General features: G+C 33.6%; 38 protein-coding genes, 15 pseudogenes and 1 other annotated feature. Of the genes and pseudogenes, 9 read left to right on the forward strand and 44 right to left on the reverse strand.

The window, feature by feature from the left end; genetic code table 11:
- Positions 1–160: 160 nt before the first annotated feature.
- Together murA and JCM7501_RS07715 are read right to left on the reverse strand one after the other, a co-directional pair.
- Positions 161–1,411, reverse strand: coding sequence for a UDP-N-acetylglucosamine 1-carboxyvinyltransferase (gene murA / locus JCM7501_RS07710; protein WP_028991757.1), 1,251 nt, complete (start codon positions 1,409–1,411; stop codon positions 161–163).
- A gap of 6 nt (positions 1,412–1,417) precedes the next feature.
- Positions 1,418–2,167, reverse strand: a complete 750-nt coding sequence (locus JCM7501_RS07715; protein ID WP_028991758.1) for a YwmB family TATA-box binding protein — start codon at positions 2,165–2,167, stop codon at positions 1,418–1,420.
- 361 nt (positions 2,168–2,528) lie between these two features.
- On the opposite strand from JCM7501_RS07715, the gene JCM7501_RS07720 reads away from it, so the two are divergent.
- A complete protein-coding gene (locus JCM7501_RS07720) occupies positions 2,529–2,825 on the forward strand; it encodes a hypothetical protein (protein WP_012994308.1) in 297 nt (98 codons plus the stop codon).
- Positions 2,826–2,843: 18 nt separating this feature from the next.
- Here the strand turns inward: JCM7501_RS07720 and wecB are convergent, their stop codons facing one another.
- The 26 genes and pseudogenes from wecB to JCM7501_RS07840 all read right to left on the reverse strand — a co-directional run bounded on the left by wecB (position 2,844) and on the right by JCM7501_RS07840 (position 24,002).
- Complete coding sequence (gene wecB / locus JCM7501_RS07725; RefSeq protein WP_211232386.1) at positions 2,844–3,998, reverse strand: non-hydrolyzing UDP-N-acetylglucosamine 2-epimerase; 1,155 nt, start codon at positions 3,996–3,998, stop codon at positions 2,844–2,846.
- Between the two features lie 24 nt (positions 3,999–4,022).
- Positions 4,023–5,062, reverse strand: a pseudogene (locus JCM7501_RS07730) (glycosyltransferase family 4 protein).
- A gap of 57 nt (positions 5,063–5,119) precedes the next feature.
- On the reverse strand, positions 5,120–5,563 hold the full coding sequence (locus tag JCM7501_RS07735; protein ID WP_012994305.1) for a deoxycytidylate deaminase: 444 nt from the start codon (positions 5,561–5,563) through the stop codon (positions 5,120–5,122).
- Positions 5,564–5,594: 31 nt separating this feature from the next.
- Positions 5,595–6,226 (reverse strand): annotated as a pseudogene (upp, locus tag JCM7501_RS07740) (uracil phosphoribosyltransferase).
- Positions 6,227–6,274: 48 nt separating this feature from the next.
- On the reverse strand, positions 6,275–6,721 hold the full coding sequence (rpiB, locus tag JCM7501_RS16645) for a ribose 5-phosphate isomerase B (RefSeq protein ID WP_028991786.1): 447 nt from the start codon (positions 6,719–6,721) through the stop codon (positions 6,275–6,277).
- A 54-nt stretch (positions 6,722–6,775) separates the two neighbouring features.
- Positions 6,776–7,183: pseudogene (locus JCM7501_RS16650) on the reverse strand (low molecular weight protein arginine phosphatase); the annotation flags it as partial.
- Positions 7,180–8,242, reverse strand: a pseudogene (locus tag JCM7501_RS07755) (L-threonylcarbamoyladenylate synthase). The pseudogenes JCM7501_RS16650 and JCM7501_RS07755, both read right to left, overlap by 4 nt.
- A gap of 27 nt (positions 8,243–8,269) precedes the next feature.
- A complete protein-coding gene (locus JCM7501_RS07760; RefSeq protein WP_028991761.1) occupies positions 8,270–8,989 on the reverse strand; it encodes a ZIP family metal transporter in 720 nt (239 codons plus the stop codon).
- 329 nt (positions 8,990–9,318) lie between these two features.
- Positions 9,319–10,391 (reverse strand): annotated as a pseudogene (gene prfA / locus JCM7501_RS07765) (peptide chain release factor 1).
- A 45-nt stretch (positions 10,392–10,436) separates the two neighbouring features.
- Positions 10,437–11,198, reverse strand: coding sequence for a peptide chain release factor N(5)-glutamine methyltransferase (gene prmC / locus JCM7501_RS07770; protein ID WP_409373530.1), 762 nt, complete (start codon positions 11,196–11,198; stop codon positions 10,437–10,439).
- A gap of 62 nt (positions 11,199–11,260) precedes the next feature.
- Positions 11,261–12,186: pseudogene (locus tag JCM7501_RS07775) on the reverse strand (DUF1385 domain-containing protein).
- A 15-nt stretch (positions 12,187–12,201) separates the two neighbouring features.
- On the reverse strand, positions 12,202–12,783 hold the full coding sequence (locus tag JCM7501_RS07780; RefSeq protein WP_028991765.1) for a thymidine kinase: 582 nt from the start codon (positions 12,781–12,783) through the stop codon (positions 12,202–12,204).
- A gap of 68 nt (positions 12,784–12,851) precedes the next feature.
- Positions 12,852–13,061, reverse strand: a complete 210-nt coding sequence (gene rpmE / locus JCM7501_RS07785) for a 50S ribosomal protein L31 (RefSeq protein ID WP_003867319.1) — start codon at positions 13,059–13,061, stop codon at positions 12,852–12,854.
- A 62-nt stretch (positions 13,062–13,123) separates the two neighbouring features.
- Positions 13,124–14,649 (reverse strand): annotated as a pseudogene (gene rho, locus JCM7501_RS07790) (transcription termination factor Rho).
- Between the two features lie 308 nt (positions 14,650–14,957).
- Entirely contained in the window at positions 14,958–15,809 is an 852-nt protein-coding gene (locus tag JCM7501_RS07795) for a class II fructose-1,6-bisphosphate aldolase (RefSeq protein WP_028991767.1), read from the reverse strand.
- Between the two features lie 136 nt (positions 15,810–15,945).
- Complete coding sequence (locus tag JCM7501_RS07800; RefSeq protein WP_028991768.1) at positions 15,946–16,296, reverse strand: response regulator; 351 nt, start codon at positions 16,294–16,296, stop codon at positions 15,946–15,948.
- 316 nt (positions 16,297–16,612) lie between these two features.
- Entirely contained in the window at positions 16,613–17,164 is a 552-nt protein-coding gene (locus tag JCM7501_RS07805) for a 4Fe-4S binding protein (protein ID WP_256201300.1), read from the reverse strand.
- Between the two features lie 84 nt (positions 17,165–17,248).
- Positions 17,249–17,311 (reverse strand): annotated as a pseudogene (locus JCM7501_RS14825) ((Fe-S)-binding protein); the annotation flags it as partial.
- A gap of 126 nt (positions 17,312–17,437) precedes the next feature.
- Positions 17,438–18,010 carry an electron transport complex subunit RsxA gene (gene rsxA, locus JCM7501_RS07810; RefSeq protein WP_012994291.1) on the reverse strand — a complete coding sequence of 191 codons (573 nt, stop codon included), beginning with the start codon at positions 18,008–18,010 and terminating at the stop codon, positions 17,438–17,440.
- Positions 17,985–18,635, reverse strand: a complete 651-nt coding sequence (rsxE, locus tag JCM7501_RS07815) for an electron transport complex subunit RsxE (protein WP_012994290.1) — start codon at positions 18,633–18,635, stop codon at positions 17,985–17,987. Before rsxE ends, rsxA begins: the two co-directional genes overlap by 26 nt.
- 22 nt (positions 18,636–18,657) lie before the next feature.
- Complete coding sequence (locus JCM7501_RS14830) at positions 18,658–18,753, reverse strand: FMN-binding protein (RefSeq protein ID WP_256201307.1); 96 nt, start codon at positions 18,751–18,753, stop codon at positions 18,658–18,660.
- A gap of 47 nt (positions 18,754–18,800) precedes the next feature.
- Entirely contained in the window at positions 18,801–19,238 is a 438-nt protein-coding gene (locus JCM7501_RS07820) for an FMN-binding protein (RefSeq protein ID WP_256201301.1), read from the reverse strand.
- Positions 19,239–20,198, reverse strand: coding sequence for an RnfABCDGE type electron transport complex subunit D (locus JCM7501_RS07825; RefSeq protein WP_012994288.1), 960 nt, complete (start codon positions 20,196–20,198; stop codon positions 19,239–19,241).
- A 14-nt stretch (positions 20,199–20,212) separates the two neighbouring features.
- Positions 20,213–21,547 (reverse strand): electron transport complex subunit RsxC, encoded by a 1,335-nt coding sequence (gene rsxC, locus JCM7501_RS07830; protein ID WP_012994287.1) that lies wholly within the window; start codon positions 21,545–21,547, stop codon positions 20,213–20,215.
- Between the two features lie 440 nt (positions 21,548–21,987).
- A pseudogene (locus JCM7501_RS07835) lies at positions 21,988–23,483 on the reverse strand (AAA family ATPase).
- The gene (locus JCM7501_RS07840) at positions 23,484–24,002 is read right to left on the reverse strand and encodes a hypothetical protein (RefSeq protein WP_012994285.1); all 519 of its coding nucleotides are present in this window, start codon (positions 24,000–24,002) and stop codon (positions 23,484–23,486) included.
- A 292-nt stretch (positions 24,003–24,294) separates the two neighbouring features.
- Between JCM7501_RS07840 and JCM7501_RS07845 the strand changes: the two genes are divergently transcribed.
- Positions 24,295–24,651 carry a hypothetical protein gene (locus JCM7501_RS07845; RefSeq protein ID WP_012994284.1) on the forward strand — a complete coding sequence of 119 codons (357 nt, stop codon included), beginning with the start codon at positions 24,295–24,297 and terminating at the stop codon, positions 24,649–24,651.
- A 22-nt stretch (positions 24,652–24,673) separates the two neighbouring features.
- Here JCM7501_RS07845 and JCM7501_RS07850 read toward each other — a convergent pair whose 3' ends face one another.
- The gene (locus JCM7501_RS07850) at positions 24,674–25,729 is read right to left on the reverse strand and encodes an Mrp/NBP35 family ATP-binding protein (protein ID WP_012994283.1); all 1,056 of its coding nucleotides are present in this window, start codon (positions 25,727–25,729) and stop codon (positions 24,674–24,676) included.
- A 121-nt stretch (positions 25,730–25,850) separates the two neighbouring features.
- Between JCM7501_RS07850 and sigI the strand changes: the two are divergent.
- The 5 genes and pseudogenes from sigI to JCM7501_RS07870 all read left to right on the forward strand — a co-directional run bounded on the left by sigI (position 25,851) and on the right by JCM7501_RS07870 (position 29,295).
- Positions 25,851–26,506, forward strand: a pseudogene (sigI, locus tag JCM7501_RS07855) (RNA polymerase sigma factor SigI).
- Positions 26,503–27,657 (forward strand): anti-sigma factor domain-containing protein, encoded by a 1,155-nt coding sequence (locus JCM7501_RS07860; protein ID WP_028991772.1) that lies wholly within the window; start codon positions 26,503–26,505, stop codon positions 27,655–27,657. The pseudogene sigI and the gene JCM7501_RS07860 overlap by 4 nt, the downstream one beginning before the upstream one ends.
- A gap of 143 nt (positions 27,658–27,800) precedes the next feature.
- On the forward strand, positions 27,801–28,385 hold the full coding sequence (locus JCM7501_RS14835; protein ID WP_256201303.1) for an S-layer homology domain-containing protein: 585 nt from the start codon (positions 27,801–27,803) through the stop codon (positions 28,383–28,385).
- Between the two features lie 288 nt (positions 28,386–28,673).
- A complete protein-coding gene (locus tag JCM7501_RS14840; protein ID WP_256201304.1) occupies positions 28,674–28,913 on the forward strand; it encodes a protease complex subunit PrcB family protein in 240 nt (79 codons plus the stop codon).
- A 146-nt stretch (positions 28,914–29,059) separates the two neighbouring features.
- Positions 29,060–29,295: pseudogene (locus JCM7501_RS07870) on the forward strand (HPr family phosphocarrier protein).
- 39 nt (positions 29,296–29,334) lie between these two features.
- On the opposite strand, the pseudogene JCM7501_RS07875 reads toward JCM7501_RS07870, so the two are convergent.
- The 8 genes and pseudogenes from JCM7501_RS07875 to JCM7501_RS07910 form a co-directional block, all read right to left on the reverse strand.
- Positions 29,335–30,391, reverse strand: a pseudogene (locus JCM7501_RS07875) (hypothetical protein).
- A gap of 69 nt (positions 30,392–30,460) precedes the next feature.
- The gene (gene rsmA, locus JCM7501_RS07880; protein WP_028991775.1) at positions 30,461–31,282 is read right to left on the reverse strand and encodes a 16S rRNA (adenine(1518)-N(6)/adenine(1519)-N(6))-dimethyltransferase RsmA; all 822 of its coding nucleotides are present in this window, start codon (positions 31,280–31,282) and stop codon (positions 30,461–30,463) included.
- A 36-nt stretch (positions 31,283–31,318) separates the two neighbouring features.
- Positions 31,319–32,350, reverse strand: a complete 1,032-nt coding sequence (locus tag JCM7501_RS07885; RefSeq protein ID WP_028991776.1) for a ubiquitin-like domain-containing protein — start codon at positions 32,348–32,350, stop codon at positions 31,319–31,321.
- A 187-nt stretch (positions 32,351–32,537) separates the two neighbouring features.
- Complete coding sequence (locus tag JCM7501_RS07890) at positions 32,538–33,305, reverse strand: TatD family hydrolase (RefSeq protein WP_013149604.1); 768 nt, start codon at positions 33,303–33,305, stop codon at positions 32,538–32,540.
- Positions 33,306–33,317: 12 nt separating this feature from the next.
- Positions 33,318–35,215 (reverse strand): annotated as a pseudogene (metG, locus tag JCM7501_RS07895) (methionine--tRNA ligase).
- 42 nt (positions 35,216–35,257) lie between these two features.
- Positions 35,258–35,489: a binding site (T-box leader), on the reverse strand.
- 60 nt (positions 35,490–35,549) lie between these two features.
- Entirely contained in the window at positions 35,550–36,953 is a 1,404-nt protein-coding gene (locus JCM7501_RS07900; RefSeq protein ID WP_028991778.1) for a CCA tRNA nucleotidyltransferase, read from the reverse strand.
- 80 nt (positions 36,954–37,033) lie between these two features.
- Positions 37,034–37,555: a spore maturation protein gene (locus JCM7501_RS07905; protein ID WP_012994272.1), complete on the reverse strand. Its 522-nt coding sequence runs from the start codon at positions 37,553–37,555 to the stop codon at positions 37,034–37,036.
- A 5-nt stretch (positions 37,556–37,560) separates the two neighbouring features.
- A pseudogene (locus JCM7501_RS07910) lies at positions 37,561–38,144 on the reverse strand (nucleoside recognition domain-containing protein).
- A 178-nt stretch (positions 38,145–38,322) separates the two neighbouring features.
- On the opposite strand from JCM7501_RS07910, the gene JCM7501_RS07915 reads away from it, so the two are divergent.
- Complete coding sequence (locus JCM7501_RS07915; RefSeq protein ID WP_012994270.1) at positions 38,323–38,574, forward strand: AbrB/MazE/SpoVT family DNA-binding domain-containing protein; 252 nt, start codon at positions 38,323–38,325, stop codon at positions 38,572–38,574.
- 35 nt (positions 38,575–38,609) lie between these two features.
- Here JCM7501_RS07915 and JCM7501_RS07920 read toward each other — a convergent pair whose 3' ends face one another.
- The 3 genes from JCM7501_RS07920 to JCM7501_RS07930 all read right to left on the reverse strand — a co-directional run bounded on the left by JCM7501_RS07920 (position 38,610) and on the right by JCM7501_RS07930 (position 41,183).
- The gene (locus JCM7501_RS07920) at positions 38,610–39,479 is read right to left on the reverse strand and encodes a cation diffusion facilitator family transporter (protein ID WP_013149599.1); all 870 of its coding nucleotides are present in this window, start codon (positions 39,477–39,479) and stop codon (positions 38,610–38,612) included.
- A 136-nt stretch (positions 39,480–39,615) separates the two neighbouring features.
- Positions 39,616–40,434 carry a 16S rRNA (cytidine(1402)-2'-O)-methyltransferase gene (gene rsmI, locus JCM7501_RS07925; RefSeq protein WP_028991781.1) on the reverse strand — a complete coding sequence of 273 codons (819 nt, stop codon included), beginning with the start codon at positions 40,432–40,434 and terminating at the stop codon, positions 39,616–39,618.
- 2 nt (positions 40,435–40,436) lie between these two features.
- A complete protein-coding gene (locus tag JCM7501_RS07930; protein ID WP_012994267.1) occupies positions 40,437–41,183 on the reverse strand; it encodes a tRNA1(Val) (adenine(37)-N6)-methyltransferase in 747 nt (248 codons plus the stop codon).
- 138 nt (positions 41,184–41,321) lie between these two features.
- On the opposite strand from JCM7501_RS07930, the pseudogene arcA reads away from it, so the two are divergent.
- Positions 41,322–42,544: pseudogene (arcA, locus tag JCM7501_RS07935) on the forward strand (arginine deiminase).
- A gap of 120 nt (positions 42,545–42,664) precedes the next feature.
- On the opposite strand, the gene JCM7501_RS07940 reads toward arcA, so the two are convergent.
- The 4 genes from JCM7501_RS07940 to JCM7501_RS07955 are packed head-to-tail and all read right to left on the reverse strand — an operon-like array spanning position 42,665 to position 45,306.
- Positions 42,665–43,543: a PSP1 domain-containing protein gene (locus tag JCM7501_RS07940; RefSeq protein ID WP_013149596.1), complete on the reverse strand. Its 879-nt coding sequence runs from the start codon at positions 43,541–43,543 to the stop codon at positions 42,665–42,667.
- Between the two features lie 2 nt (positions 43,544–43,545).
- Positions 43,546–44,520, reverse strand: coding sequence for a DNA polymerase III subunit (locus JCM7501_RS07945; protein WP_256201305.1), 975 nt, complete (start codon positions 44,518–44,520; stop codon positions 43,546–43,548).
- A gap of 8 nt (positions 44,521–44,528) precedes the next feature.
- A complete protein-coding gene (locus JCM7501_RS07950; RefSeq protein WP_028991784.1) occupies positions 44,529–44,966 on the reverse strand; it encodes a YaaR family protein in 438 nt (145 codons plus the stop codon).
- 10 nt (positions 44,967–44,976) lie between these two features.
- Complete coding sequence (locus JCM7501_RS07955; protein WP_012994262.1) at positions 44,977–45,306, reverse strand: cyclic-di-AMP receptor; 330 nt, start codon at positions 45,304–45,306, stop codon at positions 44,977–44,979.
- Positions 45,307–45,334: the final 28 nt, after the last annotated feature.

Consider the following 45,334-nt stretch of genomic DNA (forward strand, 5'->3'; position numbering starts at 1 on the left):
ACCCCTTTATCAATTTTGCTAAACATTTTCAATATATTAATTCTACAAAGATATTAAAAATCCTTCAACAAAAAATAGAAACTATAAAAATTTTTAAGTAAACAACATACTTCTTTAAATTTTCCCGCAAATTTAAAAAGGCGCACATGACGCCTTTATACTATATTCTATATATGATTGCACCAAGATTTTTTAACTTTTCTTCCATTTTTACATAGCCTCTGTCAATATGATAAATATCGTTTATTTCAGTCTTACCTTCTGCAATAAGTCCCGCCAATACTAAGGCTGCTCCCGCCCTTAAATCCGTTGCTTTAACTTCTGCCCCTGTTAAATGATCAACTCCTGTAACAACAGCACTTCTTCCTTCTATCTTTATATTTGCTCCCATACGCTTTAGCTCATCCACATGCATAAACCTATTTTCAAAAACTGTTTCTATTATAACGCTTGTCCCTTTTGCCACTGTCATCATAGCCATCATTTGAGCCTGCATATCTGTTGGAAAGCCTGGATAAGGAAGAGTTTTTATGTCCAATGCTTTATAATTTTTAGTTCCTTTTACTCGCAGTCCTTTAGGCTCTTCTGTTATTTTAATCCCACATTCTGTTAATTTCGCAATTATAGGCCTTACATGATCCACTATGACATTTTCTATAAGAACATTTCCTCCAGTCATTGCAGCTGCTACCATAAAGGTCCCCGCTTCAATTCTATCCGGTATGACAGTATGCTCAACCCCTTTTAGCTCTTTTACTCCTTCAATTCTTATTGTATCTGTACCAGCACCCTTGATTTTTGCGCCCATCTTATTGAGAAAATTGGCAAGGTCAACAATTTCTGGCTCTTCGGCAGCATTTTCTATTATAGTAATTCCATCTGCAAAAACTGCCGCCATCATAATGTTTTCTGTAGCCCCAACACTTGGAAAATCCAAATAAATTTTTTTGCCTGTTAACTTCTGAGCTCGTGCTTCTACATAACCATGTCCTATAGTGATGTCTGCTCCCAATGTTTGAAATCCCTTCAAATGCAAATCTATTGGGCGAGAACCAATCGCACACCCACCTGGCATAGAAATTTTAGCATGCCCAAGCCTAGCAAGTATAGGTCCCATCACCAAAAACGATGCTCTCATTTTTTTCACCAAATCATAGGGGGCTTCTACATCTTTAATATCTACTTTTATTTTTAATTTCTCATTCTCAAAGTCACATATAGCACCAAAATGTTTAATTAACTCGATCATAACATTGACATCTTTTAAAGTAGGTATGTCATCTAGCACTATTTCCCCTGATGATAATAAAGAAGCGGCAATTATAGGCAACACAGAATTTTTAGCACCACTTATTTTTACACTTCCTTTAAGTGGTGGGCTTTTTTCAACAATAAATTTCGTTCTTATCACCCTCTTTTAATACTCTATTGCTATAATAGGCGTTGCAACCCACAAATAAGTTTTATCATCAAAAGAACTATATCTTATTGCTACGTTTAAATTTATTTTTTCACTTCCTAATTTAATATATTCTTTTAATTTGCTTGAATAAGCAGAGACACTTATTATATTTTCCTCTTCCATTCCTTCTATTTTTTGTGCATCTAATTTGTCAAGCACTAATTTAACTATACTACTGTTTTTTTCTTTATTCAACTTCCCTTTAAAAGTTCCAACAAAGCATACTGTTACCTTAGGTTTTAGCTCTAACAATTTAAAAGAATTATTTATAAGGGACCTTTCTTTTAAAACATTGTCATAACCCTTAATGAGATATTCGTCTATTAACATATATGTTTCGCTTTGGGCACCATTTTTTAAACTTTGCACTGCTATGTTTATATGTCTCGTGTTTTCTGCATATTCTACTACTAGTTGTCTAAATTTGTTTTCTTCGATGCGAGATACCTTGATTTTTTGTTTGTCTAAATTCATGTTTTTTATTGTTACTTCGACATATTCATTTATTTTGTCAAAAGATGTAAAATCATCATTGACCTTTGACCATGCGTTTATATTTGCATATTCATATTTCGCACCCGTACTTAAAAAAGACCTCTTTACAAGTTCTACGTCATCATCAAAGGAAAGAAAAGCTTGTCTTTGAACCCCCAGCGAAAATAAAACCGCAAAAATCATTATTCCTATAATTATCTTTTTATCCATATGCCATACCTCCATATATACTTTTTTAAAAGAAAAGGCGGTAAAATATCAGCGAATCCACAAGGGGGAAAATGGATCCACCGATTTTTACCGCCCTTCTATTTTTAATTATTAACGGAAATAAAAAAATTTATTCATCAATCTCAAATATTTCATTATTGACATAATAGGAAAAACGGACATCTATTAGAAATAATTAGATAAAAAGAGAATAAGTCAGAAAAGGTCAGATATATGTAGATAAATTATCCTCGTGAACTTTTTTAGTCAAAAAAAGGTCAAAAATCAAATTTGTTTTATAATCCTGTTAGAGTAAAATTATAAATGAAAGGAAAAATATCTCAAAAAGGAGGTGTAGTATATGTTTTGGGTAGCACTTATTGTAGTAGGACTCATATCTAGTCTTGTATTTCATCCTTTGTTTAACTACAAAGCAGGAGAATCTTATGGCGAAAAGTTAAATAAAATTTACGGAACATATTGGGCAGCACTAGTTGCGCATTTAATCGGTGCATGGGTTGGCGGTGCTTATCTTGGCAAATGGGGCTGGATAGTCGCTGATTACAATGTAATAGGCGGATTCATTGGAGCAATAGTAATTGGTTATCTTTGGTACCTAATCGCTAAAAGTCAAACAAAATCAGAAGCTAATAAATAAAAATTTATAAAAGCGGGGTCACTCCCCGCTTTTATATTCTTCTGGTCTTTTGTCAGTCAAGTTAAACGCATATTTTATCGCCTGAATTATTCTCAAAGAGGCTTTACCATCACCATAGGGATTTACAGCATTAGCCATTTTATCATATTCTTCCTTATTTTCAAGAAGCAATGTCCCTTCGTTGTACACAACCTGCTCTTCTGTACCGATCACTCTTACAGTACCCGCTTTAACAGCCTCCGGTCTTTCGGTGACATCTCTCAAAACAAGCACAGGTTTACCAAGAGAAGGTACTTCTTCCTGCAGCCCTCCCGAATCAGTCATCACCATATAACATTTTGCCATGAGATTGTGCATTTCATCTGTATCAAGGGGGTCTAAAAGAAGTACATTGGTAAGCTCTCCTAATATTCTAAATACCGTTTCTCTTACTACAGGGTTTTTATGCACAGGATATACTATATAAACATCCTCGTAATTTTGAGCAATATTTTTAAGAGCATTACATATATTTTCAAGGGGTTTACCCCAATTTTCCCTTCTATGGGCTGTAACAACAATGACTTTTTTATTATTGTAATCAATTTGGTTGAGCCGTTCATCCCTAAAAATATAATCTCTTTTTACAGTATATACCATTGCATCTATGACGGTATTACCCGTAACAAAAATACTTTCTTCATCTACTCCTTCTTTTAAAAGATTAGATTTTGCTGTAATTGTAGGAGCAAAGTGCAAGTCTGTCAATACTCCCGTAAGCCTTCTATTTATCTCTTCTGGATATGGAAACCATTTGTTAAAAGACCTCAGCCCTGCTTCTACATGTCCTACTTTAATTTTGTGGTAAAAAGATGCAAGTGCAGAAACAAAAGTTGTCGTAGTATCGCCGTGTACCAACACAAGATCAGGTTTTTCTCTATTAAAGACCTTTTCAAGCCCTATAAGAGCAGAAGTAGTAATTTCAGATAATGTTTGTTTTTCTTTCATGATGTTTAAATCGTAATCGGGAGTAATATTAAAAAGCCTCAGCACCTGATCAAGCATTTCACGGTGCTGGGCTGTAACGCATACTTTTGATTCAAAATCCTTTTCTCTTTCCAAAGCTTTAATAAGAGGTGCCATTTTAATAGCTTCAGGCCTTGTTCCAAAAACAGATACGATTTTTAATGTCATCATTTTACACTCCTTAATACGTGGTCAACGGACCTGAGTACCCTTTTTTTGCTTTTCTAAAAGCCCAAGTTTATCTGCACCCCACATTACAAACAAAATTGATAGTATAAAAATAATCAAACCTTTTGTTTCATTACTGGAGGATATCAATATAGCACTTATTCCCAGCAGCAAACTTACGCCGTACATTATAAGCACAACCTGTCTTTGTGTAAGGCCTTTTTCTAAAAGCCTGTGGTGCAAATGCCCTTTATCTGCTTCCATAATTGGTTTACCGTTTATCAATCTCCTTACAATTGCAAACGTAGTATCAAATATAGGCACACCTAATGCAAGGATTGGGACTGCTATAGCAATTGCCGCTGCCGATTTTACTGCTCCCTGTATCGATATAGCCGCTAGTACAAATCCTAAAAACATAGCCCCTGTATCTCCCATAAAAATTTTGCAGGATTAAAATTATAAGGCAAAAAGCCTAAAGCAGCACCCGCAATAGCGATTGAAATAACAGCAGTTGCAAATCTGCCATTTAAAAGGGAAACTATGAATAAAGAACCCGATGATATAACTGCTATTCCTGCTGCCAGTCCATCAAGGCCATCGATGAGATTCATAGTATTTGTAATCCCTACCACCCAAAAAAGCGTAAGAGGAATAGCCAACCAACTTTTTAGATATATCATTCCATCCCCAAAAGGATTAGAAAGCCAATCTATTCTCACACCACTTATTATTAGTACCATGGCTGCTACCAACTGTCCTAAAAGTTTAACTTTTGCACTAAGACTGTACTTGTCGTCAAACAATCCCAATGCTGCAATTATGGTTGCTCCTGTAACTATGCCAATGGTTTCATGGGTTTTTGGCAAAAAAAGCAATATACTTGTTATCGTTCCTAAAAATATAGCCACTCCGCCTAATCTAGGAACAGGTTTTGTATGTATGCGTCTTTCCTCATTAGGTATATCAATGGCTCCAATTACAAAAGCCAATTTCTTCGCCATTGGAGTAGCAATAAGTGACACCACAAATGCCATAACAAAAGATAAGAGGTATACCTTCATTTTTTAACACTCCTTTTAAGTTCACCATACCTTCCTTTGATTGACATCAATATTATTTTATCTCTCAATCTTTACTAAGTCAACATTTGCTTCCTTTAAAAGCCTAAAAGCCAATTCATCGGGATACTCTTCTTCATATACAATTCGCTTAACTCCCGCATTAATTAACATTTTAGCACACATAACACAAGGACTAGCATTTACGTAAAGTGTAGCCCCTTTAGTACTTACCCCATGCAGTGCTGCCTGTATAATCGCATTTTGCTCTGCATGTACACCTCTACAAAGTTCTGGCCTTTCCCCTGACGGTATCCCTAATTGATCTCTCAAACAACCTGTTTCTTCACAGTGGGCAAGTCCTGTAGGAGGACCATTATACCCTGTTGAAATTATGTGTTTATCAACTACTAAAATAGCTCCAACTTGCCTTCTAAGGCAAGTAGAGCGAGTTTTTACCACATCTACAATTTGCATAAAATATTCATCCCATGAAGGTCTCATCTGTCTACATTCCTTTCAATAAGGAAGTGGATTATTTAGTTCCAAACAATCTATCCCCCGCATCTCCCAAGCCTGGTACAATATAACCATGTTCATTTAAGCCTTGATCTATGCTGGCTACATAAATAGGAATCTCTGGATGTTCTTTGTGAACTGCCTCAATTCCTTCTGGAGCAGCTATTAAATTCACCAATTTTATATTTTGCGCGCCTCTTTCTTTGAGAAAGTGTATAGCAGCACAAGCCGATCCTCCTGTCGCAAGCATTGGATCTACTACAATAAGGTCTCTTTCTGCTATGTCGGGAGGCAGTTTGCAATAATATTCTACAGGTTTTAAAGTCTTAGGGTCCCTGTAAATCCCTATATGTCCCACTTTAGCAGCAGGTATGAGTTTTAACATACCGTCTACCATGCCAAGTCCTGCTCTTAATATAGGATTATTCCTAATTTTTTTCCTGCAATCACTTTTGTTTTTGCCATTGCCACTGGAGTTTTTACCTCTATCTCTTCAAGAGGTAAATCTCTCGTGACTTCATATGCCATAAGCATTGCAATTTCTTCTACTAATTCTCTAAATTCTTTAGAGCCAGTATTTTCATCCCGTATTAGGCTTATTTTATGTTGTATAAGTGGATGGTCAATGACAAATACATTTTTATACATTTTTTACCTCCTGTAAATTTAAAGTTTCTTTCCTATTAAAAATCAATATCATTTGCTATACTTTTTCTCAATTTCCGCTATTTTGTCTATTCTTCTCTGATGGCGTCCTCCTTGAAAAGTTGCCTTTAACCATTCATCCACCATCATCACAGCAAGACCTGGTCCTGTAATGCGTCCTCCTAAGCACAAAATATTAGCATTATTGTGTTCCTTAGCGGCTTTTGCTGAAAAAACATCTTCCACATGAGCAGCTCTAATTCCTGGTACTTTATTTGCCGCTATGCACATACCAATGCCCGTCCCACAAACCAAAATTCCTTCACTGTACTCACCAGATGCAACAGCCTCTGCTACTTTGAGAGCATAATCTGTATAATCGACAGAATCTGTACTAACAGTGCCAAAATCTTTATAGGCTATCCCATTTTCATCTAAATATTTTTTTATAGCTTCTTTAAGGTCGTAGCCACCATGGTCCGCACCTAATGCAATCACTTTTTTACCCTTCCTTTCTTCTGAAATTTTAGTTATAACCTTTGAAATTAAATCCTCTAACTCGCGTGCCGTTTGCCTATATACTTCTATCGGCATGCCATAAGGGTCTTCTACTTCACCCTCTAATCCTACATATTCTTTTAAGGTAAAAACTTTATAGGAATATTCTGGATATTGCACAAGTATGCTTTGTTTATGAGAATTCGACATAGTTAAAATTAAATTCGCCTCTTCTAAATCTTGACGTCTTAAATTTTTTGACCTATGTTTTGAAATATCTATATTGTAATCTCGTTTTAGCACTTCTATCGCTTGTTGTGAAGCAGGAAAACCTTCCGATGCAAAAACTCCTGCAGATTGTGCTTCAAAATCCTTACCTAAAGTTTTCGCTTTTGCATTAAAAAGCCCTTCCGCCATAGGACTTCTACAGGTATTCCCCGTACACACAAATAATACTTTCATATCAATTCTCCTTCAGCACTTATTTCTTTATAACCAGCAGCTTTTTCTAATCTGTTCATAATAGCAAGTCCAATATTGTTATATTCAAAACTTTCAGCAAAAATTACATCTACTCCCTTTTTGTCAAATTGTCGTAAAACTGCAAAAAGATTCTTCGCTATCGTCTCTGTCTCTTTCTATCTCCTACGACAATAATTTCTCCTTTTTTATATTGTGTCGAAGTTTGTACCGTTGCCATTATACCAACTTTTTTACCATATTTCAATTGTTCTTCTGTCAATTCTTGAATTTTTTTTACAACTTTCTCAAGGTCTCCTTTTACTATATAACCTCCGCGTTAGGCGAGTAATGTTTGTACTTCATTCCTGGAGATTTAGGCTTTAAATTCCCCTTTGGTTTTTTTAAAAGTGAAGGATCCACTTCAACATTTCCTATCACTTCTTTAAGCATCTCCAAAGTAACCGCTCCCGGTCTTAAAACAACTGGCATCTTTTCTGTTAAATCCAAAACAGTAGATTCTACGCCAAAATCGCATTTTCCCCCGTCTATTATTATATCTACTTTTCCATCCAAATCTTCGACAACGTGGGAAGCGTCGGTAGGACTAGGCTTGCCCGAAACATTAGCGCTAGGAGCAGATATAGGAACTTTTGCCCTTTTGATTAAAAGATGAGCAATTGTGTCTGACGGCATCCTTATAGCTACAGTATCCATTCCAGCCGTATTAACATAAGGCACTTTTTGCGATTTTTTAAAAATAAGTGTTAAAGGGCCTGGCCAAAATTTCTCCATGAGAATTTTAGCTTTTTGAGGTATCTCTTCCACAAGGTCATAAATCTGCTCTAATTCTGCAATATGAACAATAAGAGGGTTATCTTGAGGTCTTCCCTTTACCATAAATATTTTCTTTACAGCCTCTTCATCAAAAGAATTAGCCCCAATTCCATAAACTGTCTCTGTTGGAAAAGCCACAAGACCTCCTTCCCTTATCACTTTTGCTGCAAAATCAATAAGCTCAATTTCTGGATTATTTCTATCAACGCGTATTATTTTTGTCATTTAAGGCACTCCCTGCATAAACAAAATTTACAAATACTTTGTTATTATTATACCACCTATGAAGCCTAATATCATCCCCAAAACCGAAATTTTCCCTTTGTAAACATTTCTGGCCTCAGGAATTACATCGCCACAAGTCACATACAACATAGCTCCTCCTGCTATACTTAGATTTAAACCAATAAAATAAGGGGATATGCCACCTGTTACAACTCCGATTAAAGCCCCTATTCCTGTAGGAATCCCAGCCAATATGGTGTATATTACATTTTTGTAAGGAGGTATTCCACCAGCAGAAAATGGCGTTGCCATTGCTAAACCTTCAGGAAAATCGTGCAAAGCAATAACCAATGCGATGTCAACACCTAATGACTGAGACACCATAAAGCCAGAACCTACAGCAAGTCCTTCAGGAAAATTATGTAAAGCAATTGCAATTGCTAATAGTACTCCTTCTTTTATGAAACTTCCGGCAATGTCCATATTCTCTATTATCATGTCAAAAAAAGAAATCAAAATAGCTCCTACTAATATCCCAATTGTCCCCAATGGAATACTTGCTATATCAAAAGCATGAGGCAAAAGGTCAAAAGCAACAATAGAAAGCATTAAACCTGCAGCAGTACCCATAATGCCACTAAAAAATCTATTAGAAGGGTTTTTTAAAAAATATGTCACAGCTCCCCCCATTCCCGTACCAATTATTCCAACCAAAGAGCCTATTATCATCCCATTGAACGCGTACATAAAAACATCTCCTCAATTTTTAAATCTATTTCAAATGTATTAAACCATTATTGAACTTATGCTTATCACAAAAAAATTCGCCCGAAGGTAGGAGGACCATCGAGCGAACAAAGCGTCCTCTATAGAGGACAGCTGGGGGGCAATGTTAATTGTACGCATTTTGTCATATATTGCTATTTATTAGTTTAACTTGATAAAGCGTTCTTAATAATTATAATTTATAACGATTATTTAGTCAAGTACAAAAATTTTAATTATACCTTTATTTTTTGATAATATAAATTCATATTTTTTTAAGAAATATAAAAAGAACAGGTTTTCCTGTTCCTTTAATTTAGATTCACATTCTTGAGTTTTTCTGCCTGGTCATTTAAAATTAAAGCATCTATAATTTCGTCCAAATCCCCATCAAGAACTTCTTGTAATCTATATAAAGTCAAACCTATTCTGTGGTCAGTAACTCTGCCTTGAGGAAAATTATAAGTCCTTATCCTCTCGCTCCTTTCTCCCGTACCTACTTGAGACTTCCGTACCTCAGCAATTTCTTTTTGTTGCTCTTGTAGAGCCATTTCATAAAGCTTTGCTCGCAAATTTTAAGAGCTCTTTCTCTATTTTGAAGTTGTGACCTTTCATCCTGGCAAGTTACCACAATTCCTGTCGGAATATGTGTAACTCTAACTGCAGAATCTGTTGTATTTACACTCTGTCCTCCATGGCCACCAGATCTGAATACATCTATCCTTATATCATTTGGATTTATCTCTACATCAACTTCCTCAACCTCAGGCAAAACTGCCACTGTAGCAGTAGAAGTGTGAATTCTTCCTCCTGCTTCAGTGGTTGGAACCCTTTGAACCCTGTGAACACCACTTTCGTACTTCAACCTGCTGTATGCTCCTTTGCCAGAAATATTCAAAATTACTTCCTTAAATCCTCCAATATCTGTTTCATTTGAGCTCATTATTTCCACTTTCCACCCTTTTTTCTCCGCATACATGGAATACATCCTAAAAAGGTCATGGGCAAAAAGAGCTGCCTCTTCTCCTCCTGCTCCTGCCCTAATCTCCATTATGACGTTTTTCTCATCATTTGGATCTTTTGGTATTAATAGAATTTTTATCTCCTCTAATAATTCTTCTTTTTTTTCTTCTAAATGAGAAAGCTCTTCCTCCGCCATTTCCCTAAGTTCTTTTTCATCAGACAATAATAATTCTTTTGTAGAATTTATATCTTCGACAACTTTTTTGTATTCCCTATATTTTAACACAATCTCCTCAATAGCCGCATGCTCTTTCACATATTTTCTCCACTCGCCTACATTTGAAATAATGTTAGGATCACTTATCTTCTGACTTAATTCTACATATCTATCTTCTATTGCTTGTAATTTATCAATCATCATCTCACCTCAAAGATTGATTATACCACATATTATCTTTTGTGAAAACTATAGCTTATGCTCCGCTATTATCACCCTATCAATACCCGCTAAATCTTTAATTATTTCAACATCTTTAAATCCACTTTCTTCTAAAAGAGTAGTTACTTCCTCTTTCTGACTATATCCTATCTCAAAACCAATTTTTCCACCCGATTTTATATAAAAAGGAGCTTCTCTTATAATCTTTTTGTAGAAAAAAAGTCCGTCTTCTCCTCCATCTAACGCCACAATAGGTTCTTTTTTTACTTCTTCCTGCAATAGCTCAATTTCTCTTTTTTTAATATAGGGAGGATTTGACACAATAAAGTCAAATTTTAAATTTGGCGGAAGATTACAAAAAAGGTCACTTTCTATAAAGAATATTCTATCTAAAACCCCTTGCTTTTTTGCATTATGCTTTGCAATTTCAATAGCTTTTTTACTGATATCAACCGCATACACAGTACAATCCGGAAAATATTTAGCTATGCTTACAGCTATGGCACCACTTCCCGTGCCAATATCTAAAACTACATCTCCCCTTTTTAACCTTTTTAATGCTTCTTCTACAAGAATTTCTGTTTCTGGTCGGGGTATTAACACATTTTCATCCACAAAAAATTCTAACCCCATAAAATATTGTTTTTTTACAATATATTGATAAGGTATATGAGATTTTCTCATATTTACAAATTCTAAAAAGCGTTCCAATTGTTCCTTAGATATTTCCTCTTCTCTTCTAAGAAAAAGAGCAGTTCTATTAATTTTAAAACAGTGGCTAAAAGCAATTCAGCTTCAAGCTAGGATTATCGCATACCCCTTTTAACTCTTTTGCCCCCCAATTTATTGCCTCATATACTTTCAAATTCTTGTCCTCCCTCATCTTCTAAAACACTTTTAAGCGATGCAATAGCAACTTCTAATTGGCTGTCATCTGGCTCTCTTGTAGTAAGCTTTTGTAACAGCAAGCCAGGATAAATAAAAACCCTTATTATTTTATTGTCACTTCGCCCTGCTAATTTTATTATTTCATAAGATATACCAGCAACTACAGGAAGCAAAAGAATTCTACTAAGTATCCTTATATAAAGAGTAGGCCATTTTAAAAAAGAAAAAACTATTATAGAGACTATCATGACTATGAAGAGGAAATTTGTCCCACAACGTGGGTGTAAAGTAGTATATTTGCGGGCATTTTCCACTGTCAATTCCTCTTCATGCTCAAGGCAATGAATAGCTTTATGCTCTGCCCCATGATACTCGAATATTCTTTTTATATCTTTCATCTGTGATATTAATACAAGATACAAAATAAAAATAGCAACTCTTAACAATCCTTCGACAAAATTTATAACTACAGTATTTTTTGTAAACAATTTGATATAATCGCTACATATGTCGGCCCAATAAAAAATATGATAATTGATAAAATTAAAGATATAACGACAGAAAAATACATCAAAATATCCTCTAACTTATCTCCAAAAACTTTTTGTAAAAATAAGTCAAATTTTGAAATATTTTCTTCATCTTTTTCTTCAAAAAGTTCTGCAGAATAAGTAAGGCTTTTAATACCTACAATAAGAGAATCAAAAAGAGCAAAAGTACCTCTTATAAAAGGCAATGAAAAAAATTTATTCCTTTTAGTCAAAGGTTTTACATACTCTTTCTTTATAATTATTTCATCTCCTTTTCTTACAGCTGTCGCTACGCTGTTGTGTCCTCTCATCATAACTCCTTCAATTACCGCTTGACCACCTATATCAGTTTTCTTCATCTTCACACCTCTTTTCTAGGTACGGGGAACTTCATGGCATTTTCGACACCTTGCCTCATATGTTTCGTACGCCCCTACTAAAATGATTGAGTCATCATACCTTGCAGGTTTTCCATTGATAAGCCTTTGAGTGCGAGTAGCAGGATTGCCACATTTCACACATATAGCTGTCAACTTATCCACGGACTCCGCAATTGCCATTACATCAGGAGTAGGGCCAAAAGGTTCTCCCCTAAAATCCATATCCAACCCAGCACAAATGACTCTTTTACCTAAATCTGCAATTTCCCTTACAACATCCACAAGTAAATGATCAAAAAACTGAATTTCATCAATTGCGATAACATCTGTGTCTTCTTCTAAATGCTCAATTATTTCAGATGCCTTTACTACACTAATAGCATTTATATTAGTGCCATTGTGGGATACCACTTTGTCAATAGAATATCTATCATCAATGGCCGGTTTAAAGACTTGTACTTTTTGTTTGGCAATTTGTGCCCTTTTAATCCTTCTTATTAGTTCTTCACTTTTACCGCTAAACATAGGACCAACTATAACTTCTATAAAGCCATGATCTAATGAACCGTATATCATAAAAACCACCTTTCTTAATGTCAAATTAAAAACAAAAGGTTAGAGTCTTCTCCACTCTAACCCCCAGATTATTTTTCTTCTAAATTAAATCTCTTCCTAAATCTTTCAACTCTTCCACCAGTATCCACAATCTTCTGCTGGCCTGTAAAGAAAGGATGGCATTTGGAACATATTTCTACTCTAATTTCTTTCTTTGTAGAACCTGTTATAAAAGTATTTCCACATGCACACCTTACAACCGCATCATGATAATAGGTAGGATGTATATTCGGTTTCACAGCTTTCACCTCTTTCGCCCAAAACTCATACGGAGAAATTATAACACAAGTTATGCACAATATCAAGATTTATATAATTGTGCTCTTATCATATTTATAAACTCTGCATTAGATTTAGTTCGTATTAATTTTTCAATTAACATCTCTGTAACCTCTGTAGCAGGTAAATTCGACATAGCTTTTCTTAATATCCACATGGCCTCCAATTCTTCTTTAGTAAGCAGCAATTCTTCCTTTCTTGTACCCGATTTGTATATATCAATAGCAGGGAATATTCTTCTTTCCTGTAATTTTCTGTCAAGATGAAGTTCCATATTACCTGTTCCCTTAAATTCTTCAAATATAACATCATCCATACGACTTCCCGTTTCAATCAAAGCAGTAGCAGGATAGTTAAACTCCCACCTTCTTCTATATTCCTGGCTGCTCCGAAAAATCTTTTCGGAGGATGTAATGCAGAAGGGTCAATACCACCAGAAAGAGTTCTTCCTGAAGGAGGTGTAACAAGATTATAAGCTCTCGCCAACCTAGTAATACTATCTAAAAGAATCACCACATCCTTTTTATACTCTACAAGTCTTTTAGCATGTTCTAATACCATTTCAGCCACTTTGATATGATGTTCTGGCGGTTCATCAAAAGTAGAATACACTACTTCTCCTTTTATAGAGCGTTTCATGTCAGTCACTTCTTCAGGTCGTTCATCAATTAAAAGCACTATGAGAATAACTTCTGGATGGTTATGTGAAATGCTATTGGCAATTTGCTTAAGTAAAGTTGTTTTTCCTGCTTTTGGCGGTGCAACAATCATACCTCTTTGCCCTTTACCTATAGGAGCAATAATATCTACCAATCTCATAGAAAATTCTGTAGGGGATGTTTCTAATCTCAGTTTTTCATTAGGAAAAATAGGAGTCAATTCATCAAAAGGAATCCTTTTCTTGGCATTTTCGGGATCTTCACCATTTATAGATTCCACATAAAGAATCGCAGAATACTTTTCCCCTTCTCGAGGAATCCTTGTAATCCCTCGTACTTTGTCGCCAACTTTTAAGCCAAAGCGTCTTATTTGGGATTGAGAAATATATATATCTTTAGGTCCCTGAACAAAGTTTTCAACTCTTAAAAATCCGTAACCATCTGGCAAAATATCAAGAATGCCTTCTGCCACTACATCACCTTGCGTCTGTATAAGTTCTTTTAAAGGGTCAGAAAGTTCTTTAACAATTGGCAAAATATCTTTTGCAGAAATTGTTTGAGCTTGTAAGCCATTTGCGGCATTTTCAGCACTAATAGATTTTACATGGCCATTTCTCGATACATTAGAATCGTAATTTAAAGTGCCATCTGTATTTTTCTCTGCTGCACTTTCGTGTAACTTTTGAGTTTGCCTTTCATTTAAACCTTCTTCTTTTTTGTTATCCTTTTGAATTAAATTTTTTTCATTTGCTTGATTAGCTTTTTCTAAAATTTTTTCTTTTAGCTCTTGTTTTCTGTATTTCGTAATACTTTTAATACCTAACTTCTTCGCTATTTCTCTTAGTTCCATCAAACTTAAATTTTCCAAAGTATTAATATCAAAATCCAAAAGTACACCTCCCAAAATAATAATTTTAACAAATCAAGTCTTCACTACCTCATTTTAAAAAAGTGCAACAGGGAAGTTACTTAGAGGATAAAAATGTGGCTTTAAGCAAACATACTTTTCGCAAAAGATACTTATTATTAAAAACACAAAAAGAAAATGTTAAAAGAAATGAATACGTATAATCTTATTCTATTTTATTTATATTTTTTTGGAATGTCAAGTAGTTATTTTCAGTTCCAAATTTATAATTGACAATTTGTAGAAAATTTATACATAAAAAATAAAAGCAGGTGAAAGCCTGCTTTAGATTATGCTTTTCCTGCTGCGCCAAACAAAATCATTTTTTGCTTAATTACTTCTTTCATCGCATCTTTGCAAGGACCTAAAATTTTTCTGGGGTCATACACTTCACTATCTTTTTCTATAAGTTCTCTCAATCTTCTTGCAAATGCTTGTCTTATATCAGTATCTATATTTATCTTATTTATGCCCAGACTCACTGCTTTTTTTATAGCCTCTTCAGGAACTCCTGAAGCCCCGTGTAAAACTAAAGGAATATTAAGCATTTCTTTTATCTTTTTAAGTCTGTCAAAATCAAGCTTAGGTTCTCCTTTGTAAGGCCCATGAGCTGTCCCGATAGCTATAGCTAAATAATCTATTCCCGTTTCTTTTGCAAATTTTAAAGCTTCTTCTGGGTCTGTCATAGCCGCTTCTCTTTCATCTACTGTTATGTTATCCTCTGTACCACCAATTTTCCCGATTTCAGCTTCAACAGAAACCCCCATTCCGTGAGCAATTTCTACTACAGTTTTCGTCACTTTTATATTTTCTTCGAGGGCCAATTTTGAGGCATCCATCATTACAGAAGTCCAACCATTTCTTAAACATTTCATGACCGTATTGAAATCTGTACCGTGGTCAAGGTGAAGAGCAACTGGAACTGAAGCTTTTTCAGCCATTGTTCTAACAATAGACGAAATCGTCTCAATACCAGCATATTTAAGCCCACCTTCACTGACTTGTATTATAACTGGTGATTTAGTCTCTTCTGCTGCTTCCACAATAGCTTGAGTAATTTCTAAATTACTGGTGTTAAAAGCTCCAACTGCATATCCTTCTTTATGGGCTTTTTCTAATATCTCTATACCTGTTACTAACATTAGCAACAACTCCTTTACTACAACTGATTTTAAAATGCTGCCCAAATATTATATAACATTACTTTTTCATTATAGCATTTGTTTAAAGCTAGCACAAGAAAAATATAAAAAGGTACAAACGTACCTTTTACAAACATTATACAATCATTTCCTGCTTTAAGTTCTCATAAACTAAATTCCTTAGTGCTATTATGTCAAAAGGTTTAGATATAAAAGGAAATTCCGTAAAAGGTTCTTGTGGCTCATCAGCTGACATTATAATACCTTTCATGTTTGGATAGATACTCTTAACTTTTTTAATAATTTTTAACATATCTTTTGCCATGTGTAAATCAAATAGTCCTATATCGGGTCTAAATTTCTCTATCTCTCTGTTAAAAAGGCTAATATCACTATAGGACCTTACTTCATGTCCATCCATTGTGAAAATTTCTTCTATTAAACTACAGATTCCCTTATTATCGTCTAAAACTAAAATCCTACTCATTTTATTGCCACCTTTTACACCTATAAATGTTTGTTTTAACACACAATAAATAATATTCTACAAAAAAATAAATATTCCTCTCTTAAAATCAAAATTTTATTAAAAAATTTACGAATTGGCAATTTCTATTGCTTTATCTATAATTTTGTCACCAATCTCTATTCTAATAAATCTAAATTTTCTTTAGTTTTCATTCAATGTTATTAATTTATATTCTCCTCTAATGCTGATAGTCTTTATTTCTGCTTACATTTTCTTTTTACAAAAGCAAAATAATTGTAGAAAAATAAAAAAGAGCCTAGTTATAGGCTCTAAATTATTGCGCTTTCTCGTTGACCTGCTTTAGACTGGAAAATATGGAGCCTGTAGGACATTTTTCGGCACAAATCCCACAATTGGTACATTTTTCATAATTTATCTTTGCTAAATAATTTTCAAAAGTGATTGCTTTTTCGGGGCAACTTCTAACACATATTTGACATCCAATACATCCAACGCTACAATAGCCTCTAACTACCTTACCCGGATCATTACTCTTACATTTTATTATCACTTCTTGGTTATAGGGGACAAGCTCAATTATTCCTTTTGGGCAAACCTCTATACATGCTTTGCAAGCTACGCATTTTTCTTTATCTATAACAGCAACTCCATTAATGATTTGAATTGCACCATAATCACAAACATCTACGCAGGTACCACAACCCAAACAACCGTATGGGCAAGATTTGCATCCTCCAGCCAATATATTCTGGGCTCTACAGTCCCTTATACCATTATATAGATATTTATCTTTTGCTTTACTACGATCTCCTTGGCACAATACAGTGGCTACTTTTCTTTCCACTTCTACATCGTCGACTCCCATTATCTCCGCAATTTTTTTTGCTACAGAATTTCCCCCAACACTACAAGCATTTACTGGAGCTTTCCCCTCTACAATCGCATTAGCATAGGCATCGCAGCCCGGATATCCGCAAGCTCCGCAGTTTGCACCTGGTAAAACTTCTCTTATCTTTTTACTTTTGGATTTGTTTCAAAAGCAAAATTTTAGATGCTAAAGAAAGACTTGACCCAAATAAAAATCCTAATCCACCTAATACTACTATTGCATACAATATACCACTCATTTTATTACCTCCTAAACAAGCCCATTAAATCCCAAAAATGCTATGGATATAAGGCCCGCAGTTATTAATGCGATTGGCACGCCCTCCAAAACCTTTGGAACATCTATTATTTCAAGCTTCTCTCTTATTCCGGCCATAAGCAACAATGCTATAGCAAAACCAATAGATGCTCCTAAGGCATTAAAAATCGTTTCAATCAATGTATAGCCTTCTTGAATATTTAATATGGCAACTCCTAGTACTATACAGTTAGTGGTTATCAATGGAAGATATATACCTAATGCACCATAGAGATTGGGACTAGTTTTTTTAAGAAATATTTCAACAAATTGTACTAAAGAAGCTATTACAAGTATAAAAACGATAGTTTGCAAATATTCTAAATTTAGTGGAACTAATATCGCGTGATGTATTATATAAGTTATAACTGATGACAGCGTAATTACAAAAGTTACAGCCATACCCATGCCAGTAGCTGTTTCTGTTTTATTAGATACACCTAAGAAGGGACATATCCCTAAAAAACGGGCAAAAACATAATTGTTTACAAATATTGTATTAATCAATATTATAAATATATTCATCTAAAACTTCCTCCTTTGTCCCAGTCTCAGACACTTCTTTTCTCCTTCTAGCATGATTAAAAAGCCCAATCAATATCCCAAGTACAATAAACGCTCCTGGTGGCATTATAAAAATTAGTGCTGGTTCAAAACTTGCCCCAAATAGCTGTATTCCAAACAAACTACCAGATCCTAATATCTCTCTTATGCTTCCCAATATTAATACTGCTAAAGTGTATCCTGCTCCCATGCCTAAACCATCCATTACGGAAGTCAATAAATTATTTTTAGAAGCAAAAGCTTCCGCTCTTCCTAAAATTATGCAGTTAACAACTATTAAAGGAATAAAAATTCCCAATGCATTGTAAAGAGCAGGAGTATAAGCTTTCATAAACATTTCCACTACAGTAACAAAAGTCGCAATAACTACAATAAAAGCTGGAATACGAATTTTATCTGGTATAACTTTTCTTAATAAAGAAACAACTGAATTTGAACCAACTAATACAGCTGTTACAGCTAATCCCATAGCCAAGCCATTAATTGCTGAAGTAGTTACAGCTAAAACTGAACACATACCTAGTGCTTGGACATATATAGGATTTTCCTTAACCAAGCCATTACTAAAGATTTTGGATAATTTCATTCTTAATCCCTCCACGATTTAACTAATTAGCCAATTTTGAATTATATATTTCCCGCACCATATTTACACCACTGACTATTGCATTACTCGTTATAGTTGCACCAGTAAGGGCTTGTATTTCATTATCAGCTTTAGGAGGATGCTTAACAACAACTAATTTGTCAGCTACAGATTTGCCTTTAAAGCATCGGTGAAGAAGCTCTTAGTTGCATTTGCTCCAAGCCCTGGAGTTTCTTTGTGATTTAAGATTTTGATGCCCGTAATATATCCTTTTTTAGAGATACCAACCATAAATTGAATTTCTCCACCATAACCATTAGAAGTAATTTTAAATACATATCCAACAAGAGACGAATTTCCGTCATAACCTTCACTAACTTCTAACACATTTTGATTAGAACCAGCAATCTCCTTTAATCGCTTTTCATCTAATGTAACAAAGCTTTCCGCTTCTTGCAATACCTCTTGTTTTGCTGCATTATTGGCAATTTTCTCTATTTCTGCTATCTTTTTTGAAGTAATTGCATTTGAAACTCCTAATATTACTCCAGCAGCAGCAGTTATTAAAAGTAAAATTAAACCTATTTTTGCTATCTCCTTCATCTATTTCACCTTCCCAAATACTCTAGGTTTAGTAAATTTCTCAATTAATGGAGTTGCAACGTTCATTAGTAGTATTGAATAAGACACCCCTTCTGGATAAGCTCCTTTAATTCTAATTATTGCTGTTAATACACCTGCCCCAACTGCAAATATAATTCTACCTAAGGGAGTTACTGGCGAGGAAGAATAATCTGTAGCCATATAAAAAGCACCAAGTATTAATCCACCGCCTAATATATGATATGGTAATAATTTAGGTTCAACTCCTAATAACAGTAACATGATAAAGGTTGTTCCTATATAAAATACTGGTATTTTCCAATCTATAACTTTCCTTATTATCAAATATGCAGCACCTATTAACAATAACAAAGCAGAAGTTTCTCCAATAACTCCTGGAATATTACCTATAAACATATCCCTCAATGTTGGAAGTTCAGCACCTGTACCATATTTCATTATGGATAATGGTGTGGCTGATGTGACTACGTCTGGTCTAGTGCCAGTATAGTTTGTCATATGAACTGGCCATGAAGTCATCAACATTGCTCTCGCTGCTAATGCTGGATTCATAAAATTCGCACCTAAACCACCAAAAAGTTGTTTTACAACTATGATGGCAAAAGCAGAACCTATTACTGGTAGCCACCAAGGAGCACTCGCCGGTAAATTAAACGCGATTAATATACCAGTTATTGCAGCAGAAAAATCTGTTATAGTAATAGGTCTTTTAAATAATTTTTGAATTAATGCTTCGGATAAGACAGATGAGGCTACTGAAATTAATATTAATTTTAAAGCATTCAAACCAAATAAATATACACTTCCTATAATAGCCGGTGTAAGAGCTATTACCACATCTAACATTATCCTCTTTACCGATTCATTAGATCTTATATGAGGAGATGAAGAAACTATCAATTTATCTTGTAAAACGACTTCTTCTACTTTAGCTAGCATTTCAATCCTCCTACCTATTTAAGATTTCTTTTTCTAGCAATTATCTCTCTTTTTGCTAGTCTTATAGATTCTGCCAAAGGTCTTTTAGCAGGACATATATAAGAACATGATCCACATTCAACACAATCAAGTGCATTGTATTCTTCTGCCTTTTCAAAATTTTTCTTGAGAGAATAGCTACTTATATACAATGGTAGTAAGTTTACAGGACATACCTCAACACATTTACCACATTTAATACATGGTAGTACTTGCTGTGGTCTTGCCTCCTCTTTTGTCAATATCAATATTCCACCAGTCCCCTTTATAATCGGTACATCTAGAGAATGTTGAGCTATTCCCATCATAGGTCCGCCACTGATAATCTTGCCTGGAGATCCTTCAGTAAACCCTCCACATTGTTCTATCAAATCTTTAAGAGGCGTTCCTATTTTAACAAGAAGATTTTTTGGTTCTTTAATTCCACGGCCTGTAATCGTAGTCACTCTTTCATATAAAGGTTTCCCTTCTAATATCGCATCAGCTACTGCTTTAGTAGTAGCGGCATTGACCACTATAACTCCTACGTCCATTGGCAATCCGCCAGACGGGACAATTCGCCTTAATATAGCATTAATTAATCTTTTCTCATCCCCTTGAGGATATTTCACCTTTAAAGTTGCTATTCGAATGTTTTTCTCATTTTTACTTGCCTCTCTTAAAGCCAATATGGCATCGGGTTTATTTTTCTCTACTCCAATGATTCCTCTTTCTACTCCTACTGCTTTCATAATTGCTTTTAAACCAAATACTATTTTTTCAGGATATTCAACCATTAATCTGTGGTCAGTTGTTAAATAAGGTTCACACTCTGCCCCATTTACAAGAATAGTATCGATTTTTTTGTCAGAAGGAGGTGATAATTTGACATGAGTTGGGAATCCAGCTCCTCCCATTCCTGTAATACCAGCCTCTCTAATTATCTCAATAATTTCTTTAGGAGATAAATCTTCCAGGCTTCCTTTTGGTTTTACAGACTCGTCTAGCTCATTCTTTCCATCTGATTCTATAATTACACATTTAACCCTTTGACCAGTAGGTATAAACATAGTCGTAATGTCTTTAACTATGCCCGAGACAGATGAATGTACCGGAGCAGATACAAATGCATCAGATTGCCCAATCTTTTGACCTACTTTTACAGTATCTCCTACTTTCACTAAAGGTTCACAAGGTGCTCCCGCATGTTGATGCAATGGAATATAAACTACTTCGGGTTCCCTTGCTCTTTCTATAGGAAGGCCTTCAGTTAAATCCTTATGATGTGGTACGGTTACCCCACCCTTAAATGTGAGATTTTCTAACTTCATTCTTTTCTTCACCTCTTTTTATTATTCTCTTGTAAAGTCCTTCCCAGCTTATTTATCTTTCTTCTAACACCTCCATCAATCCCTTATCCATTTAAGCCTGCATTTTTACACAATTATATATACTTAAATTTTTAAGTATTTTATTGGCCCTAAAGAATATTTTATAATATTTTATTTCACATAACAAGAAAATTTAAATTTTACAAAACCAGAAGCAGGCACTAAGTCAAGGATGACGAATGTGCCCGAAACCCCGCTTGAGCCCGAGGGCGAGTGCTAGTTTAGTCTGCGATATCACCGGAGCAAACGATACAAAATGCCAACAATGATAATATTTTGTTAACAAACTGAAATAAACTATATGGAGAAAATTCTTTACAAAAAAATAGCTTGGTTATTCTGTTGCTCTAATAAATATTACCAATTATATCGCAAAGCTTCTAAAAGCTAAATGTATAATTTTTGCAGAAGTTAGAATGACCTATGAGCTCCCTCAATTTCTCACCTGACATAGTTTCTTCTTTTCTTAAAATATTTGCAATTTTTTCTAAATACTCAAGTTTTTCCTCCAACATTTTTTGAACCTTTTTTTCCTGCTCTTTAATGATTTTGTTTACTTCCTCATTGACTTTATCTTTAGGAACATCCTCTCTGCTGACTATACCCAAATCAGACAAACCAGTATATACCATCTTTTTTGCAATATCAACTGCTTGTTCAAAATCATTGGCAGAGCCTGTACTTCTACCACCTAAAATCAAAAGTTCCGCTACTGTCCCTCCAAGGGCTATCATTATGTCCTTCTCTAATTGTTCTTTAGTATAAATAAGGGAATCCTCTTTATCAAAATGTCTTACAAATCCAAGAGCTTTTCCTCTTGGAACAATAGTAACTGTTGCAACAGAGCCTGGATTTACCATTTCGCTTATTATTGCATGCCCAGCTTCGTGTACAGAAACTCTAAATATTTCTTCTTCCGTAGGTTTACGGTCACTTTTTTCTCCTAGTATAACCTTGTCCACCGCTTCTACAAAATGTTTTTGCAAAATAACATCAGAGTTGTCTCTCATAGCAAGAATCGCTGCTTCGTTGCACAGGCTCTCCAAATGTGCTCCTGAAAATCCAAAGGTGTTTTCAGCTATAGCCTCAAGATTAACATCTTCTCCTAAAGGCTTGTTTTTAGTGTGAATTTTGAGAATTTGCAGCCTTCCACTTTTATCTGGTAAATCCACAACCACTTCCCTGTCAAATCTGCCAGGTCTCAAAAGGCAGGATCTAATAAATCCGGCCTGTTTGTTGCAGCAATTACTAAAATATTTACCTCTCCATCGCTTTTAATTCCATCCATTTCCACCAACAATTGATTAAGGGTCTGGTCGTATTCATGATGGCTTTCGTTAGTTCCTCTTTTAACTCCTAATATATCAATTTCATCAATAAAGATTATTGCACTGTTTTTTCCTTCTTTTCGAGCAATATTTTTTGCCGTTTTAAATAGGTTTCTAACTCTTTGAGCACCAACCCCTGCATACATTTCTATAAATTCACTACCCGAAGTAGCTATAAAGCTCGAATTTGTATATTTTGCAGCTGCTTTTGCTAATAAAGTTTTACCGGTTCCAGGAGGTCCTGTAAGTAATATCCCTTTGATAGGTCGTATACCCATTTTAGATATTTTCTCTCTATTTATTACAAAATCCAGTGCCTCTTTTAGTTCTGCGATAGCAGTGCTTTGTCCCCCGATGTCTTCAAAAGAAATCTCCGATTCAGGTTTAATAATATTCTTGCTTCCAGATATTATTCCTTTGTTTTCTATTATATAATCAAAAAGTAAAAAAATACCTGCTAGAAGCAGTAAAGGAGTAACATTTATACCAAGAAAAGCTGCAAATATCGTAAACGCAATAGTTATTCCCAGTAAAATTTCTTTAACCATTTAGCTTTCCCCCTTGTAAGCCTCACGCGGTATTATTTTATATAAATAATGAGAACCATCTCTTAAATTTAAATAAATATTTTGCTTATCAATATATACAAAAGCCTTTACACCATTTTTACTTGAAATTTCTCTTATTGTATCATACATTTTCATATAATCGCCTTTTTGTATACCTTCGTAAATTGAAAACTGAGAGTTATAATAAACATTATTTAATTTTTCATTAGGATTGTCAATAAGTAAAATATTTATCTTAACAGGATATTTATTTACCTTATTTTCTATTTCTTTATAAGTTTCCATTAAATTTTCTACTTCTCCTAGTCTAACTTTCATAATATACCCATTATTATCAGTTGAAATTGTTACCATTTTAACAAATTTAACCGTACTTACATCTTTTGAAATTTTATCAGGCAAAATTTTATTTTGATACAATTGAAAACTAGCAAATAAAAACCCAAAAACTACTACAAAAGTTACCAAAACAATCTGCCACTTTATTCCTTTGAACAAAACTCTCACTCCTCGTTTATGATATACTGTATTATATCATAGAATATATACTAAGTACAATATCTAAAATTTTGTACACCATAAATTTCAGTAGATGGTCATGAGAGACTTAACATAATGTAGAAGATGTAAAGATTGGCTGTTTTGCACAAAGCAACGACCTGGACCGAGCAGATAAAAGTTTGTAAAACCGAAGAAGCTGGGTCGAAAGAAAGAGCAAATTTTGTTTCTCTTATGAAAAGAAGTATAATTTTTTTAGGAAGAATTTATTTAAAATAAGGAGGCAAATTGTATGAGAATAGCTGCTACAATAACAAAGGAGGACTATGTTGAAAAACTTCCCGATGGGCCATATATAATTATTTTTGATACACAAAAAGAAAATATTGAAAAGTATGAGAATCCTGGATACTTTTTAAAAGAAGGAAGAAGAAGGGCTATTGTAGATTTCCTCCTTGACAAAAAAACCGATGTAGTAGTAACTGTACCTGAAGCTTTTTGCAGTATTTCTTATGGAAAGGCAAAACAAAAAGGACTAAAATTTATACGTCTTGAGAAAAGTTTGCCTTATGAAGAAGTTATAAAAAACCTCTCAAAATATGTTGAAAACTTAACTGATACAATTCCCGAAGAGGAACTTGCAAAATAAAAAAGCCTCACAAAGAGGCTTTTTATTTGATAGGCCTTACTTTCTCCACAACTTTTTCCGCCAGCTCAATATAGGGCACTCCCTCAGGTCCATCATCAAGAGCAGGTGGTATACCTACATCGCTTAACTCTCTGACCTTAACCGTTATTGGAATCTTTACAAGTATTTCTGTTCCTAAATCTTGCGCTAATTTTTCTGTTTCCCCTTCACCAAAAATATTATATCTTTGGTGGCAGTTAGGACATTCAAAATACGACATGTTTTCCACAATACCTATAACTTCTAAATTAACTTTCTTAGCCATATAACCAATTCTTCCTGCTACGTGAGAAGCTGAAGCTTGTGGAGTTGTCACAAGCACAAATTTTGACTCAGGCAATTTTTGCATTACTGTAAGAGGTATATCTCCTGTACCTGGCGGTAAATCTAATACTAAATAATCTAATTCTCCCCAATATACATCATTGAAAAACTGATCAAGAACTCCTGACAAAAGTGGACCTCTCCATATTAAAGGTGTATCTTCGTCAATAAAATTGCCCATTGAAATCACTTTTATCCCGAATCTTTCTAATGGCAAAATAGTGTGCTCATCCAACGCGTAAGGTCTTTCATTCACAATCCCCAAAAGTCTTGGAACACTAAATCCCAACACATCCGCATCCAAAAGCCCTACTTTAAAGCCTAATCTGGCAAGAGCTACCGCTAAATTAACTGCAACAGTGGACTTGCCTACTCCACCTTTTCCACTACCTACTACTATTACTCTCGTATTTTCAAATATAGGTTTCCTGCCACCGCTAAGCTTTCTTGCTAAATTTTGTCTTTCTTCTTCTGTCATGCTACCTAAATTTACTATTACTTCTGAAACTCCTCCAAGTTTGGATACTTCCTCGATAGTATCTTTTTTAATAGTATCTTGAAGAGGACAGCCTTTCACAGTAAGGTTTATGTCAATTGTAACTTTATCCCCTTCTATTTGAATATTTTTCACCATATCAAGGTCAACTATACTTCTTCCTATTTCTGGGTCATATACTTTTCTTAGAGCGTTTAATACTTGTTCTTTTGTAAGCAACTCTATACCTCCCATTGGTATTTTTGTTGACATTTATATTATATTATAATATATAATCATTATTAATAGAATACCCTTAAAAAAATTCTGTCACTGCGAATAATATAGTGGGGTGGTTAAATTGGATATACACGCTAGAGTATACGCAGCTAAAAAAGACCCCTCTGAAAGAGAAAAATTAATTCAAGAATATACCCCCTTTATCATAAAACAATTGTCTTCATTTACAAATAGATATATAGATGAAAGAAATAGCGACGAATTAAGCATAGGCCTTATAGCTTTTAACGAAGCTATAGACAGTTTCGATAACACAAAAGGTTCATTCTTAAGCTTCTCAAGTATGCTCATTAGAAGGCGACTTATAGATTTTTTACGACAAAATCGGCAAAATACCATTCCTTTAGAACTATATGTAGAAAAAGTCACTGACTATGAGGCAGAAAATAGAAAGTTAGAAATGATTTCTTTTGTAAATTTGCTAAGTATTTACAATATAACTTTAGATGATTTAGTTAAACAATCTCCTAAACACTCAGACACCAGAAAAATAACTACAAAAATTGCTTATACAATTTGTAAAAATAACAAATTGCTAGAATATTTAAAAAACAAAAAGAATCTCCCTATAAAAGATTTAATAAGCATTTTAAAAGTAAGTCGTAAAACTATAGAAAAGCATAGGAAATACATAATAGCGCTAGTAATAATTATTTCTGAAGATTTACCTCTTCTAAAACAATACATAAGCCCGAAAGTGAGGTGGAGAAAATATGAAAGCCGTTGTAGTTCAAAAAGAAAAAAATAAAACTTATGTAATGACTGAAAAAGGAGAATTTAAATGTTTTAAAAATTTACAAAACGTAGTTATAGGCGAAACTATCGAACTTAACGAGAATTTTGTAGCTTTTAAGCCTACTGCTAAAATTTTAATAGCCGCTTCTATTCTTCTCGTACTAATATTTACTATTATCAATTTTAAATCAGCAGAAGTTTACGCTTATGTGTATGTAGATATAAATCCAAGTATTGAAATTTCAATAGACAAAAATGGAAAAATAATAAATGTCCTTCCTTTAAATAAAGATGGCAAAAAAATTTTAGAGAAGCTTCCTTATAAAGGGCTTGACATCACAACTTTTATAAATCAAACGGTTGAAGAATCACAAAAATTAGGCTTTTTAAAAGATGATGATACAGTAATAATTACTACTGTTCCTATTAAAAATTCGCCATTTATAAATGAACAAATAGAAAAAGCTGTTAAAAATATTAAAAAAATAAACACAAATATTCAAATAGAAACTTTAAAATCCAATGAAGCACAAAGAGAAGAAGCTAAAAAAGAAAAAACTTCTCCTGGCAGGCTTATCCTCTGGAAAAAAGCTAAAAGTGAAGGAATAAACATACCAAAAGATAAATTAAATAGCCCTGAATTTTTTAAAGAATTAAAACAAGCTTACGCAAAAATAAAAGAAAAAGATGAACAAACAAAAGCAACGACTATGCCTCAACTTTCTCCAAGTCCATCTAAATCCAAAGTTATTACAGATAAAATCCTTAAAACAATTGAAAAAGATCTTTCTAAGGAAAAAACTACTCAAACTATAAAAAATGTAAAAGACAAAGAAGTAAAAAGCCAAAACAATGAAGTAAAAAAAGATGAAAATAGCGATAATAAGTCTAACCAGCAAGGTAAGGGAACCGAAAAAAATGCACGATCAAAAAGCGATAACACTAATAACGTTCTTATTCAAAAAGAAAAAAATGAAGTAAAACCAGCTTCTGATGATAAGGAATTAGATACTTCAGATAAAGCCATTAATGAAAATACTTACAAAAATGTTAAAGACACAAAAAACTACCCTCCAAAAGATGACAAAAAAGACGAAGAATATAATGAAGAAATTAGGGAGGTGAAAGAGTAAATGTTAAGCAAATCTCGACTTTTGTTTCAATAATTATAATCTTTTCACTGTTGTTTTACACAACAGCATATGCTAAACTCCAGCCAAAATACTCTTTTGATGACATTAAGCAATTTACATGGGCTCTAAAAGCAATTGAAAAAATGTATGCAAAAGGTTTTATAAAAGGAGTTGGAAACAAAAAATTCAACCCTTCAAAGCCTGTCACTCACTTAGAAGCATTAGTAATGATTTTACGGACAATAGGTTATGAAGAACAAGCTAATAAAATAAGTGAACTACCTAAAGAGTATAAAGGCCCAAAACTTAGTTGGGGACAAGGCTTTATTACGCTGGCATACCAAAAGGGCATATTAACTTATGACGAGTTAAAAAGGTTTAATCCAAATGATAAGGCAAAAAGATACGAAATAGCAAAATATTTAGTTCGCGCTTTAGGCTTGGAAGACCAAGCTCAGCAAAATATGAATGCAGTTTTGAACTACAAAGATTGGGATAAAATTCCTAAAGACTCCATAGGTTATATGTACGTAGCAGTAGAAAATGGTCTCATCAAAGGAGATGGAGAAAAACTCAAGCCAAACGAATCCATCAAAAGAATAGAAATGGCTGTCTTACTTGAAAGACTTGACAAAAGTGTACAAAATGACCTCAATGGCCGTGACGTAGTTGGTTCTATTTATGCGATAGATAGCAATACCATAACTGTAAAGGTTGATGATGGCTAAAAACCTTTAATGTATTAAAAAATGCGCCAGTTTACAACGGAAATGAGTATGTAGGAATAGATTATCTAAAGCCCGGCTATCAAATAAGATTAATATTAGATTCCAAAAATAATATAATATTTGTGGAAGTGTTAAACAATAAAATTGAGGAAGTGATTCCTATAGAACTTAAAAAAAGTCACAAACCCTCCTGAAAAAGTATTATCAGCTGTAGAATCTATTAAAGATAAGCCTGTTGTTAAATTAGTAAAAGAAAATGGGATATTTTATATAATTGCAACGCGTGGTATGATGCGAACAGGCGGATATATTGTAAATATACAAAAGGCTCAAATAACAAAGGCATCAGAGGAGGCCATATTGGAAGTTGAAGTAAAATATATAGACCCTTCTCCTGATACAATTGTAATACAAGCTATAACTTATCCTTATGACATAAAAAGTTTTACGTATGATGGTAAAATTACACAAATAAGTGTTAAAACAGATAAAAATATAAATGTTTTTGTTGATATGAACTTAGAGTGAATGCTAAATAAAATCCCTCATTTGAGGGATTCTTATTTTTGAAAACAATTACTAAATTAAGCATGAAATTTTTGTGAAAAAAGCCAATTGATAAAAGTCCACAAATCATATACGATAAAGTTAAATCCAGAAAGGGGGAATTATCCGTGAAAGAAATAAAAATTAAGTTGACTTCCATCGAAAGTGTCAAAAATTTTGTAGAAAAAACTTCAAAATATCCTTTCGACATAGACGTGACTTCTGGCCGCTATGTAATAGATGCAAAATCAATAATGGGCCTTTTTAGCTTAATTTAGAAAATGTCCTTACAGTAATACCTCACACAACTGACGAAGAAAGTTTGAAAAAATTAGAAGAAGATTTAAAAGAATTCATAGTATAAGTAGTATAAAAATAAAAGCGTAGAGACTACGCTTTTATTTTAGATAAGAGGCGGTGGAGTTGGTTCTATAGGCACTGCAATCTGTCCTGTCTTCGCATCAATATGCAAAATCCAATATCCCTCATCCCTCGCGCCTCTTAAATTTTCTTTAACTGGCTTCCAAACCACAAATCCCGTCATACCACCAAAAGGCTGGTCTGCAAGAGTAAAAAATCCTGGCATTCCATATACAATATATTTTAATTCACCCTTTTCATCATTTACAAATCCCACAAGATAATGGTCAAAACCTCCCTCCCTATAACCCGTCTTAACTTTCCACCATCTATAGCCTTCAAAATTTTTCAAAAGGCTCTACTTCCTCCAAAAAACTCACTATATTGTTAACATATTCTCTTAAATATTTTATATATCCTTCCTCTACTTCCTCCTCAAAATTAAAAGAAGTTTCAGGTTGTTGTGTATCAGAAGAATCTGTCAATGCTTCAGAAGTTTCTTCAAATGCAGGAGTCTCAGATTGAACCTCTTCCAAAACATTTTGTGAAGTTTCACCTTTTTCAGTTTCATTCTCCGTACTTTCACACCCCTGGGGTGTCGCAGTTTCAGTTTCCTCCTGCTTAATTTCTCTATCATTCTTATCACTCTTCTCTGCTGGTGTTTCTTCTTCTTTTACCTTTGATAAATATTTTTTATAAACAACCTTCCAGTTTGTGGTTTTTTTGTTTATAACAGATGCCAAAGGTACTAAAGTTTTTATGCCATCATGGGCTTCTATAAATGCTACAGAAAATTCCTCCCAACTAATTCCCGAATCTTTTACGTCATCTCCATTGAAAGTCCATTCTCCTCCACCACGCCCTTTATCATCTACTTTTATTGCTCCAAAATCTACAACAGTAACTTCTCCATTACTTTTCAATAATTTTACATTATAGGAATAAGCAGGATTGAGATTTTGCAAAGCCGCTGTTATTCTTCCTCTGTTCCCTCTAAATTCCACTTTTAAATAACCTGAAACTTCCTTTCCCTCAATAGAACATCCTCTATCTTCTTGATTGAAGACAACATAAAACCTTTTATATATGTTTATTGGCATTTATTCTTCCCCCTCATTTATCTTAAATATAACTTTGCAATATATATTATGAAAAGAGGGGGATTATTATTACTGCTTTGTCAAATCATAAATAACATTCGCCAAAACAGCAAACTCCTCTATGCTAAGAGTTTCTCCTCTCCTTTGAGGGGATAAATTTGAAAGAGTAAAAGCTTTATCTATAATTTCTTTTGGAAACCCTAAAGTTTTTAAAGCATTGGACAAGACTTTTCTCCGTTGCCCAAAAGCAGCTTTTACCACGTTGGAAAATAACTCTTCGTCCTTTACCTCAACCAAAGGGTCGTCCAGTATCTCTAATTTAACTAAAGAAGAATCTACTTTAGGTGGAGGAACAAAAACAGCAGGGGGTAAGTTAAAAAGCATTTTAGGTTTTGCTTTAAAATTTGCAAAAACTGTGAGTATCCCATAGTCCTTAGTACCTGGCAGAGCGCAAATCCTTTCAGCAACTTCTTTTTGTACTAACACAGTTATTTCTTTTACAAATTTACAATCTAAAAGCATCATTATTATAGGAGAAGTTATGTAATAAGGAAGATTAGCAACTACTTTAAAAGGTTTCCCTTCAAAATATTCATTAGCTATTTTATTTAAATCTGCTTTCATTATATCCTCATTTATTATAATTACATTATCGTAAACGTTAAGTTTTTCTTTTGCTACGGCATAAAGTTCTCTGTCAATTTCAAAAGAAATTACTTTTTTAACCCTTTTAGCCAACTCTTCTGTCAAAGTCCCTAATCCTGTTCCAATTTCTAGTACAAAATCTTCAGGAATAACTCCCGAAGCAGTCACAATTTTTGTTAAAATATTTTTGTCAAACATGAAATTTTGTCCCCATTTTTTCTTTACATTAACCCCTTTTATTTTCATAGCCCCACCTCAAAAAATAAGACAGGTAAACCCTGTCTACTTTAAAATATAAACTTTAACATATCGTCTTCCCCATCTCATTACTTCTTCACGGGTTGGAAAATAGACGTCAATTTTATTACCTTTTATAGCTCCACCTGTATCTGCAGCAATTCCAAAACCATACCCTTCTACGTACAACTTCGTTCCCAAAGGTATAACTCTGGGGTCTACAGCTATTACTCCCCTTGTAGCTTTTATACCAGTAGCTGTTATTCCATAATTTGGATCACCAGGTTTTTTACCAGTGCTATCTTCACTGCTGTCATAAGCTGTAGCTACCATAGTTCTAACTTCTCTATACCTAAAAGTCTCCCCTCTTGAAGTGGTAAAAATTCCTAATGTTCCTATATGCACAATTTGATTAACTGGATTTTTTATTATCTTCTCTTTTATTATATTTTTTGCTACCTCTTTGCCATTCTTATAAATAACTTTCATCACAATCTGCTTTTTCCCAACTTCTCCTTGTTGAACTACTCTTACTTGCCCTCTTTCCATATTGTCATTTTTCACTGTCTCTGTTTGATATGGTATATCTACTTCTTGAGTAACAATTTTCTCTGTAACTTTTGTAACGTCGATGTACATGTACCTAAAAACAGGCGTATCTAAACTCATATTTACCTTGTCTTGGGGGCCTAAAGTTATACTATTTTGTTGAAGTACTTCTTTTACATTAGATGCAGCAGTGTAAATATTTTTTGCTTTTCCACCCACACAGATAGTAATAGGAACTGCTTTTTTGACAGTCACCTTCATACCGTTTTTTAAAGCAGTGTCTAAAGAAGGTGTTACTACATCTTCTTTTTTTAGTTTGATTCCTTTCTCTTCTAACAAATCTTTAACTGTTGATTTAAATGTTGTAACAACTATTTTTTTATCTTCATCCTGAAGGGTTATTTCCTTTTTTAAGCTTGCGTATGTTATAGCTCCGACAACTAATAGGAGTACGACAGTCAACGTTAGAAGAGCAACTGGTTTTTTAAATATTTCACCAAGTCGCTTTCTAAAATCGTCTGTATCCATCCAACAACCTCCTGTTAAAAATTTAATTTAGGGGAGTCGTAAGTAATTTTAATCTAATTAGATTGATTTGTCAAACTTTTATACACAATTTTTCTTTTATGGTGAAATTAAACTTAATGATATTATACGCATCTTTTTGGATTTTAATACCTCCCCTAAAAACCAAGAGGTTGTTTTTTTAAAATTTTTATTTGATAGGGATATTAAAAAGTTTTATGGCATTTTCCGCAGTAATCCTAGAAGCCTCCTCATAAGGTATTCCTCTTAATTCTGCTATTTTTCCTGCTACAAATTTCACATACACCGGTGTATTCCTTTTTCCTCTATAAGGCTCAGGAGTAAGATAAGGGCTATCTGTCTCAATTAAAAGTTTTTCGATGGGGACAGCTTTTGCTACTTCTTTTGGCTTTTTTGCATTTTTAAATGTCACAGGTCCCCCTAAAGAAATGTAGAAGTTCATTTCAATTACTTGAAAAGCCATTTCAACACTCCCTGAATAACTGTGAAAAACTCCTCTTAAATCTTTCGTCCACTCCTTTTTTAGTATATCTAATATATCTTCATGAGCATCCCTATCGTGTATTATTATTGGAAGATTAAGCTTTTTTGCAAGCCTTATTTGCTTTGTGAACACCTCTTTTTGAAACTCTTTAGAGGGTTCATCGTAATAATAATCTAAACCTATTTCTCCTATTGCTACAACTTTTTGCTGTAAAGCTAGCTTCTCTATTTCTTCCACTTTGTCAAATTCCTTTTGTGCATCATGAGGATGAATTCCAACAGAAGCGTATATAAAATCATAGTTGTGAGCTAGCTCAATGGACTGTTTTGAAGTTAAGAGATTAGACCCCACATTTATTAAAAATGTGAGGTCTTTTTTACATTCTTCAATAATTTCTTCCCTATCTTTGTCGTATTTCTCATCTTCAAGATGAGCGTGAGAATCCACCAACAATTTTATCACTCCTTAGCTTATCTTTGCCCCACTTTCTATATCCCTGTCTACCGTAAGAAGAGACATTTTTCCTTCGATAGATGCTGCTAAAAGCATTCCTTGAGACTCTATACCCATTAGTTTCTTTGGCTCTAAGTTATATACAATAATTATTTTCTTTCCTACAAGCTCTTTAGGAGCATAATGGCGACCAATTCCTCCCACAATTTGTCTTATTTCTTCTCCCACTTTAAGCTTCATCTTTATAAGTTTGTCAGAACCTTCCACTCTTTCTGCTTCTAAAATTTCAGCTACTCTCAACTGAATTTTTGCAAACTCTTCAATAGTGATGTAATCTATCTTTTTCTCTTCCTTTGCTTTTTCTTCTATAGCAACCAGTTCCTTCTTTACATCTATCCTTGGGAATATAATTTCTCCCCTTTTCACCTTTGTGCCTTCCTTTAACAGGCCAAATTTTAAGCTTTCCCAAGTAGTTAAATTCTCTTCTACTCCTAACTGCTCGAAGATTTTTTTTGGAGTATTGGGCATAAAAGGAGATATAAGTACTGCAATAAACCTCAAAGCTTCCGTCAAATTATATAAAACTGTACCTAATCTTTCCTTTTTGCTTTCATCTTTAGCTAAAACCCAAGGCATCGTTTCATCGATATATTTATTCGCTCGTCTTACCAATTTCCATATTTCAATTAAAGCGTTGGAAAACTGAAGTTTATCCATATACTCCTCAACGGTTTTCGGCAGATTCTGTGCAGTAGTTATAAGGTCATCATCTACCTCTTCTTTTTGTGAAGGTTTTGGCAGAATGCTCCAAAGTATTTTTCAATCATTGTAACAGTCCTACTCAGCAAGTTTCCAAGGTCATTAGCAAGGTCTGAATTTATTCTATTTATTAAAGCTTCGTTAGAAAACACTCCATCCGCCCCAAAAGGAACTTCTCTCAAAAGAAAATATCTTACAGCATCTACACCATATTTACTAACTAACTCTTTAGGGTCTACTACATTACCTTTAGATTTTGACATCTTACCTCCTTCCAGTATAAGCCAGCCGTGCCCAAACACTTTTTTAGGAAGAGGTAAATCTAAAGCCATAAGCATTGCTGGCCATATTATTGTGTGGAACCTCATTATCTCTTTTCCTACCAAATGCACATCTGCTGGCCAGTATTTTTTAAAATCATCGTCATTATCTGTAGAATATCCTAAGGCAGTTATGTAATTGGACAAAGCATCTATCCAAACATAAATCACATGCTTTGGGTCAAAGGGTACCTTTATACCCCAGTCAAACGAACTCCTTGAGACAAACAAATCCTCCAAACCTGATTTTATAAAGTTTATCATTTCATTGCGCCTTGACTCCGGCTGTATAAAATCAGGATGTTCATCATAATATTGCAACAGCCTATCCCCATATTTAGACAATTTAAAAAAATACCCTTCTTCTTTTACCCTTTCTACTGGTCTACCACAGTCTGGGCATTTCCCGTCTACAAGCTGGGACTCCGTCCAGAAAGATTCGCAAGGAGTACAGTACCATCCTTCATATTCACTTTTGTATATATCTCCTTTTTCATACAATTTCGTGAATATTTTTTGTACTATTTCCTCATGATATTTATCAGTTGTGCGAATAAATTGGTCATAACTTATATCCATTATTTTCCATAAATCTTTTATCCATTCAACTATCCCGTCTACATATTCTTTAGGAGACATCCCTTTTTCTTTGGCTATTCTTTGAATTTTTTGCCCATGTTCATCAGTACCAGTCAAAAATTTGACATCATATCCGGTAAGCCTTTTAAATCTTGCCATCGCATCTGCAGCAACAGTAGTATATGAATGACCAATATGTAATTTATCACTGGGATAATAGATAGGCGTTGTAATGTAAAAAGTCTTCTTCATATCCACCCTCCTCATTTTTGTAAATAAAAAACTCGCCTCCACATAAGGGGCGAGATTATCGCGGTACCACCCTTCTTCACATGCACCTCACAGCACATGCCTCATAGAGTGCTAACACACTCTTACCCTATAACGGGAGTTCCCGGTAAAGCCTACTAGCCTTCGGCAGTACGGCTCCGGAGCCATCTTCAAAAGCCCAAACTTTATCGGTTCGCACCTCGCCCGACTCTCTGTAAAAGTTCAAGCTTTTTACTCTTTCCTTCATTGCCTTTTACTATATCTATTTATTCTTTAATATACCCTTTATAAAAAGTATTGTCAACTACTTTTTCTGTTATACCTTTTCTATTTTCATTCTCTCCTTTACAAATTCAATCGCATCGTTTTTATCTTGGATTTCTCCGTAAAATCTATTTTTCCTTATTTCATACAAGATTTGTCCTAATTTTTCCCCATCCTTTACATCAAAATTTATTATTATATCCAGCGGTGAAAGTAATGGTTTTTCTGTTTCTTTAAATTCTACATACCTTTTTAAAAGTCTGGTGATAAAATCTGTAAACTTTGGTATCTCTTCCTCTTTGCCTAAATTAAGCCTTGTAGCAGTAAAATCAGCCTGAGATAAAAGTAAGATAGCTATCGAATCATCTTTTAGTTCAGAAAAAAATCTAAAAAGAGATTTATTGGTTGGTCCGCCATTTACATAGTACATCAAAGGCTTCATATGATAAAGAACAAGTTTTTTAAGCAGAGAAGATTCTTTTTTGGGCATTCTCATTCTTGAAGATATTTTTTTTACAATTTCAGCACCTTTTATTTCGTGATTATAAAAATGAACTCTATTTTCAGTATCAATGTATAAAGCTTCTGGTTTACCTATGTCATGAAAAAGAGCACCAAGCTTTATTATGTCTTTTACTTTGTTATCAGAAGAAAGTTTTCTATTTAAATATTCCGCCACTACATCATATACGCCTTTGGGAAATCTCATAGAATTTATTATATTTTCGTATTCTTCTACGGTCTTTAGTGAATGTATCCAAGCATTTGTAAGGTGATAATAGCACTTCCCTACTTCTTTCATTTTAGCAACTTCTTCAAATATATTTTCCATAAGTTTTAAATCTTCCATCATTCTTAAATATTTGTGAGAATTCTTCTCTTTTAAAATTATAAAAATTTCATTCATTATTCTCTCTGGCGCTACTTGTTTTATAAGCTCTGCTTCTTCTCTTATTTTAGCCTTTGTAGCCTCATCAATATCAAATTTATAAGTCGCAGCAAATCTCACAGCTCTTAAAGCCCTTAAAGGGTCTTCTTTAAAAGTCATCACACCAACATGCTTTATTTTCCTGTTTTTTATGTCCGTCACGCCACCAAAAGGGTCAATAATATATTCAAATTCAAAATAATCTGTCAGTTTTATAGCCATAGCATTCATTGTAAAGTCTCTATGAGCCAAATCGATGTATATGTCTTCACCTTTTAAATTAGTAAAATCTAATATTTCATCTCCTACCACAACCCTATATGTGCCTTTTTCCGCCATAAAAGGCACAAAAGTACCCCCCAATTTTTCTGCCGCTAATTTGGCAATTTTCTCTGCATTTTCCTGAACTACAAAATCATAATCTTTAGCTTCTCTATTTAAAATCCTGTCCCTTATGTATCCCCCAACAATATACAAATTATGTGCTTCTTTTCCCAATTTTCTTATTAATTTTGGTATTGTTGCCACAAAAAATCATTCCTTTCATGTTAAAAGCCAAAACAACATTACATTATATAGTATAACAAAAGTGAAAAAGTGTACAAGTATTAAAAAAATAATCTGCTATAAAATACACAAGAAAGTATTGCGATAATATCTGCAAAAATTCCAGAAATAACAGAATGTCTCATCTTTTTTATTCCCACTGCCCCATAGTAAACGGCAAGAACATAAAAAGTAGTCTCGGTAGATCCGTACATAGCAGAAGCCATTTTTCCAATTAGAGAATCGACACCATGAGTTTTCATAATCTCAGCTGCAATCCCCAAAGCACCACTTCCCGAAAGAGGCCTTATTAAAGCAAGAGGCACAAGCTCCTGTGGCATGCCTATCTTATTTGTAAAAGGCATTAAAAATTCCCCCAATAAGTCAAGGGCGCCTGACGCTCTTAATACACCTATTGCCACAAGCATTGCTACAAGAGCTGGAAATATTTTTATAACTACAGAAATTCCTTCTTTTGCCCCATCGACAAACACTTCATACACTTTGACATTTTTTATGATTCCATAAAAAGGAATAACAAAAACAAGTATGGGAATAATCCATTCAGATATAATTTTTATCATTATTTTCACTCCTTAAATATAGGCATTTTTTCAAGATGTTTATTTAAAATAAGGCCTGCCATAAGTGCAGTACTAGTTGAAAGTACGCTGACAATCACAAAATCCGCAGGATTTTGTGCTCCTAAGGAAGCCCTTATTCCAATCATTACTGCAGGTATAAGCTGTACTGAAGATGTGTTTATCACTAAAAAACGGCACATTGCATTTGAAGCACTGTCTTTTTTATTAAGCTCTTGAAGGTATTCCATAGCTTTTATTCCAAAAGGAGTCGCTGCATTACCTAATCCTAACATATTTGCCGATATATTCATTATTATTGCCAAAATAGCAGGATGGTTTTCTGGAACATCTGAAAAAAGCTTTATGATTATAGGTTTTAGCAATTTTGCAATAATATCTGTAAGACCTGACTTATCTGCAATTTTCATTATCCCAAGCCACAAAGCCATTACACCGACTAGTCCTATCGAAATAGTAACTGCACTCTGGCTGAATCAACTATAGCTTTGGATACTTCTGCCATTCTGCCATTTATTATTCCTATTAAAATTCCTATTGCTATCATAAAAAACCATATGTAATTTATCATATTATATCCCTCCAATATTACCAAAAAAACCTCATTTTTAAACTTTTCTCTTATGTAATAAAATTTATGTTATTAACCTTAAAAAATTCCAAAAAAGGTGTTGACTTATTTTTCAAAACTTGGTATTATTATAAGTGAAGTTAAGTTGTCGAATTTTGTAACTCAGGAGGGGAGAAAAATGTTGAAATCCACAGGTATTGTAAGAAAAGTAGACGAATTGGGAAGGGTAGTAATACCAATTGAGCTCAGGAGGACACTCAACATAGCAGAGAGAGACGCTCTTGAAATTTATGTTGATGGAGAACAAATAGTCCTCAAAAAGTACGAGCCTGCTTGCATTTTCTGTGGCAATGCTGAAAATGTAATAAACTACAAAGGCAAAAATATATGCAAAAATTGCCTTGCAGAGTTAAAGAAATCTGTAGACTAATAGCAGGAAAAATAATAGGAGGCTCCATCCTCCTATTATTTTTTCTCTTCTTTTTTTCCTTCCGGTTCTATATGGATTATCACGTGTGAATCAGGGAATTTATCCATTATTTGTTTTGAAACTTTATGGGATAACTCATGGGCTTCTACTATGTTGTAATTTCTGTCTACTCTCACATGAACATCTACCTCTCTCTTAGTGCCGGATTTCCTCGTCCTTAGTTTATGGAAACTGGTAACTTCAGGATTAGCTTTTATTATGTTCTCTATTTCTTTGACCTCCTCATCAGGTAGACTGCTATCTGTCAAATCTTTTAAAACTTCCTTTGTCAAATCAAATGAAGTTTTTATAATAATCAACGCAACAAAAATGGATATAATGGGGTCTAAAATGGCTAATTTAGTAACTTTTATAATTACAAGCCCTGTAGTAACTCCTAACGAAGTAAATACATCCGTCAATAAATTCGTTGCATCTGCCTTTAAAGCAATAGAATTCTCTTTTTTAGATACTTTAAACAAAGTGTATGAAACAATTCCTTTTACAAAAGATACAAACAACATAACTGCAATTCCCATTTCTAATTTCTCTACATACGTGCCAGCAATTATTCTTCCAACAGCTTCATATATAATAAGTACAGCAGCAAAGAATATTAAAATAGCCTCTATAAAACCAGAAATGTTCTCATATTTATTGTGTCCGTAAGGATGGTCTTCGTCTGCTGGTTTTACTGATACTCTTATCGAAAAAAAAGCAATTATACTGGCTATTAAATCTATTGAAGAATCTACAGCTGCCGAAATTACCACCATTGAATGCATTAACACTCCCGCAACCAGTTTCATAATTATTAATGCGCTATTAGAAATCATAGATAATAACGCTGCTTTCTGTTTATCCATGGCATCCTCCAAATTATCAATTGAAATTTAACCTATTGATATACATTATATTTGATTCCTAAAAAATAGTCAAATATTATTAACGTAAAGTATTGAAAATCAAATTCAATTGAAAATGGTAATTATCCCCAACTCTCTATTTTTTTCCTATAATAAGTTTATACACTTGACTTTTTGGTATTCCCAATTCTTTAGCAGCTCTTTTAATCGCCTCTTTTTTATCCATTCCTCCCTCAAGGTATTTTTGAACTAATATTTCTGGTTTTTCTTCAACTTGTTGTTTTTGCGCTCCTTCAATAATTAGTACAATTTCACCTTTTATTTCATCTCCCAATTTTACCAAAACCTCATCTACTGTCCCTCTTATGAACTCTTCATGGATTTTAGTAAGCTCTCTTGCTATAACAACCTTTCTATCAGCTACATAAGATTTCAATTCATGAAGAGTTTCCTTAAGACGGTGAGGAGCTTCATAAAGTATAATAGTTCTTTCTTCCTTTGAAATACGGTTTAGTATTATTTTTCTTTCTTTGCTTTTTGTTGGTAAAAAACCTTCAAAGACAAAAGAAGAAGTATCTAATCCTGAAGCAACCAAAGCAGTAATTGCAGCAATTGGACCCGGTAATGGTACAACTTTTATATCTTCTTCTATGCAAAGTTTCACAAGGTCTTCCCCAGGATCTGAGATTGCCGGTGTACCTGCATCTGTAACCAAAGCAATTGACTTTCCTTTTTTCAATTCCTCTATAAGTTTTGCCCCTTTTGTCTTTTTGTTATGTTCATGGTAACTGGTAAGAGGTTTTTTTATATCAAAATGATTTAAAAGTTTAAGAGTTTGTCTCGTGTCTTCCGCAGCTATAATATCAACTTCTTTTAAAATTTTTAAAACTCTTAAGGTTATATCTTCTAAATTACCAATAGGAGTAGGGCATAGATATAATATACCATAATCCATTTCTACCCCTCCTCTAATTTCTCTTTCGAGTATATTTCTACAATTTCTTTTGTATACTCCCCGTTTTTTTCATACACATAAAGGGAAGGCAATATATTTAAACCTGGTTGAGAACCTTTTTTAGATTCTATTAGAAGAAGATTGGGCTTACTATCTACATAAGGATATACAAATCTTAATTTTTTAGGTTCTAAATTGTATTTTCTTAAAAAATACAATATGTCAACTAATCTTTCTGCTCTATGAACCATAAAGAATTTTCCCCCAAATTTTAGAAGTTTTGAAGCAGCCTTTATAAATTCCTCAAGTCCTCCATATATTTCGTATCTCGCAATATTTTCAGATTTTCGTTTTTTATCAAACCCTGCTTTTACTGGCATATAGGGAGGATTTGAAGTAACTATATCAAATTTTTCATATCCTAGTGTTTTTTCTATCCCTCTTACATCACCTTGTATTATTTTTATTCTTTTTTCCATATTATTAATAACTACACTTCTTGTAGCCATATCTGCCATATCTTCTTGTATCTCAACACCATAAATAAATGTATCATAAGTTTTAGCAGCAATTAATATAGGTATTATGCCAGTTCCACACCCTAAATCGACAATTTTATCTCCTTTTTTAGCAGTAACAAAATTAGCAAGCAATACCGCATCCATTCCAAATTTAAATTTATCCTTGTGTTGAATTATAACTAAATTTTTTAAATTTAATTCATCTAATCTTTCTCCATCTTTCAACATTCTATCACCTCTACAATATTCTCGATTTATTTTATCACAAATATCAAAAGTTTTTATTAACTTTTTAAATACGTATTGAAAATTAAAGTAGTGCACAGTATACTATATAAAGAGTTTAAACATTAGGAGGAGGAAAAGTTGACAAAAGTAGTTACCGCTCCCCGCGTATCTTCAGAAATAAATAAATTAAAAATGGCCATTTTGCACAGGCCAGGGAAAGAATTGGAAAGATTGACCCCACAAAATTTATCCGAACTTCTTTTCGATGATATCCCGTGGGTTAGAAGAATCCAAGAAGAACACGACAACTTTGTAAAAGTATTGCAACAAAATAACGTCCAAGTGCTTTATTTGCAAAACCTTTTAGAAGAAATATTAAAAGAAGAAAATGTAAAAGAAAAATTTATTGATGAATTACTTCAAGTAAACGGAGTAACCTCTCCAAAAATCAATAACTATTTAAAAGAATTCCTTAAAGAAAAATCTCCAAACAATGTTGCCGAAATAGCAATTGCAGGTTTGGCTTTAAATGAAATAAAGATAAAAAAATCTATGATGGGTTTAGCAGAATACATATACCAAGACAATTATTTTTATATAAAGCCTCTGCCCAACCTTTATTTTACAAGAGACCCCGGAGCAATGATAGATGGTGGCTTAATGATAAGTTCTATGAAACAGCAGTTAGAAGGCCAGAGACTTTGATATTAAAATACATTTATAAATATCATGAAATTTTTAGAAAAAATAATGTTCCTTGGTGGTATGATGATAGTTACCCTCACTCCATAGAAGGAGGAGATGTACTGATATTAAGCGAAAAAGTTATTGCAGTAGGATGTAGTGAAAGAACAACCCCTCAGGCAATAGAACAACTAGCCCATAATTTATTTGAAAAAGGTTCCTCTGTTGAAAGAATATTAGTAGTGCAAATCCCTATAAACCGCTCATATATGCATTTAGATACAGTTTTTACAATGGTTGACACAAACAGATTTGTGTTTTATCCCGGAATAAAAAACGATTTGAGAGTATTTAGCATCATAAAAGAAGAAAAAGGTTTCTCTATAAATCAAGAAAAAGATTTGCAAACTGCATTAAAAAATGCTCTGAATCTTTACACAATAGATATAATACCTACAGGAGGTCTTAATGCAATAACTTCTGCAAGAGAACAATGGAACGACAGCACAAATACTTTAGCTATTGCTCCGGGAGTTATTGTAGCCTACTCCAGAAATGAAATATCTAATAAAATAATGGAAAAAGAAGGAATAAAGGTAATCCCTATTGAAGGATCAGAACTTTCAAGGGGAAGAGGTGGTCCTCGCTGTATGACTATGCCCCTTTTAAGAGAATAATTTTTAGTTTTTATATGATAAAACCAGTTAATAGTATTCTTACATCATTATAAACCCACGGGATATTTTATGGAAGTGGTATTTTCTATTTAAAAAAGCAGAATAAAAAATAGAGGAAATTTATTCCTCTATTTCCTCTATTTTTTCTAGTTCCCCTTCATAATTTTCTTCAATTTCTTCTTCCCTTTCCTCTATAACTTCTACTTCTTCAGGATCATATTCTTTTATTATCTCTATTCCTTCTGCATTTTTCACTTTCACTTTGAGTTTTCGTCTAATCACATCTACCTCTGCAATTTTCATTTCTTTATCTCCAACTCTTATTATGCTACCAACTTTTGGAAGTTCTGCTTTAATTTTATCATACATCTCCTGTTCATATTTTAAACAACACATTAATCGGCCACAAATGCCAGAAATTTTAGTGGGATTTAAAGACAAATTTTGGTCTTTCGCCATTTTGATAGAAACAGGTTCAAATTCCCCTAAAAAGGTGGTACAACACAGAGGCCTTCCACAAGGTCCTAAACCTCCTATGATTTTTGCTTCATCCCTTACTCCTATTTGTCTCAGTTCTATTCTCATCCTAAAAACAGCAGCCAAATCCTTCACTAACTCTCTAAAGTCTACTCTGCCTTCAGCAGTAAAATAAAATATGACTTTGGTGTTATCAAAAGTGTATTCTACATCGATTAAATTCATCTCCAAACCATGTTGTTGTATTTTCTCAAGACATATCTCAAAAGCCTTAGCTTCTTTTTTCTTGTTTTCATAATAATGTTCCACATCCTCTGGCGTCGCAATCCTTATTACTTTTTTTAGAGGAGCCACAATCTCTTCTTCAGCTACTTCTTTTATGCCGACAACTACTTCGCCAAATTCTATTCCTCTTATTGTTTCCACTATAACCTTGTCCCCTATTTCTATTGGCAAATCTCCTGGGTCAAAATAGTATATCTTCCCCGCTTTTTTAAATCTTACACCTACAACAGTAACCAAAATTATAAACCTCCTGCCATATCCAAAAGTAGATTTTCTACCGCTAATTGATAGTTTACATTTGAATTAATCTGCGAATTAAACTGTTCTATCTTATTAATTATATTATTGAGCTTATTAATAGTCAATTGAGATTCCATTTGTTGTATTTTATTTAAAAAATCTATATTTTTAATAAAAGAGGCATCTTTTGTAACCTTATAAATAAACAAATCTCTCACATAATAAAGCATAATTTTCAAAATTTCTTCTATATTGTCTTTATTTTTATCAAAAAATTCAAATTCTTCTATAACTTCAAATCCCCTAATTGTAAGAATTTTTTCTATTTCTTGTATCGTTTCTTTTCTAAAATTTAAATATTCGTTATCAGTTAATTTATTAGCTTGATCAAAATTTCCATCAGCAATATGAGCTAACACTTCTGCCTCTTTTTCGGGAATATTTTGTTCACATATTAAATAGTTCTTTATGGTATTTTTGCTTTCCTTACAAAAGCGAACTATATTACAACGAGAGATGATGGTAGGGAGAAGCTTCTGTTGTTGCGATGCAATCAATATAAAAAGGCCATATAAGGGAGGTTCTTCTAAAGTTTTTAAAAAAGCATTTTGTGCTGATACAGTCATTTTATCAGCTTGGTCTATAATAAAAATTTTTTTGTTAGCTTCATAAGGTCTTATATTAATTTCGTTAGTTATATATCTTATGGTATCAACTTTTATAGAATTCTCCTCTGGCTCTATAAAAAATACGTCTGGATGATTTTTATCCATTAGCTTTAGGCAAGAGCTACATTTAAAGCAAGGCTTTTCAGTTTCCTTTTTGCAATTTACCATTATGCAAAATACTCTGCCATAAATCTTTTCCCTAAGCCTTTTTCTCCTACAAGCAAATAAGCATTTTGAAATTTTATTTTGAGATATTACATTTTTAAAAACATTTAATACTGTTTCATGCCCATAAATTCTATACACGTTATCACCTATGAATATATGTCTATTAATAATCCTCTTATATCATCTATCATTTTTAAAAGTTCTAAGTGTTTGGAATCCTTTAAAAATTCTTCTGTAAGCTTTTCTAGTTTACCATTTACTTTTTCTACTAGAGAATAAATTTTCTTCCTTCCTCTTCCGTCGAGATATTCTTTTTTTGTGTATTTTAACATACCATTTGTCGCTTCTTGCAAAAACTTCTTTACAAGTTTTTTGTAATTAATTAAGTCCTGCAAAGTCAGACTCTCTTTTAATTTTTGTGCTGCACTGTCTATCTCTGATAAAATCTCACTTAATTTGTCTTGATGAAATTGATCTATTTCTTCATCAAAAGTATCAATAAATTTTTTAGTAACTCTAGACTTATTATACTCACTTTTTATATCAGAAGAAATTTTAGGAGATTTCACTTCTTGAATCCTCATGTCAAACACCCTAAATCCTGAGAAATTTTTCTACATTTAACACAAAAACTGTAGCTCCACCAATCGTAACTTCAACAGCTTGAGGCAGGAAAATGTCTGTTGCACCACCCATAGGCGTAGGAGAAGTAATTATTCTATCGCGAGTTTTACATTTTTGTTCTATTATGCTGATAACATCTTCTAATTTTTCGTCTTCTACACCTATTATCAAAGTTGTATTGCCAGACCTTAAAAATCCTCCAGTAGATGCTATTCTCGTAAAGCTAAATCCTCCCTCAGTCAAACCATCCATAAGTCTTCTCACATCTTCGTCCTGCACAATAGCTAACACCAGCTTCATGTTAACCCTCCTTTACAACAAATATTTT

It is taken from the genome of Thermoanaerobacter thermocopriae JCM 7501 (genome assembly GCF_001310975.1).
Lineage (GTDB): Bacteria > Bacillota > Thermoanaerobacteria > Thermoanaerobacterales > Thermoanaerobacteraceae > Thermoanaerobacter > Thermoanaerobacter thermocopriae.

Coding starts and splice junctions, on each gene's coding strand:
- JCM7501_RS07715 (WP_028991758.1), bottom strand. CDS start 2,167: ATGGATAAAAAGATAATTATAGGAATAATGATTTTTGCGGTTTTATTT.
- JCM7501_RS07720 (WP_012994308.1), top strand. CDS start 2,529: ATGTTTTGGGTAGCACTTATTGTAGTAGGACTCATATCTAGTCTTGTA.
- wecB (WP_211232386.1), bottom strand. CDS start 3,998: ATGACATTAAAAATCGTATCTGTTTTTGGAACAAGGCCTGAAGCTATT.
- JCM7501_RS07735 (WP_012994305.1), bottom strand. CDS start 5,563: ATGAGACCTTCATGGGATGAATATTTTATGCAAATTGTAGATGTGGTA.
- JCM7501_RS07760 (WP_028991761.1), bottom strand. CDS start 8,989: ATGTACGCGTTCAATGGGATGATAATAGGCTCTTTGGTTGGAATAATT.
- JCM7501_RS07780 (WP_028991765.1), bottom strand. CDS start 12,783: ATGATATACGGTTCATTAGATCATGGCTTTATAGAAGTTATAGTTGGT.
- JCM7501_RS07795 (WP_028991767.1), bottom strand. CDS start 15,809: ATGTTAGTAACAGGTATAGAGATATTAGAAAAAGCCCATAAAGAAGGA.
- JCM7501_RS07800 (WP_028991768.1), bottom strand. CDS start 16,296: ATGAGTAGGATTTTAGTTTTAGACGATAATAAGGGAATCTGTAGTTTA.
- JCM7501_RS07805 (WP_256201300.1), bottom strand. CDS start 17,164: ATGGGAGTCGACGATGTAGAAGTGGAAAGAAAAGTAGCCACTGTATTG.
- rsxA (WP_012994291.1), bottom strand. CDS start 18,010: ATGAATATATTTATAATATTGATTAATACAATATTTGTAAACAATTAT.
- rsxE (WP_012994290.1), bottom strand. CDS start 18,635: ATGAAATTATCCAAAATCTTTAGTAATGGCTTGGTTAAGGAAAATCCT.
- JCM7501_RS07820 (WP_256201301.1), bottom strand. CDS start 19,238: ATGAAGGAGATAGCAAAAATAGGTTTAATTTTACTTTTAATAACTGCT.
- JCM7501_RS07825 (WP_012994288.1), bottom strand. CDS start 20,198: ATGCTAGCTAAAGTAGAAGAAGTCGTTTTACAAGATAAATTGATAGTT.
- rsxC (WP_012994287.1), bottom strand. CDS start 21,547: ATGAAGTTAGAAAATCTCACATTTAAGGGTGGGGTAACCGTACCACAT.
- JCM7501_RS07845 (WP_012994284.1), top strand. CDS start 24,295: ATGAGAATAGCTGCTACAATAACAAAGGAGGACTATGTTGAAAAACTT.
- JCM7501_RS07860 (WP_028991772.1), top strand. CDS start 26,503: ATGAAAGCCGTTGTAGTTCAAAAAGAAAAAAATAAAACTTATGTAATG.
- JCM7501_RS14835 (WP_256201303.1), top strand. CDS start 27,801: ATGTATGCAAAAGGTTTTATAAAAGGAGTTGGAAACAAAAAATTCAAC.
- JCM7501_RS14840 (WP_256201304.1), top strand. CDS start 28,674: ATGATGCGAACAGGCGGATATATTGTAAATATACAAAAGGCTCAAATA.
- rsmA (WP_028991775.1), bottom strand. CDS start 31,282: ATGAAAATAAAAGGGGTTAATGTAAAGAAAAAATGGGGACAAAATTTC.
- JCM7501_RS07885 (WP_028991776.1), bottom strand. CDS start 32,350: ATGGATACAGACGATTTTAGAAAGCGACTTGGTGAAATATTTAAAAAA.
- JCM7501_RS07905 (WP_012994272.1), bottom strand. CDS start 37,555: ATGATAAAAATTATATCTGAATGGATTATTCCCATACTTGTTTTTGTT.
- JCM7501_RS07915 (WP_012994270.1), top strand. CDS start 38,323: ATGTTGAAATCCACAGGTATTGTAAGAAAAGTAGACGAATTGGGAAGG.
- JCM7501_RS07920 (WP_013149599.1), bottom strand. CDS start 39,479: ATGGATAAACAGAAAGCAGCGTTATTATCTATGATTTCTAATAGCGCA.
- rsmI (WP_028991781.1), bottom strand. CDS start 40,434: ATGGATTATGGTATATTATATCTATGCCCTACTCCTATTGGTAATTTA.
- JCM7501_RS07930 (WP_012994267.1), bottom strand. CDS start 41,183: ATGTTGAAAGATGGAGAAAGATTAGATGAATTAAATTTAAAAAATTTA.
- JCM7501_RS07950 (WP_028991784.1), bottom strand. CDS start 44,966: ATGAGGATTCAAGAAGTGAAATCTCCTAAAATTTCTTCTGATATAAAA.
- JCM7501_RS07955 (WP_012994262.1), bottom strand. CDS start 45,306: ATGAAGCTGGTGTTAGCTATTGTGCAGGACGAAGATGTGAGAAGACTT.